Annotated in this window: 44 protein-coding genes and 1 tRNA gene (1 of these 45 cut by a window edge); 14 read left to right on the forward strand and 31 right to left on the reverse strand. The window is 62.1% G+C overall.

Features of this window, described 5'->3' with window-relative positions; genetic code table 11:
• From queE to OEZ49_RS17815, 5 genes are all read right to left on the reverse strand, one after another.
• On the reverse strand, nt 1–393 hold the 5' portion of the coding sequence (queE, locus tag OEZ49_RS17795) for a 7-carboxy-7-deazaguanine synthase QueE (RefSeq protein ID WP_263389571.1). Its footprint begins 327 nt before the window's first position; the window shows 393 of its 720 coding nt (coding positions 1–393); it begins with the start codon at nt 391–393; its stop codon lies off the left edge, out of view.
• Nucleotides 390–746, reverse strand: a complete 357-nt coding sequence (gene queD / locus OEZ49_RS17800) for a 6-carboxytetrahydropterin synthase QueD (RefSeq protein WP_164128457.1) — start codon at nt 744–746, stop codon at nt 390–392. Before queD ends, queE begins: the two co-directional genes overlap by 4 nt.
• On the reverse strand, nt 746–1,438 hold the full coding sequence (gene queC, locus OEZ49_RS17805; protein WP_263389572.1) for a 7-cyano-7-deazaguanine synthase QueC: 693 nt from the start codon (nt 1,436–1,438) through the stop codon (nt 746–748). Before queC ends, queD begins: the two co-directional genes overlap by 1 nt.
• 171 nt (nt 1,439–1,609) lie before the next feature.
• Nucleotides 1,610–2,599 carry a sterol desaturase family protein gene (locus OEZ49_RS17810; RefSeq protein ID WP_263389573.1) on the reverse strand — a complete coding sequence of 330 codons (990 nt, stop codon included), beginning with the start codon at nt 2,597–2,599 and terminating at the stop codon, nt 1,610–1,612.
• 78 nt (nt 2,600–2,677) lie between these two features.
• Nucleotides 2,678–3,433: a class II aldolase and adducin N-terminal domain-containing protein gene (locus tag OEZ49_RS17815; RefSeq protein WP_263389574.1), complete on the reverse strand. Its 756-nt coding sequence runs from the start codon at nt 3,431–3,433 to the stop codon at nt 2,678–2,680.
• A gap of 121 nt (nt 3,434–3,554) precedes the next feature.
• Between OEZ49_RS17815 and OEZ49_RS17820 the strand changes: the two genes are divergently transcribed.
• Nucleotides 3,555–4,427 carry a LysR family transcriptional regulator gene (locus tag OEZ49_RS17820; protein WP_263389575.1) on the forward strand — a complete coding sequence of 291 codons (873 nt, stop codon included), beginning with the start codon at nt 3,555–3,557 and terminating at the stop codon, nt 4,425–4,427.
• 92 nt (nt 4,428–4,519) lie between these two features.
• On the opposite strand, the gene OEZ49_RS17825 is transcribed toward OEZ49_RS17820, so the two are convergent.
• The gene (locus OEZ49_RS17825; protein WP_263389609.1) at nt 4,520–4,948 is read right to left on the reverse strand and encodes a VOC family protein; all 429 of its coding nucleotides are present in this window, start codon (nt 4,946–4,948) and stop codon (nt 4,520–4,522) included.
• A gap of 112 nt (nt 4,949–5,060) precedes the next feature.
• Between OEZ49_RS17825 and ade the strand changes: the two genes are divergently transcribed.
• From ade to OEZ49_RS17840, 3 genes are all read left to right on the forward strand, one after another.
• The gene (gene ade, locus OEZ49_RS17830) at nt 5,061–6,863 is read left to right on the forward strand and encodes an adenine deaminase (RefSeq protein WP_263389576.1); all 1,803 of its coding nucleotides are present in this window, start codon (nt 5,061–5,063) and stop codon (nt 6,861–6,863) included.
• Complete coding sequence (locus OEZ49_RS17835; RefSeq protein WP_263389577.1) at nt 6,860–8,323, forward strand: AMP nucleosidase; 1,464 nt, start codon at nt 6,860–6,862, stop codon at nt 8,321–8,323. The genes ade and OEZ49_RS17835 overlap by 4 nt, the downstream gene beginning before the upstream one ends.
• A 131-nt stretch (nt 8,324–8,454) precedes the next feature.
• Complete coding sequence (locus tag OEZ49_RS17840) at nt 8,455–8,742, forward strand: HU family DNA-binding protein (RefSeq protein WP_164128464.1); 288 nt, start codon at nt 8,455–8,457, stop codon at nt 8,740–8,742.
• A gap of 182 nt (nt 8,743–8,924) precedes the next feature.
• On the opposite strand, the gene OEZ49_RS17845 is transcribed toward OEZ49_RS17840, so the two are convergent.
• The gene (locus tag OEZ49_RS17845; RefSeq protein ID WP_263389578.1) at nt 8,925–10,091 is read right to left on the reverse strand and encodes an MFS transporter; all 1,167 of its coding nucleotides are present in this window, start codon (nt 10,089–10,091) and stop codon (nt 8,925–8,927) included.
• Nucleotides 10,092–10,341: 250 nt separating this feature from the next.
• On the opposite strand from OEZ49_RS17845, the gene OEZ49_RS17850 reads away from it, so the two are divergent.
• The 3 genes from OEZ49_RS17850 (at nt 10,342) to OEZ49_RS17860 (ending at nt 14,042) form a co-directional block, all read left to right on the forward strand.
• A complete protein-coding gene (locus OEZ49_RS17850; RefSeq protein ID WP_263389579.1) occupies nt 10,342–11,763 on the forward strand; it encodes a M20 family metallopeptidase in 1,422 nt (473 codons plus the stop codon).
• Nucleotides 11,764–11,807: 44 nt separating this feature from the next.
• Nucleotides 11,808–13,088: a tetratricopeptide repeat protein gene (locus OEZ49_RS17855; RefSeq protein ID WP_263389580.1), complete on the forward strand. Its 1,281-nt coding sequence runs from the start codon at nt 11,808–11,810 to the stop codon at nt 13,086–13,088.
• Nucleotides 13,089–13,163: 75 nt separating this feature from the next.
• On the forward strand, nt 13,164–14,042 hold the full coding sequence (locus OEZ49_RS17860) for a DMT family transporter (RefSeq protein WP_263389581.1): 879 nt from the start codon (nt 13,164–13,166) through the stop codon (nt 14,040–14,042).
• Here the strand turns inward: OEZ49_RS17860 and OEZ49_RS17865 are convergent.
• Entirely contained in the window at nt 14,039–14,560 is a 522-nt protein-coding gene (locus tag OEZ49_RS17865) for a glutathione peroxidase (protein WP_263389582.1), read from the reverse strand. The two genes, OEZ49_RS17860 and OEZ49_RS17865, sit on opposite strands and share 4 nt — an antisense overlap.
• Before the next feature lie 139 nt (nt 14,561–14,699).
• Between OEZ49_RS17865 and msrB the strand changes: the two genes are divergently transcribed.
• Both msrB and msrA read left to right on the forward strand, forming a co-directional pair.
• Nucleotides 14,700–15,149: a peptide-methionine (R)-S-oxide reductase MsrB gene (gene msrB / locus OEZ49_RS17870; RefSeq protein ID WP_164128470.1), complete on the forward strand. Its 450-nt coding sequence runs from the start codon at nt 14,700–14,702 to the stop codon at nt 15,147–15,149.
• Nucleotides 15,146–15,658 carry a peptide-methionine (S)-S-oxide reductase MsrA gene (gene msrA, locus OEZ49_RS17875; protein ID WP_263389583.1) on the forward strand — a complete coding sequence of 171 codons (513 nt, stop codon included), beginning with the start codon at nt 15,146–15,148 and terminating at the stop codon, nt 15,656–15,658. The genes msrB and msrA overlap by 4 nt, the downstream gene beginning before the upstream one ends.
• A gap of 46 nt (nt 15,659–15,704) precedes the next feature.
• Here the strand turns inward: msrA and OEZ49_RS17880 are convergent, their stop codons facing one another.
• The 3 genes from OEZ49_RS17880 to fzlA all read right to left on the reverse strand — a co-directional run bounded on the left by OEZ49_RS17880 (nt 15,705) and on the right by fzlA (nt 19,550).
• The gene (locus OEZ49_RS17880; RefSeq protein WP_263389584.1) at nt 15,705–17,708 is read right to left on the reverse strand and encodes a hydantoinase/oxoprolinase family protein; all 2,004 of its coding nucleotides are present in this window, start codon (nt 17,706–17,708) and stop codon (nt 15,705–15,707) included.
• 72 nt (nt 17,709–17,780) lie between these two features.
• Nucleotides 17,781–18,812, reverse strand: a complete 1,032-nt coding sequence (gene queG, locus OEZ49_RS17885) for a tRNA epoxyqueuosine(34) reductase QueG (protein ID WP_263389585.1) — start codon at nt 18,810–18,812, stop codon at nt 17,781–17,783.
• Nucleotides 18,813–18,884: 72 nt separating this feature from the next.
• Nucleotides 18,885–19,550, reverse strand: coding sequence for an FtsZ-binding protein FzlA (gene fzlA, locus OEZ49_RS17890; protein WP_164128474.1), 666 nt, complete (start codon nt 19,548–19,550; stop codon nt 18,885–18,887).
• Nucleotides 19,551–19,731: 181 nt separating this feature from the next.
• Between fzlA and OEZ49_RS17895 the strand changes: the two genes are divergently transcribed.
• Complete coding sequence (locus OEZ49_RS17895) at nt 19,732–20,217, forward strand: GNAT family N-acetyltransferase (RefSeq protein ID WP_263389586.1); 486 nt, start codon at nt 19,732–19,734, stop codon at nt 20,215–20,217.
• Nucleotides 20,218–20,220: 3 nt separating this feature from the next.
• Here the strand turns inward: OEZ49_RS17895 and mtgA are convergent, their stop codons facing one another.
• The 5 genes from mtgA to OEZ49_RS17920 form a co-directional block, all read right to left on the reverse strand.
• On the reverse strand, nt 20,221–20,949 hold the full coding sequence (gene mtgA, locus OEZ49_RS17900; RefSeq protein WP_263389587.1) for a monofunctional biosynthetic peptidoglycan transglycosylase: 729 nt from the start codon (nt 20,947–20,949) through the stop codon (nt 20,221–20,223).
• Nucleotides 20,950–21,002: 53 nt separating this feature from the next.
• Nucleotides 21,003–21,947 (reverse strand): Hint domain-containing protein, encoded by a 945-nt coding sequence (locus OEZ49_RS17905; protein ID WP_263389588.1) that lies wholly within the window; start codon nt 21,945–21,947, stop codon nt 21,003–21,005.
• 220 nt (nt 21,948–22,167) lie between these two features.
• Nucleotides 22,168–26,700 (reverse strand): glutamate synthase large subunit, encoded by a 4,533-nt coding sequence (gltB, locus tag OEZ49_RS17910; protein WP_263389589.1) that lies wholly within the window; start codon nt 26,698–26,700, stop codon nt 22,168–22,170.
• The gene (locus OEZ49_RS17915; RefSeq protein WP_164128479.1) at nt 26,697–27,134 is read right to left on the reverse strand and encodes a GFA family protein; all 438 of its coding nucleotides are present in this window, start codon (nt 27,132–27,134) and stop codon (nt 26,697–26,699) included. Before OEZ49_RS17915 ends, gltB begins: the two co-directional genes overlap by 4 nt.
• A gap of 54 nt (nt 27,135–27,188) precedes the next feature.
• The gene (locus OEZ49_RS17920) at nt 27,189–28,622 is read right to left on the reverse strand and encodes an NAD(P)-dependent oxidoreductase (protein WP_263389610.1); all 1,434 of its coding nucleotides are present in this window, start codon (nt 28,620–28,622) and stop codon (nt 27,189–27,191) included.
• Between the two features lie 228 nt (nt 28,623–28,850).
• On the opposite strand from OEZ49_RS17920, the gene OEZ49_RS17925 reads away from it, so the two are divergent.
• Complete coding sequence (locus OEZ49_RS17925; protein ID WP_263389590.1) at nt 28,851–29,654, forward strand: undecaprenyl-diphosphate phosphatase; 804 nt, start codon at nt 28,851–28,853, stop codon at nt 29,652–29,654.
• Here OEZ49_RS17925 and OEZ49_RS17930 read toward each other — a convergent pair.
• A complete protein-coding gene (locus OEZ49_RS17930) occupies nt 29,651–30,634 on the reverse strand; it encodes a complex I NDUFA9 subunit family protein (RefSeq protein ID WP_263389591.1) in 984 nt (327 codons plus the stop codon). The genes OEZ49_RS17925 and OEZ49_RS17930 overlap by 4 nt on opposite strands.
• 223 nt (nt 30,635–30,857) lie before the next feature.
• On the opposite strand from OEZ49_RS17930, the gene OEZ49_RS17935 reads away from it, so the two are divergent.
• Nucleotides 30,858–30,944 (forward strand) — tRNA-Leu (locus OEZ49_RS17935).
• Between the two features lie 552 nt (nt 30,945–31,496).
• Complete coding sequence (locus OEZ49_RS17940; protein ID WP_263389592.1) at nt 31,497–32,411, forward strand: tyrosine-type recombinase/integrase; 915 nt, start codon at nt 31,497–31,499, stop codon at nt 32,409–32,411.
• Nucleotides 32,412–32,710: 299 nt separating this feature from the next.
• On the opposite strand, the gene OEZ49_RS17945 is transcribed toward OEZ49_RS17940, so the two are convergent.
• The 14 genes from OEZ49_RS17945 to OEZ49_RS18010 all read right to left on the reverse strand — a co-directional run bounded on the left by OEZ49_RS17945 (nt 32,711) and on the right by OEZ49_RS18010 (nt 43,533).
• The gene (locus OEZ49_RS17945; protein WP_263389593.1) at nt 32,711–34,342 is read right to left on the reverse strand and encodes an ATP-binding protein; all 1,632 of its coding nucleotides are present in this window, start codon (nt 34,340–34,342) and stop codon (nt 32,711–32,713) included.
• A gap of 52 nt (nt 34,343–34,394) precedes the next feature.
• Nucleotides 34,395–34,775 (reverse strand): hypothetical protein, encoded by a 381-nt coding sequence (locus OEZ49_RS17950; protein WP_263389594.1) that lies wholly within the window; start codon nt 34,773–34,775, stop codon nt 34,395–34,397.
• Nucleotides 34,776–35,022: 247 nt separating this feature from the next.
• Entirely contained in the window at nt 35,023–35,304 is a 282-nt protein-coding gene (locus OEZ49_RS17955) for a hypothetical protein (RefSeq protein WP_263389595.1), read from the reverse strand.
• A 20-nt stretch (nt 35,305–35,324) separates the two neighbouring features.
• Nucleotides 35,325–35,582 (reverse strand): hypothetical protein, encoded by a 258-nt coding sequence (locus OEZ49_RS17960; protein WP_263389596.1) that lies wholly within the window; start codon nt 35,580–35,582, stop codon nt 35,325–35,327.
• Nucleotides 35,583–35,662: 80 nt separating this feature from the next.
• On the reverse strand, nt 35,663–36,646 hold the full coding sequence (locus OEZ49_RS17965; RefSeq protein WP_263389597.1) for a hypothetical protein: 984 nt from the start codon (nt 36,644–36,646) through the stop codon (nt 35,663–35,665).
• 10 nt (nt 36,647–36,656) lie between these two features.
• Entirely contained in the window at nt 36,657–37,157 is a 501-nt protein-coding gene (locus OEZ49_RS17970; protein WP_263389598.1) for a hypothetical protein, read from the reverse strand.
• A gap of 35 nt (nt 37,158–37,192) precedes the next feature.
• Nucleotides 37,193–37,522 carry a hypothetical protein gene (locus OEZ49_RS17975; protein WP_263389599.1) on the reverse strand — a complete coding sequence of 110 codons (330 nt, stop codon included), beginning with the start codon at nt 37,520–37,522 and terminating at the stop codon, nt 37,193–37,195.
• Nucleotides 37,519–37,743: a hypothetical protein gene (locus OEZ49_RS17980; protein ID WP_263389600.1), complete on the reverse strand. Its 225-nt coding sequence runs from the start codon at nt 37,741–37,743 to the stop codon at nt 37,519–37,521. Before OEZ49_RS17980 ends, OEZ49_RS17975 begins: the two co-directional genes overlap by 4 nt.
• Nucleotides 37,740–38,117, reverse strand: a complete 378-nt coding sequence (locus OEZ49_RS17985) for a hypothetical protein (protein ID WP_263389601.1) — start codon at nt 38,115–38,117, stop codon at nt 37,740–37,742. Before OEZ49_RS17985 ends, OEZ49_RS17980 begins: the two co-directional genes overlap by 4 nt.
• 93 nt (nt 38,118–38,210) lie before the next feature.
• A complete protein-coding gene (locus tag OEZ49_RS17990) occupies nt 38,211–39,074 on the reverse strand; it encodes a hypothetical protein (RefSeq protein ID WP_263389602.1) in 864 nt (287 codons plus the stop codon).
• A gap of 1,093 nt (nt 39,075–40,167) precedes the next feature.
• The gene (locus OEZ49_RS17995; protein WP_263389603.1) at nt 40,168–40,884 is read right to left on the reverse strand and encodes a DUF3102 domain-containing protein; all 717 of its coding nucleotides are present in this window, start codon (nt 40,882–40,884) and stop codon (nt 40,168–40,170) included.
• A gap of 363 nt (nt 40,885–41,247) precedes the next feature.
• Complete coding sequence (locus OEZ49_RS18000; protein WP_263389604.1) at nt 41,248–41,865, reverse strand: recombinase family protein; 618 nt, start codon at nt 41,863–41,865, stop codon at nt 41,248–41,250.
• 127 nt (nt 41,866–41,992) lie between these two features.
• Nucleotides 41,993–42,154 (reverse strand): hypothetical protein, encoded by a 162-nt coding sequence (locus OEZ49_RS18005; protein ID WP_263389605.1) that lies wholly within the window; start codon nt 42,152–42,154, stop codon nt 41,993–41,995.
• Between the two features lie 401 nt (nt 42,155–42,555).
• Entirely contained in the window at nt 42,556–43,533 is a 978-nt protein-coding gene (locus OEZ49_RS18010; RefSeq protein WP_263389606.1) for a BRO-N domain-containing protein, read from the reverse strand.
• 299 nt (nt 43,534–43,832) lie between these two features.
• Between OEZ49_RS18010 and OEZ49_RS18015 the strand changes: the two genes are divergently transcribed.
• Entirely contained in the window at nt 43,833–44,351 is a 519-nt protein-coding gene (locus OEZ49_RS18015; RefSeq protein WP_263389607.1) for a DUF6538 domain-containing protein, read from the forward strand.
• Nucleotides 44,352–44,406: the final 55 nt, after the last annotated feature.

Here is a 44,406-nt window from a genome sequence, read left to right on the forward strand (position 1 = left end):
GGACGAGGGCGGCTTGGGGCTGAGGATCAGGGGCGAAAGCTGACGGAACCAGCTCCGCGCAACGGACCCTTGGGTTTCCAGGGCAAAGCGATAGCCCTGCGCCTTGCCCATCTCGATCAGCGGGCCAAAATCCTGGATCGCGGGATTGCCGCCCGACAGCGACACCGTCAGCGGCACACCGCCCGACAGACGCACGACCTCGGCCCAAACCTGTTCCGTGCTCATCGCGGCCCATGTGTCGCGATAGGCGCTGTCCACCGCATGCAGGCTGTCGCACCACGAACAGCGGTAATCGCAACCGCCCGCCCGCACGAATACGGTGGGCGCGCCGATCACCGCGCCCTCACCCTGGATGGTGGGGCCGAAGATCTCGGCGATGCGCAGCGCGGTCATGGCCGGTACTCGGCCCAGGTCTTGGGCGTTTCGCTGACCCGCACGGCGCTGGTTTCCGCCCAGCGCGCCTTGCAAAAATCATAGACCTCTTTTGCCAGCCGCTCGGACGTGACCATGTCATGGCCGAACACCTCGTTCAGGTGGCGGTGGTCCAGCGCATCGTCGATCCAGGTCTTGAGCGGCTTCAACTCGCGGTAATCGCGGACAAAGCCGTTGGCATCCAGATCGGCAGCGGCCAGTTCGACCTCGACGATATAGTTATGCCCGTGCAGCCGGGCGCAGGGGTGATCCTCGGGCAGATGGCACAGCTGGTGCGAGGCCGAGAAATGGAACTCCTTGGTGATCCGGTACATCAGCGCCCCTCCACCGCCGCGCGCCAGAAATCCGGGTCGGTATAGACGGTCGGGTCTGAGACGCCTGCCAGATGGAACGCCTCGCGCCGCTCGACACAGGTGCCGCAGCGGCCGCAATGCACCTCACCCCCCTTGTAGCAGGACCAGGTATCGGCAAAGGGCGTGTTGTGGCGCGCGCCCTCGCTCACGATGGCCGATTTCGGTTCGTGCACGAAGGGCGTGTAGAGCCGGACACTGGCATAACCGTCCAGCGCGTGGGCCTGCATCGTCTCGAACGCCTGGGTAAAACCGGGGCGGCAATCGGGATAGATGAAATGATCACCGCCATGCACGGCGGTCGCCACCGCGTCAGCCTGTTTGGCCGCGGCGATGCCGAATGCGATGGCCAGCATGATGGCGTTGCGGTTGGGCACCACGGTGATCTTCATGGTGTCTTCGGCATAATGCCCGTCGGGCACGTCCACATCGTCGGTCAGGGCGCTGCCCGACAGATGAGCGCCGATCTGGCGCATGTCAATCAGGTCATGCGGCACACCCAGCCGCGCAGCCGCGCGGGCGGCAAAGTCCAATTCCTTGCGGTGGCGCTGACCGTAGTCGAAAGAGATAAGGCCGATCAGATCGTGCTCGGCGGCCACCTTGTGGGCCAACGATACCGAATCCAATCCGCCAGAGCAGATGACAAGTGTCTTCACATTCAGGTCCCTTGTTTTCATAAGCCGGGTAGGCTGCGACCGGCGCCCGGATGATCCGGACCGCGCGCCTGTAACAGAGACGCGGGGTAAAGGTAAAGACCCAGCACCTGAGTCGGTAAAAACGTGAAAGGCCGACCGAATGAGCGGCCCGCGGGAAACCTGTCGACCGGTTCAGGTATACATCTGCTTCTTATAGGCGCGGGTGCAGGTGGTGGCCTCGGCGCTGCCGTCGTGAAAGGTGCCGAACCATTTGTCGAAGGGGATCTCGGAGGTGCCGTAATTGCACTCGAAATAGCGGTGATGCAGCTGGTGAAAGAAATCCCCGGTCTTGGCCGCCTCGGTCTCGCCCGCCTTGATCTTCTCGAACCCCGAATGCGACAGGATCGGGCTGACCTGCTGGAAATAGATATGAAACAGCAGGTGCAGCGGGTGAGAGGGCACCACCAGGTGAATGAAATAGGTCGTGAAATAGAGGATATTCTCGTACCAGTGGTTCGAGATGCCGGACCATGGGCCGATATTGACATTGCGGTGATGCACGGCGTGCACATGCTTGTAGAGCTTCGGGTGATGCTCCAACCGGTGCACCCAGTAGAAATGCAGCCCCGACCACATCGGGATGAAGAACATCCAGACCACGAACCAGACCGGCGCCTGCGCCCAGGTGATGGTGGGCACCCAGCCATTGGCCATCATCCAGTAGATCAGCCATTGATAGACCGTGCAGACGGTCATCGCGCTGCCCAATGTCCACCAGATATTGTCCCAGACCTGGTTGCGAAAGGTAAAGGTACCGTTGTCACGGGTTAGGTCGCGGCGGTCGAACTTCTTGTACTTGCCCTGACCCTTGCGCATGTAGAGCCACCAGTGCAGCGCGCCCGCCACCAGGATCTGCGGCACCATGTTCAACAGCCACACCCGGAACATCCAGCCGGGCGCAAAGCTCTGCATCGCCTCAAGCGGCGGCAGGAACCAGGCATAGGCCGCAACGGCCAGCGCCAAACAGAGGGTCAGCGAGGTCAGTTGCAGCCACGCCCCGCGATACCAGCGCAGAACCGCCGCCGGGCGGGGCGGCCAGACAAACAGCGGGTTCAGGCCAACTGGGTTCACTGGGCGATAATTCCAGCGTGCCGCTTCGGCGTCCTGACTGAAATCGGTCATCGTCTTTCCTCGTTTCTGGACAAGCACCATCCTCCGGCGCCCAGGGGCCGGTTCGGGCAAATTGCAAATCTCAAAGTGTCAGCTGGCGTAGGTCGACCCTTCACCATCCAGCACCGCCTTAACCTCGCGCAGATGCGCCTCGGCCTGGCCTGGATAGTCGTCAAGCTCCTGCGCCGTCTTCTCGGCAATCTCGTCGCTCAGCAGCCTGAGCGGGCGGCCCGTCTGCAACGCGCGGATATAGGTCTCGGCGGCGCGCTCGAAGTAATAGAGCCGGTTCAGCGTATCACCCACGTCGCTGCCGATCACCAACACCCCATGGTTGCCCATGATCATCACCCGCTTCTTCGGGTCGCTCAGCATCGAGGCACAGCGCTCGCCCTCGCTTTCGAACGCCAGCCCGCCAAATTCATCGTCGATGACATAGCGGTTGTAAAAGGTCGCGGTGTTCTGGTCGATCGGCGGCAGGGTACTGTCGGCAAGGCTCGCCAGCACGGTGGCAAAGATCGAATGCACATGCATCACGCAACGCGCATGCGGACAGTGGCGATGGATCGAGCCATGCAGGCCCCAGGCAGTGGGATCGGGGGCGCCCGGCATCTCCATCGTCTTGGGGTCATTGGCATCCAGCAGCAGCAGGTCCGAGGCGCGGATGCGCGCGAAATGCATCTGGTTGGGGTTCATCAGGAACTGCGTCCCCTCGGGGTTCACCGCCAGGCTGAAATGATTGGCAACCCCTTCATGCATGTTCAGCCGCTCGATCCAGCGGAACGAGGCCGCAAGATCGACACGCTCCTGCCAGTGGTCGATATTGGGGCGCAGGCTGGTGACGGACATGGGTTTGCTCCTGATCTCGGGTTGGCGGTGTGACTGTCCAAAACCTGCCTTTAGACATCAGGTTTGACCAACGAAAAATTCGCCCGTTTCGCATTAGAAACACTTATGGCAAGGTTATGGGATGCAGAACCCCCTCCCCCCGCTGGGCTGGTTGCGGACCTTCGAGGCCGCCGCCCGCCACCTGTCCTTTACCGGCGCCGCGCGTGATCTGAATATGACGCAAAGCGCGGTCAGCCAGCAGATCAAGGCGCTGGAATCGCACCTTGGGCAGCCGCTGTTTCACCGCCGCCCCCGGGCGCTGGAACTGACCGAGGCCGCGATCACCTATCTGCCGGTGGTGCGCGAGGCGTTCCGCACCCTGATCCGGGGCACCCGCGCGGTGACCGGCGATCACCAGAACACGGTGCAAGTGCAATGCAACATCACATTCGCGGTCAACTGGCTCGGCCCGCGCCTGCCCCGGTTCCGCGTCCAACACCCGGATGTGCGCTTGAACATCTTCACAGAGCTTTGGGAACCCCGCGAAATGGCCGAGGGCGCGGCGGTCGAGATCCGCTATTCCCTGCGACCGGCGGATACGGTGCGGACCGAATTGCTGACAACCGATCGCTATTTCCCGGTCTGTGTTCCGGGCTATCCGGTCACTCTGGACAACCTGCATGAACAGCCGCTCTACGACTGTTCGAACCTGCTGTCGAACTGGGCAAGCTGGGCCGAAGACGTGGGCCTGCCTTGGCCCAACCCGCCGATCACCTATGCCACCACCTATATGGTCGGGCTTTCCGTGGCCATGGCCGGGGGCGGGTTGTGCATGGGGCACAAGGTGATCGTGTCGCGCCTGATGGCCGAAGGACGCCTGATCGCTCCTTTCGATCACAGCGTGCTGATGCCCGAGGCCTATTACCTGCTCTTGTCACCCCAGGCCGAGGAGACCCCCGGCGCGGTCGCCTTTGCCAACTGGATCCGGGCCGAAATCGCCCGCGAGGCCGGGTGATCCGGGAAAGGGGCGCTCCCGCCCGTCGTCGATGCCGCTGACGCGGCACCTCCTCCCGTTGGGCCGGGCAGCGCGCCCGGGGCGCGCTGCGGTCAGGCGCTGTCCTTGGGCCGGCTCGGCACCCAGGCATAGCCATTGTCGCACTGGATATAGGCCTCACGCAGACCATGCGGCTTGTCGGTCGGGGCCTGCAAGACCGTCGCGCCAAACCCCTCGGCCCGCGCCACCGCCCTATCGGGATCGCTGTCATAGAGCCTGATTTCGATCCCCGTCCCGCGCGGCGGGTTTTCTGGCAAAAGCCCCAGCATCGGGTTGGCGTGATAGGTGCCGTCGCTGTGCAACTGGAACACCTGATCGCCATAAGTGACGATAGCGAAATCCGCCGTAACCTGATGCGATTGCATCCTGAACACCGCCTCCAGAAAGGCACATTCCGCCGGAACGTCCCGTACCAGCAGGTTCAGCCCGATCCCCTTGAGCGACCGCCCGAACCCATCCGCATCTATCGTGTCATAATCCATTCCGGCAGGGTCACGCCGACCGCCCGCCGCTGTCAAGCAGGCAATGACGAAGCTTTGATGAAACCCTTTCGGCGGGGCTTGCACCCGGTCGCGGTTTCGGAAAAGCTGCGCCATGGAACACAAGACTTTCCCCGATTGGGCCGATGTGGCCCCCCGACTGATCGCCGTTGCCGCAGGCCGTGAACCGGCGGACATGATCATCCGCGATGGTATCTGGATCAACGTGCACACGCGCGAGGCGCTGCGCGGCCACTCCATCGCCATTGCCGAAGGGCGGATTGCCTTTGTCGGCCCCGATGCCAGCCATTGCACCGGCCCGGAAACCCGGATCATCGAGGCGAACGGGCGCTACATGATCCCCGGCCTGTGCGACGGGCATATGCATATCGAAAGCGGCATGCTGACCCCGGCGGAATTCGCTGCCGCCGTCATCCCGCATGGCACCACCACCATGTTCACCGACCCGCACGAGATCGCCAATGTCCTTGGCCTCGCCGGTGTGCGGATGATGCATGACGAGGCGCTGATGCAGCCCATCAACATCTTTACCCAGATGCCGTCCTGCGCCCCCTCGGCGCCGGGGCTGGAGACCACCGGATACGAAATCACGCCCGAGGATGTGGCCGAGGCGATGACCTGGCCCGGCATCATCGGGCTGGGCGAGATGATGAATTTTCCCGGTGTCACCAATGCCGACCCCAAGATGCTGGCCGAAATCGCCGCCACCCAGCGCGCGGGCAAGACGGTGGGCGGGCATTACGCCTCGCCCGATCTGGGCCCCGCCTTTGCCGCCTATGTGGCGGGCGGCCCGGCCGACGATCACGAAGGCACCTGCGAGGCGGATGCCATCGCCCGGGCGCGTCAGGGCATGCGCAGCATGATGCGGCTGGGCAGCGCCTGGTACGACGTCGAATCCCAGATCACCGCGGTGACGGAAAAGGGGCTCGATCCGCGCAACTTCATCCTGTGTACCGATGATTGCCATTCGGCCACGCTGGTGCATGAGGGCCATATGAACCGGGTGGTGCGCCATGCCATCGCCTGTGGCTGCGACCCGCTGGTGGCGCTGCAAATGGCGACGATCAACACCGCCACCCATTTCGGGCTGGAGCGCGAATTGGGCTCAACCGCACCCGGCCGCCGGGCCGATGTGATCCTCACCTCGGACCTGCGGGAACTCCCCATCGAACTGGTGATCGCGCGCGGGCAGGTGGCGGCCGAGAACGGCAAGATCACCGTCGATTGCCCGCATTACGACTGGCCCGATACGGCCCGCAACACCGTGCATCTGGGCCATGCGCTCAGCGCGACAGATTTCGAGATCAAGGCGCCAACCGGCGCCAACCGGGTGCGCGCCAATGTGATCGGCGTGGTGGAAAACCAGGCACCCACCAAGGCGCTCAAGGCGGAACTGCCAATCATCGGCGGGCTGGTCGAAGGCGAAGGAGATGTCTGCCAGATCGCGCTGGTCGAACGCCATCGCGCCACCGGCGGCGTCACCAACGCCTTTGTCTCGGGCTTCGGCTATCAAGGCCGCATGGCCATGGCCTCGACCGTGGCGCACGACAGCCACCACATGATCGTGGTGGGCACCGACCGCGAGCAGATGGCGCTGGCCGCGAACCGGCTGGCCGAGGTCGGAGGCGGCATCACCATCTGGCGCGAGGGCCGGGAACTGGCGCTGGTGGAACTGCCCATCGCGGGCCTGATGTCCGACAGCCCCGCCGCCCAGGTCGCCGCCAAGGCACAAGCCATGGTCGAGGCGATGGTTACCTGCGGCTGCACGCTCAACAACGCCTATATGCAACACTCGCTGCTTGCACTGGTGGTGATCCCGGAATTGCGCATCTCGGACCTGGGGCTGGTCGATGTCCGCACCTTTGAAAAGATAGACCTGCTGGAACCGCTTGCATGACCCAACTGAATACCCCCAAGACCCCGGAACCGGCCCTGTTCACCGATGCGGCAGAGGCCGTCGCACGGCTGGAACAGCTTTATGCCCAGGCCACCGGGTTTCTCTGCGACAGCTTCACCGCCGCGATGCAGGGGATAGACCCCGGCACCCGCTATCGCGCCTATTACCCCGAGATCCGCTTCTCCACATCCTCTTATGCGCAGGTCGACAGCAGGCTCAGCTATGGTCATGTCTCGCATCCCGGCACCCATGCCACCACGGTTACCCGGCCTGACCTGTTCCGCACCTACCTGACCCAGCAGATCGCGCTTTTGATCCGCAACCATGGTCAACCCGTGCAGATCGGCCCGTCATCCACCCCGATCCCGCTGCATTTCGCGGTGGCCAACGCCCCCGATCTGGTGGTTCCACACGAGGGCGCCACCGGTTTCACCCTGCGCGACGTGTTCGACGTGCCCGATCTGGCCACCACCAATGACGATATCGTCAACGGCACCCATGTGTCCGATGACGGCTCGGGCCCGCTGTCGCTGTTCACCGCGCAGCGGGTGGATTACTCGCTCGCCCGGCTGGCGCATTACACCGCCACCGACCCGGCGCATTTCCAGAACCACGTCCTGTTCACCAACTACCAGTTCTATGTCTCCGAGTTCGAGGCCTATGCCCGCGCCCAGCTGGCCGACCCGGACAGCGGCTACACCAGCTTTGTCAGCACCGGCAATGTCGAGATCACCACGACCGATGCCCCGCTCGACACGCCCGCCAAGCTGCCGCAGATGCCGTCGTATCACCTTAAACGCGCCGACGGCTCGGGCATCACCCTGGTCAATATCGGCGTCGGGCCGTCCAACGCAAAGACCGCGACCGACCATATCGCCGTGCTGCGCCCGCATGCCTGGCTGATGGTTGGCCATTGCGCCGGGCTCAGGAACACCCAGGCGCTGGGCGATTTCGTGCTGGCCCATGCCTATCTGCGCGAGGATCACGTTCTGGATGACGACCTGCCGGTCTGGGTGCCGATCCCGGCGCTGGCCGAGATCCAGATCGCCCTGGAACAGGCCGTGGCCGAGGTAACCGAGCTTAGCGGTTATGACCTGAAACAGATCATGCGCACCGGCACCGTCGCCACCATCGACAACCGCAATTGGGAACTGCGCGACCAATCCGGCCCGGTGCAACGCCTCAGCCAGTCGCGCGCCGTGGCGCTCGATATGGAAAGCGCCACCATCGCCGCCAATGGCTACCGGTTCCGGGTGCCCTATGGCACGCTTCTCTGTGTCAGCGACAAGCCGCTGCATGGTGAATTGAAGCTTCCCGGCATGGCGTCGTCCTTCTATACCACCCAGGTCAGCCGCCATCTGCGCATCGGAATCCGGGCGATGGAGGCGCTGCGCGGCATGCCGCTGGAACGCCTGCACAGTCGAAAACTTCGGTCCTTCGACGAAACAGCCTTCCTCTGACCGCGAAAAATGCCGAAATCCCCATATTTTTGGGATTTTTGGTGCTACTATTCGTTGTGTTTGATCACAAGATAAAGTTAGATTGCCGCGATGAGGCCCAATGGATCGGGCACGAACAAGGAGACCAAGAAATGGCAAAGCCTATGACCAAGACTCAACTCGTTGCCGCACTGGCCGAGGAAATGGGCAGTGACAAGAAAACCGCCGGCATGGCACTGGACGCCATCGGCGCGCTGATCACCCGCGAAGTGGCAGGCGGCGGCGCCGTCACCCTGCCGGGCGTCGGCAAGATCTATTGCCGCGAGCGCCCCGAGCGTCAGGTGCGCAACCCGGCCACCGGCGAGACCTTCACCAAGGAAGCCGACAAGGTCGTCAAGGTGACTATCGCCAAAGCGCTGAAAGACAGCGTCAACGGCTGATCCGCACCGGACCCGAACGACAAGGCCGCCCACGGGGCGGCCTTTTTGTTTGGCGATATCGCAATACCGGGCCTATCCGCAACGCGGGGCTTAGCTGACTTTCATTGAGCACGTGCCGCAGATCAACTTGATCCCTAGCAGGCCTTAGGCAGACTCGTTTCACAAGAATCTCTTGCTATCTTTCAACTGGCAACCTGTGGCGATGAAACGGTTCGCCGAAAAACCCCAAATGCCATAATGGCGAGAAAAACCATGCCCCCACCCAGGACGAACGCCACATTCACATCGCCCAGATAATCCGAAAGCCCTCCGGCCAGCGTCGGAGCGATCATCATGATCAGATAATACATCGAGTAGAAAACGCCGGTACCGAAGGCACGCGCTTCGGCAGAAAGAACCAGGCTTGGCAGCGCGACCAATGGTCCAGGTGCCAATCCGGCAAACAAACCGCCCAAGACAAGCGTCGCAGGGACATAGGCCTCCGGGAGATAGAGAACCGCTGGAAAAACCATCATCTTGCCAGCCAGGCTTGCCAGAATGACCCAATTTGCGCGCCCGGTCCGATCTGCCAGCCATCCGCCCAACGGAATGGAGAGAGAGGCCGCGAATATGTAGAGACTTATGGCGGAACTTGCGGCCGTGATCGGCATCCCGCGATCTGCCAGAACTAGCGTGCCAAAGCTGAAGATCATGGCGAATGCGGCATTGTAGAGCGCCCACAGCGCCGCAGCCAATGCCAGCGGTGTCCAGGGAAGAGAGGTGAATTTGATCGGCGCATTGCCGGTTACTGCACCCTCGGGTGCCTTGTAGATAACCACAAAAGACAAAAGCGCGAGAACCGTACAGATCGTCAACACGGTCCATGCTGTCTGGAGATCGGCGCTGGCAGCCAACGCGGGAAGTATCAGCAGGCTCAGACCGATCCCGATTGGCCAGGAACTTATGAAGATCGCCAAAGCCGTTGAAACAGCCCGCCCTGCGAACCAGTCGATGACCATTTTGGTCATCAGGACGTTCAGAACGACTCCGCCTGCTCCAGAAACAATTCTGCCCGCCACGGCCCATCCCAAGTTTGAAGCATAGGCCACCATCACGCCACCCAGAACCATCAGCACCAGACTGGTTGCAACCGTCCGCTTGTCGCCAAACCAGGTCGCCACCGCACCGCCACCAATCGCAACAATGACCCCGGGGCCAAGGTAGAGACCGATCAAAAGACCGATATCTGTCAGGGTAATAGCGAGACTTTCCATGATGAATGGGGACAAGGCCGCTATCGATTGGAATTGGACCGCCATCACCGTTCGCGCGAAGAACAGCACTAACAGAATAATCCATCGCATCGGCATAGATACATTCCTTGCAAGAACGACACGATGAAAGCTTTTTAGTATGTGTCGCCCCCAGCATATGTTCGGATTTTGAAAGCAAACAAGAAATTTAAGTGGAGGCTCCTCGCAACTCGGGGGCTTGTGTCCGCTCCGGGATCATCCAGACCAACACGGCTTCACAACATGGCCTTTTTCGTCCCAAGGGACGCGGATGTTTACCTCGGGCCATTTCCGGCGCAGGGTTGCGGTGCAACCTCGGAGGCCCGCCATGAATGAACATCCCGTCTGGTCCTATGTCCACCGCGCCCAGGCCGATCTGCACGCACTCTCGAATGCAGTCTGGGCCACGCCCGAAACCTGCTATGCCGAAACCCGTTCCACCGCCGCCCATGTGGCCGAGCTGAAACGCCAGGGCTTTGCCGTCACCGAAAACGTCGCCGGCATCCCGACCGCGGTCATGGGCGAGGCCGGCGAGGGTGGCCCGGTGATCGCCTTTCTGGGCGAATACGACGCGCTGGCGGGGCTGAGCCAGGTCGCCGACCTGGCCGAGCGCAAGCCGATGGTACAGGGCGCCAACGGCCATGGTTGCGGCCATAACCTGCTGGGATCGGCGGCGATGCTGGCGGCCATCGCCCTGCGCGACTGGCTGCACGACACCGGCACGCCGGGGCGGGTGCGCTACTATGGCTGTCCCGCCGAAGAGGGCGGCGCGGGCAAGACCTTCATGGTGCGCGATGGCGCATTCGCCGATGTCGATATCGCCATTTCCTGGCATCCGCATTCGATCCCGGCCGTGATGCTGGGCAGTTCGCTGGCCAATGCCCGCGTCGATTTCTCCTTCACCGGCCGCGCCTCGCATGCCGCCGCCTCGCCCCATCTGGGCCGCAGCGCGCTTGATGCGATGGAACTGATGAACGTGGGCGTCAACTACCTGCGCGAGCATATGCCCGACAGCGCCCGCATCCATTACGCGATCATCGACGGCGGCGGCATTTCGCCCAACGTGGTGCAGGGCCAGGCCAAGGTCCGCTACGTGGTGCGGGACAAGACCGCGCCCGAGATGCTGAAACTGCTGGCCCGTGTTCGCAAGGTGGCACAGGGCGCCGCGCTGATGACCGAGACCGAGGTGCAGGACGAAGTGCTGGCCGCCGTGTCCAACCTGATCCCCAACGACCCGCTCTGCGCCGCCATGCAGCGCAATCTCGACCTCTTGGGTCCGCCCCCGTTCGACGATCTGGACCGCGCCTATGCCGCCCGGTTCCAGGCCACCATGACCGAGGAGGATGTCGCCACCGCTTATGAAAGCGTCGGCATGCGCCCGCGCGCCGATCTTGCCCTACCCGATTTCGTAGTGCCCGAAGGCACGCCTGTGCCGCCGCTCGCAGGGTCCACCGACGTGGCCGATGTCAGCTGGGTGGTGCCCACGGTTCAGCTTTGGGGCGCGACCTATGCCATCGGTACCCCGTTCCACTCGTGGCAGATGGTGGCCCAGGGCAAGAGCCCGCTGGCGCTGAAGGGCATGACACACGCGGCCGCTGTCATGGCCGCGACCGGGGTCGATGTCATCCGGGACGCCGACCTGCGCAAACGCGCCTGGGACGACCTTGCCGCCCGGATCGGGCTAAAGGGGTATACCTGCCCGCTGCCCTCCGACGCCGAACCGCCCATCGCCGCCATGGCCGGAAGTTAACCACTGCCCCAGCCCCTGGTGAAAACCCGATCCGGAGAACACAGATGACCAGACAAGACGCCTACGGAAATCCGATCACGACCGAGAGTGCGGCGGCAGCAGACCACTATGACCGGGGCGTCCGGCTCTTTCTTGCCGGTCAGTTCGGGGCGGCAACGGAGTTCGAACAGGCCATCGAACAGGACCCCGGATTTGCGCTTGGCCACGCGGCCCTGGCCCGGGCGCGGATGATGTCCGCCGATATGCCGGGGGCAAAGGCCGCGATTGCACAGGCAGCGGAACTTGCGCCACAGGCGGACCAACGCGAGCGCCAGCATATCGAGGCGATGAACCTCTTGCTGAGCGGGCAGCCAAAAGCGGCGCGGCAGGCGGTACTGGCCCATGTCCGCGACTACCCGCGCGACGCTCTGGTCGCGCAGCTGTGCACCAACATCTTTGGCCTCATCGGCTTTTCCGGCGAGGTCGGGCGCGAGGCGGAATTGCTCGCCTATACGTCGGCCCTGCTGCCCCATTACGGCGAGGACTGGTGGATGATGTCGATGCACGCCCTGTCGCTGTGCGAAACCGGGCAGGTCGACGCCTCGCTGCGGCTGATGGAGCAATCGCTGGCGCTCAACCCCGACAACGCCAACGGTTCGCATTTCAAGGCGCATGCGCTCTACGAGGCTGGGGACACCGCCGCTGGCCGGGCCTATCTGGCCGACTGGATGCGTGGTTATGACGACCGTGCCGTTCTGCACGGGCACCTGTCCTGGCACCAGGCGCTCTGGGCCCTGCATGACGGAGACAAGGCCGAGATGTGGGCGCTGGTGGATCGCAGCATCGGCCCCGGCGCGGCCAAGGGCCTGCCGATCAACGTGCTGACCGATACCGCCGCCATCCTCTATCGCGCGGAACTGGCCGGTATCACGGTGGACCCGGCACGCTGGACCGCGATCAGCGATTTCGCCGCGCGGTTTTTTCCCGAAACCGGGCAGAGCTTTGCCGACATGCACGCGGCCCTTGCCCATGCGATGGCCGGTCAGGGCGACCGGCTGGCCCATATCGCCGAGACGGCCAAGGGATTTGCCGGCGACATGGTGCGCCCGATCGCCCGCGCCTGGGGCGCTATTGCACGGCAGGATTGGACAGCCGCGCTCTCCGAACTGGCCCAGGTCATGGCCACAAACGAGCGCCTTGGCGGCAGCCGTGCGCAGCGCGACCTGATTGAGCTGGCCTATGTCAATGTTCTGGTGCGGCTGGGTCTCACGGAGGAGGCGCACCGCAGCCTGCAAACCCGCCGTCCCGTGCTGTTCCCGGCACCGCCAATTCACGATCTCGGGTGATCCCGGACCTCGGCCCTTGAACATCGCCGGGTTTTCCGAAACTGTCCGCCCGATTGCACAGAAGGTGGAGAGATCATGGACTTGCGCGCCATCGCCATGGGGCTGGCATTTGCCTTCATGTGGTCCTCGGCCTTTACCTCGGCCCGGATCATCGTCGCGGATGCCTCGCCTCTCTTTTCGCTGGCCTGCCGGTTCCTGATCTCGGGGCTGATCGGTGTGCTGATCGCGCTGGCCATGGGCCAGACCTGGCGGCTGACCCGCAACCAGTGGAAAGCCACCATCATCTTCGGCGTCTGCCAGAATGCCCTTTACCTGGGGCTGAATTTCTACGCGATGCAGACGGTCGAGGCCTCGGTCGCCGCCATCATCGCCTCGACCATGCCGCTGCTGGTGGCGCTGGCCAGCTGGGTCTTCCTGGGCGAACGTCTGCCAAGCCTCGGTGTCATTGGCCTCCTGGCCGGTTTTGTCGGCGTCGCCCTGATCATGGGCGCCCGGATCGACGCGGGCGTCGATCTGTTCGGGGTGTTCTTGTGCGGTGTCGGCGCGCTGGCGCTGGCGGCGGCCACGCTGGCGCTGCGCGGAGCGACCTCGGGCGGCAACTTCATGATGGTGGTGGGCCTGCAAATGCTGGTGGGCTCGGCGGTGCTGTTCGTCGCGACCCCGGTGTTCGAGACCGTGCATGTGAACGTGACGCTGCCGCTGGCGCTGGCATTCGCCTATACCACGCTCATTCCGGGGCTGACCGCGACCTTTGTCTGGGTTCTGCTGCTCAACCGGATCGGCGCGATCCGGGCCGCCACCTTTCACTTCCTCAACCCGGTGTTCGGCGTCGCCATCGCCGCCGCCCTGCTGGGCGAGCGCCTGGGCGCGCTCGACCTTGCGGGCGTGGCAATCACCACCGCCGGCATTCTGGCGGTGCAACTGTCCCGCCAGACGGCGGCGCGCAAGCCTTAGTTTAGAAGCGCCTCGATCTCGCGCTTCATCCGAGCCGAATCGGGGCGCACGGCCGAACCGAAGGTCGCCGCAACGGTCCCGTCCGGCGCCACCAGCACCTTGTTGAAATTCCAGCCCGGCTCGAACCCGGTCTCGGCCTTGACCGCCTTGTAGAACGGATGCGCCCCCGCCCCTTTTACATGCAGGATGTCGGTCATCGGCAGGGTCAGGTCATAGTTCAGCGCGCAGAACTCCTTGACCTCGGCCGCCGTCGCCAATTCCTGGTTGAAATCGTCCGACGGCACGGCCAGCACGATCAGGCCCTTGCCCCGGTAGGTCTCCCACAGGTCCTGCAACCCGGCATATTGCCCCGTGAACCCGCATTGCGACGCGGTGTTGACCACCAGCACCGGCTGCCCGCGCCAATCCTCCATCGACAGCGTACCGCCGTCGATCGAGGGGAACACGCCCGACACCGGGGCCGCCTGAACAGCCCGGCCAACAAGCAAAAGAACGATCAGAAAAATGATACGGAACATCTTTGCTCTCCTTTCCCACAGTCTACGTATGCCAAAGCCACCCGGATCAATGCACGTCTGCGCGAGCGGCATGAAACAACCCTTTGCTTTCGGCAATCCGATCTCAAATACTGCGCCTAAGACCCTAAGCGGAGGTTCCATGACCCGTTACACCAAATCGCCCGAAGCCCTTGCCGCCCTGTCGCCCGAAGAATTCTACGTGACGCAACGCAGCGGCACCGAACGCCCGGGCACCGGCAAGCTCTTGCACAACAAGGAACCTGGCATCTATGTCGACATCGTATCGGGCGAACCGCTGTTCGCCTCGTCCGACAAATACGAATCCGGCTGTGGCTGGCCCAGCTTCACCAAGCCGATCGAACCGGCGCACGTGACCGAGATCGAAGACCGCACCCACGGCATGATCCGCACCGAGGTCCGCTCGAAACACGGCGACAGCCATCTGGGCCATGTCTTTCCCGACGGTCCGCGCGACCGCGGCGGGCTGCGCTACTGCATCAACTCGGCCTCGCTCCGCTTCGTTCATCGCAACGACATGGAGGCAGAAGGCTACGCCGACTACATTGACCAAGTGGAGGATATCGCATGAGCCTTGAACGCGCCGTTCTGGCAGGGGGATGTTTCTGGGGGATGCAGGACCTGATCCGCAAGCTTCCAGGCGTGAAAGCCACCCGCGTGGGTTATACCGGCGGGGATGTGGCCAACGCCACCTATCGCGATCACGGCACCCATGCCGAAGGGATCGAGATCACTTTCGACCCGGCCCAGACCACCTATCGCGACCTGCTGGAGTTCTTCTTTCAGATCCACGACCCGACCACGCCGAACCGCCAGGGCAACGACATCGGCCTCAGCTATCGTTCCGCGATCTATTACGTGGACGAGGCGCAAAGGGCCGCCGCCCTCGACACCATCGCGGATGTCGACGCCTCCGGCCTCTGGCCCGGCAAGGTGGTGACCGAGGTGGAACCCGTAGGCGATTTCTGGGAGGCCGAGGACTATCACCAGGACTATCTGGAAAAGCATCCAAACGGCTATACCTGTCACTTCCCGCGCAAGGGCTGGGTGCTGCCCAAACGGGCCAGCGCCGCCGAATAACCAGAAAAACAGAAGCGGGGCGCGCAAGCGATGCGCGCGCCCCAACTCACTCGTCGGCCACGCGCGGCCGCCCGCTGGCCTCGACCGTAATGGTCGCCTCGACAAAGACTTCGCGCCCCTCGACCGGCACCTGCCGGATGTCGCGCGACACGATCACCCGGACATCCTCGGCCCCGGCGGCGCGAGCCTCCGCCTGCGCCTCGGCGCGTAGAACCTCTTCAAGCAGCCCCAGCGCCGCCTCGGCCGAGCCGAAATCCTGCGGCCCCTCCTCCAGATGCACGCGGTACCGCCCCTCGGCCGGGGCCGTCACCGTACCTGACTTTCGAAAGGTCACCCGCCCGACCACGGCGCCGATGGCATTGGCGACGCCTGCATGTTCCGGCAGGATCATGCCGCAATGCAGCCGCGCGCCCACCGCCGGGTAATAGCTGGGCGCCGATGCCCCCAGCCCGACGACCTCAACGTTCAGCGCCATGTCGAGCTTGAGCAGCCCGCGATGCCCCGCCAGCCCCTTTTGCGTCAGGATATGCCGCGCCAGTTGCTCAGGCGGCAAACCGAAATCGGTGTCATCCTCTGCAAAAGCGGCCTCCAGCAAGGTCAGCGCGGTCTGCTCGGTCAACTGGTCGATGATCATCTGCGCCAGCGCCTCGGGGGAACCGGCCAGCCGTTCGCCGCTGCCGGTCCTCTTGCGCGCATAGAGCTCCAGCCCCTTGCGCGCAGCCTCACCATCCCACGCATCGAGCCTGCCCAGCACATGGCTCGCATCCGAGGGTGTGATCCCCGACACCTGCACGATCCCCCGGTCGATCAGCCGCGACAGGGCGCCCTGCTCCATCCTTGTCCTCAGCAGCCCCGACAGCGGCAGCACCCGTGTGCCCAGCCGGTCCAGCAACACGGTCTCGCGCGGCCCCAACCCGTCGGTCGGCACCCCCGGCAGCATGCGGGCAAACCGCACATCGTATTCGCCCACCGTCGCGGCCCGCAACTGCTCGTCCAGCACCGCATGCACCACCTCGCCCGCCTCGGCGGCGATCAGCGAGACCGGCAACACCCGGCGCGGCCCCAGAAAGACACCGCCCTGCAAGCCCTCGGCCACCACATGCACCTGGCTGTCCCCACCCAGGCCATGGGTCCGCATCGCCACCGCTTCGACCATGGTCCGGAACCCGCCCACCTGCGCGCCCGCCGGGTCGATCTTGGGCCGCCCTTCCTTGATCAGGGCCACATCCGTCGTGGTCCCACCGATATCCGAGACCAGCGCATTCTCGACCCCGGTCAGCCAGCGCGCCCCTACGATAGAGGCCGCCGGACCGCTCAGGATGGTCTCGATCGGCCGCGCCCGCGCCTGCTCCGCACTCATCAGCGCCCCGTCGCCGCGCACCACCATCATCGGCGCATCGATCCCCAGATCGGCCAGCGTATCCTGCGCCCGTCCGATCAGGCGGTCGATCATGCCGATCAGCCGCGCGTTCAACACCGCCGTCACCGCCCGTTTCGGGCCGTTCAGCTTGGCCGACAACTGGTGCGAGCAAGTCACCGGCGCGCCGGTCCGCTCGGCGATGATGCGCGCCGCCTCCAGCTCATGCGCGGGGTTGCGCGTGGCGAACTGCGCCGCCACGGCATATCCCGAAACCCCCGCGCCCGAGGCCAGGAATTCCTCCAGCGCGGCCACGTCCAGCGGCGCCACCTCGCTGCCCGCATGGCTGTGCCCGCCCGATATGACCAGCGCCGGGTCACCTTTCAGGGCCTCGCGCAAGCCGTGCTTGTCCAGATCGCCCTGGCTGAACCCGATGTAGATCAGCGCCACCCGACCGCCCTGGCCTTCGACCAGCGCGTTGGTGGCCAGCGTGGTCGAAAGAGAGGCCAACCCGATCTGCCCGGCCGAAACACCGGCCTCTTCCATCACCGCCCGGATGGCCTGGCCGACCCCGATGGCCAGATCCGACCGCGTCGTCAGCGCCTTGGCCGAGGCGATGACATCGCGCTCGTCCCGGATCAGCACCGCATCGGTATAGGTTCCGCCTGTATCCACGCCCAATGACAGTGTCATACGGGTTCTCCCTCTCGTTCGCTCTGGCCTGAATACCGGCTTTCTCCGACACGTCCCGCCTGTTTGCGGCACTTATCCCAGCTTCTCGACCGCCCAGGCCGCGGCATCGGCCACCGTGGCATCGGCATCCCCCACCAACCGCTCAGCCACCGTCCGCAACTCGGGCAGGCCGGAATTGCCAATGGCATAGAGGACATTGCGCACGAACCGGTCCCGCCCGATCCGCTTGATCGGCGAACCCGAGAACATGGCCCGGAACCCGGCATCGTCCAGCCCGGCCAGTTCGGCCAGGCGCGGCGCGGTCAGCTCCTCGCGCGCCGCATAGCGCAGGTCGCTGGCCGCCACCGCGAACTTGTTCCACGGACAGACGGCAAGACAGTCGTCGCAGCCATAAATCCGGTTGCCCAGCTTGCCGCGCAACTCCGGGTCCACCGGCCCCTTGTGCTCGATCGTCAGGTAAGAAATGCAGCGCCGCGCATCCAGCCGGTAGGGCGCCGGAAAGGCATCGGTCGGGCAAACCGTCAGGCAGGCGGTGCACGACCCGCAATTGTCCCGCTCAGGCGTATCCACCGGCAGATCCAACGTGGTGAACACCGATCCCAGAAAGGCCCAGTTGCCCCAATCCCGGCTCACCAGGTTGGTATGCTTGCCCTGCCAACCCAGTCCCGCCGCCTGCCCCAACGGCTTTTCCGGCACCGGCGCGGTATCGACAAACACCTTCACCTCGCCCCCCGCCTCACCAATCAGCCAGCGCGCCAGCCGCTTCAGGCGTTTCTTGACCAGGTCGTGGTAATCCTTGCCCCGCGCATAGACCGAAATCGCGCCCCGGTCGGGTTGGCCCACCACCGCCATCGGATCCTCATCCGGGGCATAGCTCTCGGCCAGCATGATCACCGACCGCGCCTCGGGCCACAGCGCCGCCGGATTGCCGCGCCACTCCATCCGCTCGGCCATCCAGCCCATCTGCCCGTGAAACCCGGCCCCGACAAAGGCGGCCAGCCGCTCCGGCACCTCGGGCACATCCCAGGGGCGGCAGATACGGCAGGCCACGAACCCTTCCTCCAGGGCGCGCGCCACCAGCCTCTCCTTCAACTCCCGGCTCATGCTTCTTTCTGGTCCAAAATACTCCGGGGGAGTCGCGCCTTGGCGCGGCGGGGGCAGCGCCCCCAAACCCGGTCAGAAATCGAGATCGGCGTAATGCGGCGGCGGCCGGAACCCGGGCACCTGATCGGCCAGGATCGACCGGAACGAGGGCCGCGACTTGATCTTTGCATACCAATCCTTGACCACCTGGCTCCGGTTCCAGTCCACGTCCGAGATATAGTCGAGCGATGACAGATGCGCGGCGGCGGCGAAATCGGCCAGCGTCATCTGGTCGCCCGCCAGCCAGCGGCGGTGATCCAGCAGCCAGGCCATGTAATCCAGATGATACTTGATCGCCCGCGCCCCGTCCTTGACGTTGCGGCTGTCGGGATAGCCCTTGCCGGTGACCTTCTTGTTCACCCGCTCATAGAGCAGCTTCGAGGTCACCTCGTTGTGGAACTTGTCGTCGAACCAGCTGACCAGCCGCCGCACCTCGTACCGCCCATCGGTGTCCTTGGGCATCAGCGCCGGATCCGGTCGGGTTTCCTCGATATATTCGCAGATGGCAGCGCTTTCGGCCAACATGCGCCCGTCCAGCTTCAGGACCGGCACCTTGCCCGCCGGATTGCGGCGCAGGAAATCCGGGTCGGCCTCCCAATACCGCTCCTCGACCAGTTCGACCTCGACCTTCTTTTCCGCCAGCGACAGGCGGACCTTGCGGCAGAACGGCGAAAGGGGAACGTGAAACAGGCGCGCCATGGTGATCCGGATGATTTCAATTCTTGCATGTCAGCAATAGCCCCGCCAGCACGGCAAGTGCAAGTTCCCACGCGCATCGCGGGCAAGCCGCCGCCGGTTTGCGACACGCAATCGTGACGCCCCACCGCTTGACCACGCCGCGCCGCAGGCGCAGATCCGGGCAAACAGGACGGCCCGGACCATGCCAGAACACCATCAGCCCGATATCAGCTTTGCCCGGCTCAACCAGATCGACCCGCCCCAGATCCTGGCGCATATGTCCGACCCCCGCGTCGCGACCCATATGCCGCTGCTCACCGAACCCTGGACGCCCGAGATCTGCGCCGGATTTGTCGCGGCCAAGGAAGCCTGCTGGCAGCGCGACGGTCTGGGTCACTGGGCCTTTCTCAACCACGGCGACTATGTCGGCTGGGGCGGGTTCCAGAAAGAGGGCGATGAATGGGATTTCGGCCTGGTCTTGAAGCCCGACGTGTTTGGGCTGGGATTGCCAATCGCGAAAAAGGCCCTCGCCCATGCAAGGGCAGACGACCGCATCCCTTTCGTGACCTTTCTCCTGCCGCCCTCGCGTCGGCATCTGGGGGCCCTGAAACGCCTGGGCGCGACACAGCTTGCCGACATCGACTACGATGGCGTGCGGTTCCTGAAATTTCGCCTCGAAACCGCGTGAGCGCTATTCGAAACAGGCCGCGCGCCCGTCGGCCTCGATTGTCGCGGCCCCGTCCATGATCCCCGCCGCCCGCTTGCGCAGCCGTGCCGACGGATTGGCGGCCGACCGCTCGCGCGGATTGGGCAGCACTGCGGCGATGCGCGCCGCCTGCTGCGGGCTCAGCTTGTCGGGTTCCACCCCGAAATAGTGGCGCGAGGCCGCCGCGACCCCGAACACGCCCTCGCCCATCTCGGCCACGTTCAGATAGACCTCGACGATGCGGCGTTTCGACCAGACCAGTTCGACCAGCGGCGTGATCCCGGTCTCCAGTGCCTTGCGGATCCAACTGCGCCCCTGCCAGAGAAAGACGTTCTTGACCACCTGCTGCGACAGGGTCGAGGCACCGCGCCCGCCCCCTTCGTCAATCGCTGCCCGGATCGCTTCGACGTCAAAGCCCCAATGCAGGCAGAAATTCGCGTCCTCGGCCGCCACCACCGACCGCGCCATCACCGGGGCGATATCCTCCAGCGGCATCCAGTCGCGCTCCACCGAACCCAGCCGCCGGTACTCGCTCCAGATCGTGTGGGTGATCGGCGGATTGACCAACGTGAACAAGACCACCAGTGCCACCAGCACCGAAAGCCCGGCAAAAACAGCACGGCCAGCCCAGCGCATGACCCAGCGTACAGGCTGCAACTTGGTTTCGGCCTTGCGGGCCTTTTTCTTTCTTGTGTTCGCAGTCCGCTTGGCCATGACCGCCTTTTAGCGCAGTTCTGTGCCGATCTGAACGGGCAAAGCCATCCGGCTCAGGCCGCCGACAGAAAATGTGCTTCTGCCGATCGCGCAACCCGTCGCGCGGTCTGCCATCCCGGCTCTGCGGGGATCGCCAGATCCCGAAACAATGCCGCCTCGGCATTGTCCGCTGCCGTGTCTTCGATCTCTTCAAAAGCGCCGGGAAAATAACTTTCGGTCGGGATGCCCTCGGAGAAAACGATTTCATGCCGCGCGAACAGCAGGTGATAATAGGTAATCTTGTGACGCGGCGCGAACCGTATCGTTCCGCCGTTCACCAGCAGTCGCGCAGGAACAAACACCTCGGTCTCACCACAGGCCAGTTCGGCCTGCCACCCGGTGATCAGCATCCGGTGCTGCTGGCTGACATAGAGGTCGCGAAAATTGCCCAGCGCACCGGCAGCAAACAGCACCGGCGCCAAAGCGCCGTCGCCGCGAACGGTCGTCTGCGCCAACTGCACCAGCGGCTGGAACCCGTTGTCCAATGTCCGCACCATATCGCCTGGGCGCAGGGTTTCGACCGGGATCGGGCCGCTTTCAATCTCGATGAACGTGCCGGCGGCAAAACACGCAAATCCCGGAAACCAGTTGGTCGAGGTCGTATCCAGCGTGTCGATGCTAAGCTGCGTGTTGCCATTCTGAAGATCCGGCAAATCATCGAAATCGGCATTCATATCCAGGGCAACGGTCTTGAACGTGCCGTCCCCCATGTCGATTCGGATGAACGAGGCCTTCTGCCCGGGATCCCCGCGCACATTGCCGACACCCAGATACTGATAACTCAGCATCGTCAGCCCGCCGTCAAACGAGACGTATTCGCCCGACAACGGGTCGTTCAGCTGCGTGTCGACATCGACAAAGGTCAGAACGCTTGTCGAGTTGTTGACGATGTTGATCGTTCCGCCAGCAACGAACGGGTCACCGTTCACGTTCTGCGCGGTCAACGTGATGTTCGCCATGTCTGCTCCGCCCGGTTTTCCGGGTCCGTTTTCGGGCACGCCGGGGCGCGCACCTGCCTCACGAAACAGAAAAAGGTAAAATTGGGGCGAAAATGTGGCGACCTGCCCAAGGTGTTAGCCATGGTACCCGAGACAGAAAAAAACGACCGGGGAGTTCTGACACCCCGGTCGCGTCTCGTTTCACGGCGAACCGGCCCGATGGCGGGCCGGATCCTCGGATTTATTCGGCGGGCATTGCCAACGTATCGAGCGTCAGCGGATAGGCCAGCTTGTTCAGCATCTCCTTGGGGCAGACCTGAAGGAAATTCGCCTTTTCGCTCTCCCAGTGTTGCAGGATGTCGGCGGCCTTGCGGCTGCGGGTTTCTTCCGCGTGACGCTCGACCAGATCCTTCAACTGCGCTTCCCAATGGTCCACCGTCACCGGGCAGGTGACCAGCGTTTCCATGTTCATCAGCACCTGCGCCTTGCCTTCGGGATCGTAGAGATAGGCCATGCCCCCGGTCATCCCGGCGCCGAAGTTGGCGCCGATCTGACCCAGGATCACCGCCACACCCCCGGTCATGTACTCGCACCCGTTCGAACCGCAGCCCTCGACCACCACCTTGGCGCCCGAGTTGCGCACGGCGAACCGCTCGCCCGCCCGGCCTGCTGCAAAGAGATACCCATCGGTCGCCCCGTACAGCACGGTGTTGCCGATGATCGTGTTCTCGTCCGCCTTCAGCGGGCTGACCTGCGGCTGGCGCACCACGATGGTGCCGCCCGACAGGCCCTTGCCGACATAATCGTTGGCATCGCCCGACACTTCCAGCTTCAGGCCGGGCGCCGCAAACGCGCCCAGCGACTGACCGGCCGAACCGCGCAGCTTGATATGCAGGTGGTCGCCTTGCAGATCGTTGCGCATGCCGAACCGTTTCACGATATGGCTCGACACCCGCGTGCCCACCGTCCGATGCGTGTTCTGCACCGAATAGCTCAGCTGCATCTTCTCGCCATCCTCCAGGAACCGCGCGGCATCGCGCACGATCTCGGCATCCAGCGTGTCTGGCACCAGGTTGCGCGGCTTGGCCCGGTCATAGACGATGTTCTGTGCCCCATCGACCGTGATCAGCAGCGGGTTCAGGTCCAGATCGTCCAGATGCGCCGAGCCACGCGACACCTGCGCCAAGAGGTCGGCACGCCCGATCACCTCGTCCAGCGACCGCGCGCCGATGCTGGCCAGGATCTCGCGTACTTCCTGCGCATAGAAGGTGATCAGGTTCACCACCTTCTCGGCATTACCGGTGAACTTGGCGCGCAGGCTCTCGTCCTGAGTGCAGACGCCCACCGGGCAGGTGTTCGACTGGCACTGGCGCACCATGATACATCCCATCGCGATCAGCGCGGCGGTGCCGATACCGTATTCCTCGGCTCCCATCATCGCCGCCATGACGATGTCACGCCCCGTACGCAGCCCGCCATCGGTGCGCAGCGTCACCCGGTCGCGCAGGTTGTTCATCGCCAGAACCTGATGCGCCTCGGTCAGGCCCATTTCCCAAGGCAGACCGGCATACTTGATCGAGGTCGCAGGCGAGGCACCGGTGCCGCCGTTATGGCCCGAGATCAGGATGATATCCGCCTTGGCCTTGGCCACCCCGGCGGCAATCGTGCCCACGCCCGAAGACGCCACCAGCTTCACCGTCACCTTGGCGCGCGGGTTGATCTGTTTCAGGTCATAGATCAGCTGCGCCAGATCCTCGATGGAATAGATGTCGTGGTGCGGCGGCGGGCTGATCAGGGTCACGCCCTTGGTCGAATGGCGCAGACGCGCGATCAGGTCGGTGACCTTCATGCCGGGCAGCTGACCGCCCTCGCCAGGCTTGGCCCCCTGCGCCACCTTGATCTCCAGCTCCTCGCAATGGTTGAGGTATTCGGCGGTCACGCCGAACCGGCCCGATGCCACCTGCTTGATCTTGGCGGACGGATTGTCGCCGTTGGACTCGGGCACGAAATGCGCCGGATCCTCGCCGCCCTCGCCGCTGTCCGACTTGGCGCCGATGCGGTTCATCGCCACGTTCAGCGTCTTGTGCGCCTCGGGGCTGAGCGCACCCAGCGACATGCCCGGCGTTACAAACCGCTTGCGGATCGAGGTGATGCTTTCCACCTCTTCGATCGGCACCGGCTTGCCCAGGGGCTTGATGTCCAGCAGGTCGCGCAGATGGATCGGCGGATTGCTCTGCATCTTGGCTGAATACTGCTTCCACAACTCGAACGACGCGCGGTTGCAGGCCATCTGCATCATGTGCATCGTGGTCGCTTCCCAGGCATGGGTCTCGCCCGACTTGCGCGCCTTGTAGAACCCGCCGATGGGCAGCACGTCCAGCCCGCTGTCCCAACCCTTGGCATGGATCTCCTCGGCCTTGGTCTGGATCCCCTTGATCCCGATGCCCGAGATCCGGCTGGTCATGCCGGGGAAATACTCGGCCACCATGGCCCGGCTCAGGCCCACCGCCTCGAAGTTCAGACCGCCGCGATAGGAGGACACGACCGAAATCCCCATCTTGGCCATGATCTTCAGCAGGCCCTGGTCAATCGCCTCGCGATAGCGGGCGATGTTCTCGGTCAACGTGCCGTCCAGCAGGCCACGATTGATACGGTCGGCAATCGAATCCTCGGCCAGATAGGCGTTGACCACTGTCGCGCCACAGCCGATCAGCACCGCGAAATAATGCGGGTCGATACATTCCGCCGACCGCACGTTGAGCGAGCAGAAGGTCCTCAGCCCCTTGCGCGTCAGGTGGCTATGCACCGCGCTGGTGGCCAGGATCATCGGCATCGCCACCTTGCCCGGCCCCGAAAGGTGATCGGTCAGCAGCAGGTGCCCGGCACCCGAGCGCACCGCTTCCTCGGCCTCGGCCCGAATCCGCGCCAGTGCGGCGCTCAGCCCGGCCGATCCTTGCTCGAAACTACAGTCGATCTCGACCAGCGGCGCGTTGAAGTTCTTCTTCAGCGTCTCCCACTGGGCATTGCCGACAAACGGGCTCTCGGCCACGATGATCTCGGTCTGGCTGCTGTCCTCGTCCAGCACGTTCTTGAGGTTGCCAAACCGCGTCTTCAGGCTCATCACCCGGTATTCGCGCAAGCTGTCGATGGGCGGGTTGGTCACCTGGCTGAAGTTCTGGCGGAAGAAGTGGCTCAGCGGACGGTACTGTTTCGACAGCACTGCGGCAGGCGTGTCATCACCCATCGAGGCCAGCGCCTCCTTGCCATCCTCGGCCATGGGCGCAAGGATCTGCTCCAGTTCCTCAATCGAATAACCCGCCGCGATCTGCCGCTTGCGCAGCTCCTCGCCGGTGAACAGAGACTTCTCCTCGACATCGCCAAGCTGGTCTTCGAGATTGTTGATCTTGCCGACCCAGTCGCCAAACGGGCGCGAACCCGCCAGTTTGTCCTTCAACGCGCGGTCGTGGTACAGCTTGCCCTCGGCCATATCGACGGCGATCATCTGCCCCGGGCCCAGCGCGCCCTTTTCCAGCACGGTTGCCTCGTCGGTGGGCACCATGCCCGCCTCGGACCCCGCGATCAGCAACCCGTCGCCGGTCACCACATAACGCATCGGGCGCAACCCGTTACGGTCCAACCCGCCACAGACCCAGCGGCCATCGGTCATCGCCAGCGCGGCAGGGCCGTCCCAGGGCTCGATCACCGAGTTGCAATAGGAATACATGTCGACCCAGGCCTGCGGCAGTTCCACCGCCTGCTTGGACCAGCTTTCGGGCACCAGCATCGTCTTGGCCATGGGTGCGTTGCGCCCGGCGCGCACCAACACCTCGAACACCGCATCCAGCGCCGCCGAATCCGAAGACCCGCCCGGCACGATCGGCTTGATGTCCTCGGCCATCTCGCCGAAATACGAGCTCGCCATGCGGATCTCGTGGCTCTTCATCCAGTTCAGGTTGCCCTTCAGCGTGTTGATCTCGCCGTTATGGGCCAGCATGCGGAACGGCTGCGCCAGCCACCACTGCGGGAAGGTGTTGGTGGAATAACGCTGGTGATAGATCGCGAACGAGGATTCGAACCGCTCGTCCATCAGGTCGGGATAGAACACCGCCACCTGCTCGGCCAGCATCATCCCCTTGTAGATGATCGACCGGCAGCTGAGCGAGGCGAGGTACAGGCCCGAGATCCCGGCCGCAATCGCCGCCTTCTCGATGCGGCGACGGATGACATACAGCTCGCGCTCGAATGTCTCTTCGTCCACGCCCTTGGAGTTCGAGATCAGGATCTGCTCGATCTCGGGACGGGTGGCGTTGGCCTTGTCGCCCAGACAGGTCACATCCACAGGCACATGGCGCCAGCCGTAGATGTAATAGCCCATCCGCAGCACTTCGGACTCGACGATGGTCCGGCACCGCTCCTGCGCACCGAAATCGGTGCGCGGCAGAAACACCTGACCCACCGCGACCAGCTGGTCCAGGCGCGGCTCGTGCCCGGTGCGGCGGATCTGGTCATAAAAGAACGGAACCGGGATCTGCACATGGATACCCGCGCCATCGCCGGTCTTGCCATCGGCATCCACCGCGCCCCGGTGCCAAACGGCCTTGAGCGCGTTGATCCCGGCCTCGACGACCTTGCGGCTCTTCTTGCCGTTGACCGAAACGACCAGACCAACCCCGCACGAGGAATGTTCCTCCTCTTCGGAATAAAGCCCGTTCTCGGCCATCCACTTGCGCTTGGCTTCTTCGGCCCGCACCCAATCGGCATCGTACTTGGTCATTGGCTGTCTCCTAGATCAGAGGGGGCATACATGGCTTCGACCTCGGCTTGGGTCATCTGCCGGCGTTCGCCTGCGAACGCATAGCCCTCGGGCTTCTTGTCGATATAGAGTTCAAGTTTCAGGGCGTTGCCGCCCGCATTGTCAAACAGGCCGGCCGCCATCTGCGTCTGGCCATGCATCTGTCCCTCGGCCGTGATCCGGTACCACAGCGCCGAGCCGCATTTGCCGCAGAACGCCCGCTCGGCCCAATCCGAGGAACGATAAACCTCGACCGGACCCAGCGCCGCATAGCCCGGCTCGACCGGAAAGCTGACATAGGCGCTGCTGGTCCAGCGGCGGCACATGTCACAGTGACAGGCGCCCAGCGCCGCACGGGCCGGGGTGGCGGTGACAGTCACCGCACCACACATGCATTCTCCGTGAAGTTCCGTCATCGCGGGCCTCGCTCCCGATTGTAAAAGGGGGTCTTCGTTTGCCGAGCAGGCACCTTACTCCGCCGCCATGGCGGATTTGGCGCCAAACCCTTCCAGGATCGCCTCGGCACAGTCGCGCCCGTCGCGGATCGCCCAGACCACCAGGCTGGCACCGCGCACGATGTCGCCCACCGCATAGACGCCCGCCATCTCGGTGGCGCCGGTGCGGAACGCGGCCTTGACCGTACCCCAGCGAGTGACCGGCAGGTCGGGCTGACCAAACAGCGTGGGCAGGTCCTCGGGCTCGAATCCCAGCGCCTTGATCACCAGATCGGCCTCTTCGACATAATCGGCCCCCTCGATCACCTCGGGCGACTGGCGGCCGCTGGCATCGGGCTGGCCCAGGCGCATCTTCTGCACCATCACGCCGGTGACCTTGTCGTCGCCGGTGAACCCCTTGGGCGCCGACAGCCATTCAAAGACCACGCCTTCCTCCTCGGCGTTCTGGGTCTCGCGCTGACTGCCCGGCATGTTGGCCCGGTCCCGACGATAGAGGCATTTGACGCTGACGGCACCCTGACGGATCGCGGTGCGGACACAGTCCATCGCGGTATCGCCACCGCCGATCACCACCACCCGCTTGCCATCGGCATTCAACCGGCCATTGTCGAAATCGGCAACCTCGTCGCCAAAGCTCTTGCGGTTCGAGGTGGTCAGATAGTCGATCGCCTTTTCAATACCGCCCAGACCGCTGCCCGGCAGCGACAGATCGCGCGACTTGTAAACGCCGGTCGCGATGATCACCGCGTCATGGGCGGCGCGGATCTCGGCGAACTTGGCCGCGTCCACGTCGCAGTTCAGCTCGAACCGAACCCCGCCATCGGCCAGCAACCGGTTGCGGCGCTCGACCACGTCTTTTTCCAGCTTGAAGCCCGGAATGCCGTACATCAGCAGCCCCCCGGCCCGGTCGTACCGGTCATAGACCGTGACCTGAACCCCGGCCTGCCGCAGCATGTCGGCGGCGGCCAACCCACCGGGACCCGCCCCGATGATGCCCACGCTTTCGCTGCGCTCCGCCACAGGCGAGGCGGGCTTGACCCAGCCCATGTCCCAGGCGGTATCGGTGATGTATTTCTCGACCGCGCCGATGGTCACGGTGCCATGGCCCGACTGCTCGATCACGCAATTGCCTTCGCACAGACGGTCCTGCGGACAGATGCGGCCACAGATCTCGGGAAAGGTATTGGTGGCCTGGCTGGTCTGGTACGCCTCTTCCAGCCGCCCCGTCGCGGTCAGCCGCAGCCAGTCGGGGATGTTGTTGTGCAACGGGCAATGCGACTGGCAATAGGGCACGCCGCACTGGCTGCACCGGCTCGCCTGCTCGGCGGCCTTGGCTGCGGCATACTCGGCATAGATCTCGTGAAAATCCTCCTTGCGCGCAGTGGCTGCACGCTTTTCCGGCATGTCACGTTCGATCTGCACGAATTTCAGCATCGGTTGCTTGGCCACGGGGGTAAACTCCACGAATTTCCTGTTGCGCGATTTGGTATATGAGCGCCGAAAAGATTAAAAGTCAATCATGCTGACCTACTTTGGCTTTCCAGCAAAAAAATCGCGCCCCTCGTCAGACTTTTTGAATTTTTTAGGTATCAACCCGGACCTAAAAGGCAACTTTCCTTTTTCCAAGGGCCAGTTATACCCGGCAAGCAACCTGTTTCACGCGGATTTCCATCGGCCATGCCCCTTCTCCAACTGATTCTCGTGGCGCTCATCCAGGGCATTACCGAGTTCCTGCCGGTCTCCTCTTCGGGTCACCTGATTCTGCTGCCGCAGCTCTCCGGCATGCAGGACCAGGGACAGACCATCGACGTCGCGGTTCACGTCGGCACGCTCTGCGCCGTGGTCTTCTATTTCTGGGCCGATGTGCGCGACTGCCTCTCCGGCCTGCCGCGCGCGCTGACGGGCAAGACCGACACGCCGGGCGCCCGGCTGGCCATGGGGCTAATCGTGGCCACTATTCCCACTGTGATCGCGGGCGCGCTGCTGCACTTCACCGGGCTCAGCGATGCCTTGCGCTCGGTCGCCGTGATCGGCTGGACGATGCTGGGCTTCGGGTTGGTGTTGTGGTGGGCGGATCGCACCGGCCCGCAACAGAAACACACGGCCGACTGGGGCATTCGCGACGCGCTGGTCATGGGGCTCTGGCAGGTTCTGGCGCTGATTCCCGGCACCTCGCGCTCGGGTATCACCATCACCGGCGCCCGGCGGCTGGGATACACGCGCGGCGATGCCGCCCGCATCTCGATGCTGATGTCGATCCCGACGATCATCGCCTCTGGCGTGCTCTTGGGGGCCGAAGTGGCGGTGACCGCCGATGCCCAGACCGCGCGCGACGGCGCCATCGCCGCCGCTTTCGCCTTTGTCTCGGCCCTGCTGGCGCTCAGCCTGATGATGCGCCTCTTGCGCTCGGTCAGCTTCACGCCCTACGTCATCTACCGCGTGGCGCTGGGGCTGGTGCTTCTGGTGATCGCCTATACCTAGGCGCGCAGATTGCGCGCCGAGGCCTGGATCTCGTCGTACTGGCCATTGGGGCGGAACTTCCACAGAAAACCGGGCAGGACCGCCTCCATCGTCTCGGGCACGATGCCCAGATCCGCAAACCCCTTGGCGCCTTCGCTCACTACATTGTCGCGGCGCAGGTTCTTCAGCTGATCGCGCGTCAGGATATTGTTCGGGAACAGCTGAAAGCTGACGAATTTCGCCAGATCCAGCATCCCGGCCATGATCCGCGCCACGAAAAAGGGCAGCCCGACGATGATGCGCTTGCGATGGATCACGCCCAGCATCCGCTGCATCAGCGCGCGGAAGGTTTCGACATCCGGCCCGCCCAACTCGTACACGCCCGGCGCCGCCTGGCCCAGCGCGCCCTTGACCGCCGCCCGCGCCACGTCATCGACATAGACCGGCTGGAACTTCGTATCGGCGCCGACGATGGCCAGCACCGGCCCGAACCGGGTCATGCCCGCAAACCGGTTAAAGAACTGGTCCTCGGTCCCGAAAATCACCGACGGCCGCAGGATCACCGCATCCGGGCGGTGCCGCAGAACGCCCGCCTCGCCCTCGGCCTTGCTCCGGGCATAGGCGCTGTCGCTGTCGGCATCTGCCCCGATGGCCGAGACATGAACCACACGCGCCACACCCTGCTCGGCCGACAATCGCGCGATTCGCTCCGCGCCCTCGGCCTGCACCGCCTCGAACCCGTTCTTGCCCAGGTCGTTCAGCACGCCGACACAGTTGATCACCGCATCCGCCCCGCGCATCGCCTGCGCCACCGACTGATCGTCGCGGACATTGCACAGCACCGGCTCGACCTGGCCCACCGCGCCATAGGGCCTTACATGCATCGCCTCGTTCGGCCGACGCACCGCAACGCGCACGCGCCACCCCTCTTTCGCCATGCGCCGCGCGATATAGCGCCCGACAAAACCCGATCCTCCATAGATCGTGACCAGTTTCGACATGAGAAGGCTCCTGCTGACTTTGGGTCTTGATCCGATCTACCCTCGCGCGGGCGGGCAAACAAGGCGCAATAGTGCCGCGCGTACCCGCCAAGCCCCCTGTTTCCCCAACAAATCCCCACAATCCGCAACCCGCCGCCCGGCCATCGCAAAAAACTTTCACACCAGCCGCAAAATCCGGTTGACGCCCCCCGCGCCTCGGCTTAAACGGCGCCTCACGACACCTGCCCAGGTGGCGGAATTGGTAGACGCGCTGGCTTCAGGTGCCAGTGACCGCAAGGTCGTGGAGGTTCGAGTCCTCTCCTGGGCACCAATCGTATCTTGAAATCCCCCATAGTCTCAACGAAAACAGGCGCATAGCTGCCTCCTCGGGTCCACATTCAGGTCCACAAGGGGTCCACATATGGGTTTCGTGATGAAGTTGAGAGGTCTCTCCGAGCTAGGTCAGGGTCGCTGGGAATACCGGCGGCGCGTCCCAGAATCAGCCAAAATGGCACTGGGCAAGGGTGAGTGGAAGCGGGTGATCAAGGCTCGGTCTGATGCTGACCTCTTACGCAAGTACGCGCTTGTTGAAGCTGAGTTCGAGAAGGAGGTCGCCGCTGCCAAGTCTCCCCGTAAGAAGTTGACCCCTCGGGCAGCGTGGGAAGAAGCCATCAGGGAAGCTGATGAATTGGCATCGGGTGTCTTTGGTGCGGGCGGTGCCGGTGATGACCCAAGCTCAGACGATTTCATCCCTGAACACTCTCGGGAACTTTTGGCGGAGAGCTTGGCTTCGCTAGGTAGGTCGCCTTTGGTGGTTCAGGCCCTAATGGACCCTCTGCGGTCTCCCCCCGCGTTCACCGTTGAAGATGCCCGTGAGGTTTACGTGAAGGAGAAACTTGGGGGCGGCGTCGGCTCGGAGCATCGGGGCACATTGGTTCGACTGGAACGGGTCATGCGCCATGCCGAAGACGCGGGCATGCCAGCAACTACGCCACTGCCCAAGCTGACCCGCGAACATGCACGCAAGGTGCGCGACCACATGCTCTCTCGTGAGAAGCTCGGGGGCGAAGGCCGCGTCTCGCCCGCATCGGTGAAGCGAGAGCTGGGGTTGTTGCGGACAGTGATTTCCTACGGTGCGTTAGAGCTTGGTCTCCTGAACTTCGACAACCCCTTCGACCGTCTGCCTATTGAGGGGCTTTCTGCGGCAACGGGGGCGCGGGTTGCGGCTCGCGAGAAGGTGGAACCCCTCCCGGCGAAGATCGTTTCGGCCATGCGGTCCAAGCTGTCGGGCGAACTCCAGTTGATCTGGCGCATTCTCACCGGGACGGGCTGCCGCCTAGGCGAGGTCACGGGTCTTCGGATGGAGGACGTTGAACTTGGCGGTCAGACACCGTGTATCCGCATCCGGTGGCACGAGGGGCGGCGTCTCAAGACCCTGTCAAGTATCCGCTCGGTTCCCCTGCTCGGGGATGCTCTGGAGGCGGCGCGGGAGGCCGTAAAGGCCGCAGAGGGTCAACCCAACCTGTTCCCCCGCTATGCCCGTGAGCGCGGCGCTGACGCGGCATCTGCTGTCCTGATGAAGCACCTGCGAGGGTTCACTACCGACAAGCGTCACAAGGTCCATTCCCTGCGCCACGGCCTCAAGGACCAGATGCGAAAGGCTGGGGTGGACAAGGCGTCTCAGGACATCGTCCTCGGTCATGCTCCGGCCAACATAGGGGAGACTTACGGGGGCGAGGAGGGGCTGCTAGCGGTTGCCCTGAGGGCGTTGGAGGCAGTGGAGAATGCAAATACCTAGTCCTGCGGTTGACCCGGTTTTGTCAGCGTTGCTAGCATCCTAGGGTCAGCACCTATAAACAGGCCCACCTCAACGGCGGTTTCAACCAGCAGCGAACTTTCGGCAAAAGGTCGCAACGACCGGGTTGCGGGACTTTCCCGACTTTCGGTTATCCTGCGTGAAACGATGCGAGCAGCCCTGACCTGCCGTTGAAGCGATACCGAGCATGCGGCGGCGCGGCCCGTCGAACCGGACTTTCGCTGCGCATGCGTCCTGCGGGTGCCGTCGGAGGTCAGGTGTGCGGAAAGAACGGACTCGAGCTACCGAGGCTCGATAGCTGGAAGAACGCTCTTCACTGCGTTTGCTATGCCGCTTGAGCTATTTGCCGCAAGAACTCTGATAACCCACGATTCAAAGTTTTCCCTTCTGGTCCCTTTCAAAACTGACGCCAAGGTTGCGGTGATCCCTCTTTTATTGTCGTAATAGCGCAGAAGTGCCGCCAAGTCTTTCTGCTCTATGGCGGCCCTAATCTCTCGTGTTCGAGCTTCTACGATCCCAGAAATATCCAGATTTTCAGTGCGAATATTGTATTCCCGAATTAGTTCATCACTCGATGTTGAGCCTGAGAAATCGAGCTGCTTCAGCATTCGATCAATGCGCCTTTGGCAATGGCGGGTGACCACCTTGTCAATCTTTTCATCATTATCGAGTAAACCGAATATTCCATTGGAGACGTCATCGAGCTTTTTCTGCAAGTCCGCACCAGTGAAGCCATCTGATTCGGCAATCGCGGAGCAAACGACTGGAAGTGCGATAAGATTCTCGACCTCCGATACGGGAATGACCTTGATCCCCAAGCCTTCAAAGTAAGCGACATCCTCATCGCTGTAATCATCACCGTCCACGATACCAGAACATGTTACCCGGGTGAGACTCGCATTGGCCCGCATTGAAACCACTGAATGGATTACTTCGGAGCAAGAAGACTTTGGAACAACCGTCCATTCTGGATAGCATGCACGGTATATTGCGTAGTCAAGGCTATCATGCGTGCCCTCTACAAAGAGGATGGGACGCCTACTGCCTAGAATGAGCGTGACCAGTTCTTCCGGGAATCCGGTGTTGTCCGGAATCTCTTCAATCGCCCAGTGGGGCTGAGGTGAAAAATCTCGAATGACATATTTTTTTGCGGATCGCGCTGCCGCGAAATCAAGGTCGTGAGTAATATAAATAAATCCGCAATCCCTTCGAGTGGCTTCTATTTCATCCCAAAGCTTCGCCATTATCGAGCGATGAACATGAAGCTCTGGTTCATCGACGATCAAGACCGTTCCTTCCGCTGCAACCAGTGCTTGCCCTATCATGTAGAAGATTGCTCTCTCCCCATCACTCATATCGGAGGCAGGGTAGGTTCCACCAACGCCACCGGCTGAAACTGTGATGTTATCCCCGGAGATGATAAGTTGACGGTGAGGAAGAAGGCGGTTCCAGATTTCTAGAAGCTTGTCGAACTTGGTGATCTCGAAGCTGTCTTCGCTTTGATCTGCGCCCGGCTTATGCCGATGATAGGCTTTCAAAGAGGTGTTGGACTGATCGGCAAAAAGCGCTTGGATGAGATAATCGAAATCATTCAGCAGATGGGTCGCGTCTTTACTGCCCCACCTGTGGCTGCGCCTATGTTGCACTGTAGCATCGTTCGATGCGCCGCCGGTGTATCCAAATCGCAACCCGGAGAGCGCTTGCCTTTCGCTGATTTTTTGAACCTCAGGGTTCATCGAAAGCGCACGATGTGCAGATACGCGGTGTGCCGCATCTTTCAGGTTATTTTCGATATGAACTGTGAGACGCGTTTTTCCGCCACCGTTCGCTCCGACGAATATGACAGTCTCGCCTGGGTCGAACTCTACTGCGAGAGCTTCACCCGGGGTGGGGATAGAAAAATTGAAGGTCATAGTGCTCTGCGATTTATTATTTTCTGGCGATACTATCGAGGGCTTGGAGCCTTCACAACGGGCGCTTTTGGCTTTTTATACCGGCGCACCGCTGTTTGACGATGCCAGTGCCGCGTCGAGCCAATCCAGCGTCAACCGGCAGCACGAGGTCGTCGTACTTGTCTTGGGACAGGAACACGGAGGCGAAAATCTTCGACTCGTGGTTGTACTCGTCCGCGCCGTGGAAGTGGATCGACCCGATCTCGTCCTTCATCCAGCCTTCTTCGGGCTTGTCGTCCTCTTCACCGATGATGGACAGGGTGTCGACTTTCGCGGTCTCCTTCAGCTTCTCGAGCGGCACCGGGTAGATGGTCACGTGCAATTTCGTGAACGTCTCGTTCTCGTGGTCGTCCAAGGTGATCGCGTGCAGGCGACAGTTATCGAGGGTGCCCAACGCGCTGATATACTCGTGCGTGTAGAATCCGGATTCTTGCTTCGGCTCCCTGTCCCGCTCCAATTCCCAAGCGGTCTGGTTGGAAATTTTAGGGAAACGAACCGTGCGTGCTTTCTGTCTCCCGCGTGAGACACGGGCCTCTTACGCCCTCAAGACGAAATCGTATATTCCTTTTCGCCTTTTCGGAGATCGACAGATAAAACCCCCGCAGCAACCCGCAAGGGCAACCACAGGGGTATCGATAGCATCAGCCGTAGATGTCCTTGTGGGACAGCTGCTGCCGGAGATGCTTGCGCATGTATTCCTGTTCCCGGCGCTCCTTTTCTCGCTCCTCGGCCAGCGCCAGCGCCCTAGCATTCTCCTTCTGATAGTCGGCATACCGTTTCATACCTTCCGCTGCCCTCTCAGCCGCGCTCGGGGCTGCACCAGAGCCAAAGGTATTGGTGGCCATTTGGTTGCAGCCGGGGTTGACTTGATTGGGGTCGCCCTCGCTGACGACGATACCGTTGCGAATTGTCTTGGTGGTCATGGGTGTGTTCCTTGAAGGTTTCAGTTGGTTGGAATGAAGGTGGCCGGGAGGGCTTCCAGCTTGTCGGTGGGCGCTCCTAGGCCAGCGCCGACCCGCATCAGGGCTTTCCGGGTGCGGAAGTACCCCTTGGCAACCCAAGGCCGCTCCGCAGAACCTTTGTCGCGCTTCTGGAGTATCCACTGAATGCCGCCCTTGCAGGTGATGACCCTGAGGTCGTCAGTCAGGTTGGCGACGACGGCAGCATAGTCGTCTGAGGTCTCGTGATTTGTGTTGGTCATGATGTCTGCCTTTCGGGCATGAAAAAGCCCCCGCCGGGTGAACCGACAGGGGCGCGTTAAGGTGGACTGTGGGCGGTGCGTTAGCCGCGCGAGAAGGAAATCAGCTTCTGCTTGACAGCGACCTCGAAGGAGACCTGCTGGCCATCGACGATCACGTTGAGGCCACCACCAGGGCGCTCAGAGAATTGCTTGCCTGCAGCGGTCAGCAACTCTCTCACGCGGGCACCTTCGTAACGGTCCATGTGGGGCAGATAGGCGTCGGCCATGGCCTGCAGTCCCTCGGTGTTGTGATGGACGAAGTAGTTCCGCGCTGCTTCCAGCATGTTGGCCTTCCTTATGGTGTCGGAGGTAATGAATGCCTGAAACGCTTCGCCGTTCTCGATACCCGCATCGGCCATGAAGTCGGTGGCGGCGTCATAAGCTCCTTGCCAGACGGTCGCGACCTTGGCTTCCATCTCGGATGGTTCGACGCCCGCCATGGACGCCATCCGCTCGATTGTGGCCTTATCCATGTCGCCGGTGTGGAGAATGCTATCCACGGTCTTGAACAGGTTCCCCGGCATCTGGTTGGCCATCAGGTCAGCCATCGCGGCATCCCCAGCCTCCCCGAAAGTCACCTGAGGGGCGTCGTTTTTGGTGCCCGTGTCGGTGCCCTCAGCCGTTGCCATCTGGGCCTTAGCCTTCGCAGTCGGGTCGCTGATGGTCAGCTTCTCCGAAAAGGAGCCATCATGATTGCGGGTCACAAGGCCCATCGTTGCGGCGACGTTCAGGGAGATGCCCATGCCCTGATACATGATCACGTCGCTTCCCTTGGGTGTACGGCCCACGACAACACTGCCGCCTTCGGTGCGGACGGTTGAGAGCAGACCAGTCGTTTCGTCATCGTTGGGTTTGAACGAGTGGTTGTGGCCCGTGGAGTGGGTCAACTCCCCATTGCTGACCTCGTAGCCGCCTCGTCCCACCTCGTAGGCAGGCGCTCGGGTCTGATGGTGATCTTGCTCGGCGGGGGCAAGGTTGGAGGTTGAGGCTTCGATGTTGCCTGCTGCGGTGATCCAGTTCGACATAGTCGTGTCCTTATTGAGAGATGTGGTGGTTGGGGTGGAGGATGGCGTGTTGCCGTCCATGGTGTTCTGCCAACGCCTTGGCCTCGTCGAGGAGGTCTTCAACGGTCCAGTCGAGGAGGTGCGTGAAGTCCTGCGGGAGGGCCTTAAGGATTGAGAAGAGATCGGAGGGGATGCGCTGCTCCCGGAGAATGGCGTCGGGAATGATGCGACCACGCCAATCGCTATCCTTGTTGCGTGTGAGGAAGATACGGAGGCGCAGGAACAGCGCGCCTTTCGAGGGGGCGGCAGATACCGTGAACCAGAACCCAGTGTCGTTCCCCTCACGGCCAATTCTGGGCGCTTGAATGGAAATCAGAACGGGTGCCGAAGTGAATTTGTTGTGGGCTACTTTGGTCGGAACTATCAGCCGGTAGCCGCGCTCAGGGCACCTCCAGATTTCCTGAGGGTGCGTATCTTGGTTGTCAGGGTGGCCATGCGGGGGCCACGCATCCAGTGTGTATGACGTTTGCATACGGTCTTTCCTTTTTGGTGTGTGGGGGAGGCTGGTTACTCGGTGTCCTCAGGCCATTCGGGCTTAGGATAGAGACCAGCGAAGTCAGGGGTTCTCGCCAATCCGGCGAGACCCTCGACAATCAGGCGGTTCAGTACATCGGTCTTTTGCGGACGGGTGCCTGTATTTACCGCCATCTGGTCGCAAAGGACTTCGATAAGGGCAACGATAACGGGACTGCCGTTCAGCCTTAGGGGTTTCTGCGCATGGGGGTTGTCCCAATGGGCATCCGAACCGGGCCGGGGCTTGGCTTTCTCCTCGGCCAAGATCAGTTTGATGGGCTGGACATGGTCTAGGACTGCGCTTCGGAGTTGGCGGCTGTTCATGCGCCGCCCTCGTCCTCAACACGCTGACCGATGCTCCGGTACTTCGCGCGCTCGTTCAGGGCATCATTGAGCAGCCGTTGAAAGGCATCCTCAGTACTCTCGTCCGGTTTCACCAGCGGTTGCCCGCCATGGAGCTGGGCAGAGAGGCGCTCGGAGGTGGCCCTGAGGGTTTCGGCATGGCGACGTTGCTGTTGTCGTCGCGTGAACTTGTTGTTGCTCATACCGACACCCGCGCGAACTCGGGCATTTCAAGGACACCGTGCATCCCGTGCAGGGCCATCAGGGACACGATATTGGGGAGGGAGATGTCGTCGCCCGTGTTCCTCTGGTGGCGGATGCGGAGGGCTTTGAGGAAGCCGATTAGGTCAGCCCTGATGCGAATGGTCGAAAACTTGCCCGTGGGGTTCGACCTGATTTCCATGGCCTCAGCCATGCTGCCGACAGCCTCGGCGATCTCGCGAACTGGCATCAACTTGGCGATCTCGTCACGGACGGCATTTCCGTGTTCTGCATTGGTGAGCCGCCGCTTGCCCCGCAACGGGTCGCGTCCGGTTTTGTAGTATTCGTGAGGAGGAACCCATTTGGTGTGCTTCATCGGATATTTCCTTGTTGGTTGAAGGTGGAATTGGGAGAGGCCCCACAGGCGGAACCTGCGGGGGCGCGTTGAGGTAGAGCGGTGGGATTGGCGTCAGAGAGTGTTGATGCCCATGGCGAGGGCAATGGCCTGACCATCGGGACTGTCGATCCCTATGCCCCTATCGAAGCAGGCCTGTGAGAGGGCGATCTTCCTTCGGGCCTCTCGCTTGCTGTTACCTGGGGCGGTGGTCACCGTGACGAAACCATCGTCGTCATGACCGTCAATCAGGTCGTCAGGCGGGGCATCGTCATAGCAGTCTTCCTCGTCGTAGGAGACCCGGCTGTCAGCCAGCGCATCAACCCGAACCTGCACCTCAGCTACGATGCTGGCGACCCTGTCGTAGTCTTCATCGGTCACCGTTGAGGGCACCTCACGGAGTGGTCTGTGGATGCACCTAACTTTCTTCTTCGTGAGCCGCCTGCGGAGATTTGGCACGGGGCCTGTGTCAGTGGCTGACCGCACCTCAGCTTCCGGCAGTTCGGCACCCGTTCGGGCAACCTTGACGTAGGTCCTGATCGAGACCCCGAAAAACATCTTGGTGTAGGCATCGGCAGCCTTGGCGATGTTCATCCTGCCGCGACTGGAGGAGAAGGGGGCATCCCTCAGCAGTTCGGGCCGGGTGAGGATGTTCCTGAGGCCGCTGTCGCAGGGAACGAAGGAGAGGATGTCCTTCATCACGCCCAAGCGTTCACCTGGAGGGGCACCGTAAAGCATGTCCATGAGGTGGCGGGCACGGGCTGCCTCAACCTCGGAACGCTCGAAGTTCTCAAAGTAGCGGTCGCCACGGGTTGCATTCTTTTGGCAGCAGCGGGAGCAGTATTGCTGGTTTGAGCGGCGCGGGATGAACTCAATACCGCAGACCGGGCATGAAATCTCCTCGACCGCCATGACCTCGGGAGAGGTGGCGTCAAGCATTGTCGTAACTTTCGTTGATGGTCGGGGTGTCGAAGGCTAATCCGCCTCCGCACATGTAATGGAAAACCAAACGGGCCTCGTTCACGGGGAACCGGAAGCTAATCCGCCTCCGCACTCGTAGAGGGGAACCTTAAGGGTCACATGTCGGTGGTGTTATCGGTGGAAACTTCATCATGGCGGCTCTCAGCCGACAGGAAGTAGAGGGAACCGTGAAGGGCATGTGCTGGGTCGACCAGATACTCTGGCAACTCATTAACGGGGCACCAGCAGGTAACCTTCACTTGGCGCTATCGCTGGGCAGACCCATTCCGATGGCTTCGCCACGGAGGAGATATTACCGTTAGCATCAGCTTGTAGGTCATCCAGAGGCCCATGTTCGGGTCCAATCGAACGGCTCACCTCTGGTGCAACTACAGGGGCACCTTTAGTCAGGCTTTGCCTTGGAAATACCAAGGAGAAGATGTTGCCTTCGCATCTCCTTGAACATGGAACCCGAGCGGGCACCTTCACGGGCAACTACTCGGACAATCTGGTGGGCACCTTCACGGGCATGCGAACGGGTGATGAGGGGGTATGCTGGGGCTTGACGTGAGGGGTTCAGGCTCAGAGTTTTCGCGAAGCTGTAGTCATCTCCTTGGTCTCCCCAGCCGAAGGCATTGGGTCTGTTGTCACGGGTTGGCGAAAAAGGGGCGATAGATCACTGTCACAACTTGGCGAAACCCATTGAACTACACCCCTCGAAAGACACGCGAACTCGTAAAACGGCTGCGACCCCACCACGAACATGCTGATGGCAGGGCCGCTCTTACCAACCGCATGGCAATGACACCTGACGCTGACAACGCCGCAAGCATGGGCCACCGGCAGACGGTTCTTCTATTGCTATGCTGTGGGTTCCTTGGAGGTTCAGCAAAATCGGCTCGACAACCTGCCCAGAATGAGACCCGTTAGGTTTCCCATTACATGTGCGGAGGCGGATTGTTGGCTGCGGAAGTCGAACAAGGCCCGCGAGTTGCAGCCTGTCCCCCTCAGAGGCACCGTGACGGGCACCCCCAAGGAGGTCGCTGAGTTTTTCGCGATGTGGCTGCGGATGTCAGCCGAGGGCTTTGAGGAAGTTGCGCAGACGCTGCGGGTGATCTCCGTAGGTATGCACCAGCGCCTTGATGATTGAATTGCGGACAATTGGATCGACGTTGTCGAACTTACGGGTGAGTAGGATGTCAGTGATCTTCTCTGCGTTGGTCTGGGCGAATGCCTTGTCCTTGGTCTTCGGTGCATCGGGGTCCACCTTCCCGATCTCCTTCTCGATCTCGTCCAGCTTGCGTTGGCAGGCGGCACGTTCGCTCTCGGTGCAGGCTGGGTCATCCCTCAGTGCCCGCAGACGTTCCACCTTGCGGAGGTCGTCGAGGGTGGCTGCTCGGCGCTCGGGCTTGGTTTCCTCGCTGGCGCTGGGCTTGGGTTTCCCGAGGGCCAGCACGTCGGCGATGCTCTCGCATCGGGCAAATTCGCATGGCTGTGCGATTTTGGTCTTTGCGATCTTCATGTAGTTGTTCGCGGCCCGGTCCTTGAACGAACAGTTCACCTCGACCCACGGCATGAACTCCCCGTGGGCCAGCCCCTGCTTCACCTCGATCAGCATCTCCCCGATCTCGGCAGCGGTCTCCTTGGCGGTGCGCCCGAGGGTGACCACCTTGCGGTGCTTGTCGTTGATCTCCATGGCCAGCTTGGCGGTGGACGTGAGGGCAGGCGTATCAGTAGCCAGGGCGGCGGCGGTGGCAGTGGCGGCGAAGTCAGCGGTATGGAACGTCATGGGCTGGTCCTTGGGTTGTTGATCGTCGGCTGGGGGCGGTGTTGAACTGGCGTTGTCGGACTGGGCTGGGTTGGGCTGGCGGTGGGGTTGGGGCTATGCTGTGGGTTCCTTGTCACGTTTCCGTAGTCGCAACTCCGAGGCAGGCGGCCTTGGCCAGAGCGCATATACTAAAGAGCGTCATTCGCGGGGTTTCGCGGCCATGACCTCCAATCAGATTGGTGGTGAAGGCCAAAGAAATTCCATGGGACATCGCAAGGAACACCCTGACTTAAACTCAGGGTCCACGTCAGGTGCCTGCAGATAGTTCCACCCAAGGCTTCAACGCCACAGGGTCAGAAGGGTAGGTCTGTAGCCTTTGACAGGCTATGCAGCCTTTCCGGCACCGGTTAGACGGTAGACAGACTGCCTACTGATACCCAGCCGACGCGCAATCTCAGCAGGTCCGACGCCTTCATCTCGTAGCTTCTTGACCTCCTCCGGGTCGATGCTGGCGGGCCTCCCCTTGAACGGGCTGTCTTCACCCTTGGCCTTGGCCGCTGCAATGCCCTCCATCTGCCGAGCTTTCCTGACCTCGGTCTCGAACTCCCCGAAGGCCGCAACCATCGTGAAGAACAGCCGCCCCTCTGGCGTGGTGGTGTTGATGGTCTGTTCAAGCGCCACGAGGTCAGCCCCAGCCTCCTCTACCTGCTTGGCAATGGTCAGGAGGTCGCTGGTCGAGCGGGCCAAACGATCAAGCCGAGTGATGACGACGCAATCTCCTTTTCGCAGGCTGCGCAGCATATGCGCCAACTGGTCTCGCCCCTCGCGCTTCGTTCCGGTGGCCTTCTCGGCATAAAGGTGACGCTGGGCAACCCCGGCCTTTTCCAAGGCGGAGGTCTGAACCTCAAGCGACTGCCCCGCAGAGGATACCCTTGCATATCCGATAAGGGCACCTCCACGGGCTTCAACGGTTTGTCTCAGTGCTTCGAGGTTGGCTGTCATGGTTGGGTCTCCAAGATGTAACGGTAGAGTATCTGCTTTTTCGTTACTGTCACATAATTGGTTAATCAAGCCATATGTTACGTCATCGAAGCCTGTGTCGCATGTAACGGGAGAGTATACCCATGCGTTACGCCGCTCGGGCTTTGTGTTTGGTCACCATCAAGCTGACACACGGAAGGTCGATGATAACCTCTCCCGGTGCTGGGCGGCTGAACACAGTGCTGATAGGGGCGGTTTCGCGCTGGGCAACGAACTCAAAACGACCGAGGCGGAAAGCGAAGATGATCATGAGAAAGGTTCCTTTGTTTGGGTTGTGCCTACTTCATATGGGTGCCCGTAAATACCTGTCAAGATATTGTTTTTATTGAATAAATGGAGATTTCCCGTGTGTGGAGATAATGGTGTTGTTGGGGGTGCCCCACGGGGGGACAGCGGGGGCTTCTCTATCTATCTCTGGCTGTCGGATTTTTGCGTTGAAATAAAGCGGCCCTTGTGGTTTGTCAGACGGGCTATGGTTGTTCCACGACGAATGTAATTAGCCAAAGGTAGAATATGATGTCGAACTTGTTTTGGAACCTACTCGGCATCGCCATTGTGGTAGCATTCGTCGCATCTGTAGGGTGGCCACTGTGGGTTTCGGTACCTGTAGGCATCGTACTTATGGCAATTGTGGTGGTTTTCTTGGGTTTCCTAAAGGCTAAGATCATAGACCACATCAAATACGGCGGGCGTTGATCTCCCGTCACCCTTGGACGCCGCAGGGCCATCCCTAAGCGACCTCAACAGTTTCACTTTGCGCAACCGCTGCACCCGCCGAATGTTCTCCTCGAAGCGCCCCCTCACCATGGCCGTGAAGGTTGCCTCGATGATCTGCTGGCGGTTCGGCTCGATGATCTCCCCAACGAGTGCCGGGGTGGTCTCTTTGGTCGGCTGCTCCTCGACCCCATCGGTCATGCTGTAGCTGCCCGTCTTGCGGATGGAGGGCAGGACGTCACGGGTGACCCACTCTTGGAACGGCTTGGCCTGCGGCTTGTCGCTGCGAGTAATAACCTTGTAGAGGCCGCTCTCTGATATAAGGATGAGTGGCGTCCCACCCTTCATCGGATAAAGGGTGGCTCTAGCGACCCTCTGTACCTCATCGGAACCGAGATGCCTCACTGCGTTTGTCGGACTGGCTATGGTCAGTAATTTACAAACATCCCCAGCGAAGAACCATGGCTCACCGTCTAGCTGCACAGACCGAAGCTCCATTCCGTTGAAGCTGTAGGTCTGCACCTCAGGTTCCCCCTTAGGTTCCTCCTGCGCGGCCACCTCCTTGGTGTTCGCCTCATCGAGTGCCTCGACCTTGGCTGCCATCTCTGCAGCTATCCTGCGGGCGGAAGCAGCCACCTCAGCATCGGTCGCCTCGGCCAGACAGGGCTGCCCACCCTCGAATTTGATGTTGAGGGTCATGGAAAGTCCTTTCAAGGCGAGGTTGGCGGTCGTTGTGATGTCGTTGGTGAACAGCATGAGCAGCCGCTTACACACCTCTGCGTGGACGACGATCAGGCGGTGGATGGTGCCATCAGGTGCGCGCACCTTGAGGGTCTGCACTGCCTCGGCCCCGAGCTTTTCAGCGAGGAAGTCGCCTACGAGGTAATTCGGAGTTGGCACACCAGCTGCGATCAAGAAGTCGCGGGCGCAGACCCATGCTTGGCCTTTGCCTTCACGGCAGCGTTCACGGGAACCTTGACGTCCAATACAACCTGCCGCTAGGTTCACCTTCGCGGGTACACGAAACGGTCTCGCACAGGTCCACGCTCGGGAAGGCAGTATCACCTAAGTCATTGAGAACGTGAAAGTTTCACGGGTTCGATTTTTGGCAAGCAGGCTTCTCCTGGGCACCATTCTCCCCTCACATTTCCTAATGGAAACAATGCGTTACGGGTTACCCAGTTGCCCCAGAGGTGACACAAGGGGTAACACGCATGTCCGTTGTCGTCATGGAATCGGGAGCCTTCGTCCTCATGGCAAAGTATCTTCATCAGAAGCAGCAAGGGGGCGTTTGGTACTACCGACGTCGTTTGCCTGATGAAATCCGCAAACACTATCCGGACAACAATACGGGGATACTGTTCTACTCGCTCAAGACCAAAGACGAGAGGGAAGCGGCAAGGAAGGCAAACCGGGACGCTCTTCAACAAGACGCTCTGTGGAAGGCTATCCGAGAGGGTCAGGTTGCACACGGACCCGAGGTAATTGCTGCTGCCGAAGAACTCCTCCGAACCCACGGCCTGAAACCAGGGGATGGGTGTGGTGAAAAGGGAAAGGATTTGGGCTTGGAGCCGTTCCAAGACTTTTTGCACCGCGAAGCAGTCTCAATGGGCGCTCCGAGAGATTCGTCCGAAACTGAGAACGAAGAAGATCACGGGCGAGAATACTTGCCGCCTGTTCATCGCACTGCCGGCGACCTTCTGTTCAGCACGGCTCTGTTGCACAAATCCTGAGAGGGATTCATCTTGTGAATCCAGCGTGGTAGCTGTGCTGCATGAGCAGACCCAC

Origin of the sequence: Ruegeria marisflavi, assembly GCF_025673445.1 — a bacterium.
Classification (GTDB): Bacteria; Pseudomonadota; Alphaproteobacteria; order Rhodobacterales; family Rhodobacteraceae; genus Ruegeria_B; species Ruegeria_B marisflavi.

What these genes read in the sequence shown, in the direction of transcription:
- OEZ49_RS17880 (WP_263389584.1), bottom strand. Translation starts at nt 17,708, where the DNA reads ATGACACTGTCATTGGGCGTGGATACAGGCGGAACCTATACCGATGCG.
- OEZ49_RS17895 (WP_263389586.1), top strand. Translation starts at nt 19,732, where the DNA reads ATGCCAGAACACCATCAGCCCGATATCAGCTTTGCCCGGCTCAACCAG.
- OEZ49_RS17965 (WP_263389597.1), bottom strand. Translation starts at nt 36,646, where the DNA reads ATGTCGAACTGGATCACCGCAGCAGGCAACATCGAAGCCTCAACCTCC.
- queD (WP_164128457.1), bottom strand. Translation starts at nt 746, where the DNA reads ATGTACCGGATCACCAAGGAGTTCCATTTCTCGGCCTCGCACCAGCTG.
- OEZ49_RS17955 (WP_263389595.1), bottom strand. Translation starts at nt 35,304, where the DNA reads ATGACCACCAAGACAATTCGCAACGGTATCGTCGTCAGCGAGGGCGAC.
- OEZ49_RS17905 (WP_263389588.1), bottom strand. Translation starts at nt 21,947, where the DNA reads ATGGCGAACATCACGTTGACCGCGCAGAACGTGAACGGTGACCCGTTC.
- OEZ49_RS17990 (WP_263389602.1), bottom strand. Translation starts at nt 39,074, where the DNA reads ATGCTTGACGCCACCTCTCCCGAGGTCATGGCGGTCGAGGAGATTTCA.
- OEZ49_RS17925 (WP_263389590.1), top strand. Translation starts at nt 28,851, where the DNA reads ATGCCCCTTCTCCAACTGATTCTCGTGGCGCTCATCCAGGGCATTACC.
- msrA (WP_263389583.1), top strand. Translation starts at nt 15,146, where the DNA reads ATGAGCCTTGAACGCGCCGTTCTGGCAGGGGGATGTTTCTGGGGGATG.
- OEZ49_RS17960 (WP_263389596.1), bottom strand. Translation starts at nt 35,582, where the DNA reads ATGACCAACACAAATCACGAGACCTCAGACGACTATGCTGCCGTCGTC.
- OEZ49_RS17930 (WP_263389591.1), bottom strand. Translation starts at nt 30,634, where the DNA reads ATGTCGAAACTGGTCACGATCTATGGAGGATCGGGTTTTGTCGGGCGC.
- fzlA (WP_164128474.1), bottom strand. Translation starts at nt 19,550, where the DNA reads ATGGCGCGCCTGTTTCACGTTCCCCTTTCGCCGTTCTGCCGCAAGGTC.
- OEZ49_RS18015 (WP_263389607.1), top strand. Translation starts at nt 43,833, where the DNA reads ATGTCCGTTGTCGTCATGGAATCGGGAGCCTTCGTCCTCATGGCAAAG.
- OEZ49_RS17815 (WP_263389574.1), bottom strand. Translation starts at nt 3,433, where the DNA reads ATGTCCGTCACCAGCCTGCGCCCCAATATCGACCACTGGCAGGAGCGT.
- OEZ49_RS17840 (WP_164128464.1), top strand. Translation starts at nt 8,455, where the DNA reads ATGGCAAAGCCTATGACCAAGACTCAACTCGTTGCCGCACTGGCCGAG.
- OEZ49_RS17855 (WP_263389580.1), top strand. Translation starts at nt 11,808, where the DNA reads ATGACCAGACAAGACGCCTACGGAAATCCGATCACGACCGAGAGTGCG.
- OEZ49_RS17820 (WP_263389575.1), top strand. Translation starts at nt 3,555, where the DNA reads ATGCAGAACCCCCTCCCCCCGCTGGGCTGGTTGCGGACCTTCGAGGCC.
- OEZ49_RS17860 (WP_263389581.1), top strand. Translation starts at nt 13,164, where the DNA reads ATGGACTTGCGCGCCATCGCCATGGGGCTGGCATTTGCCTTCATGTGG.
- OEZ49_RS17850 (WP_263389579.1), top strand. Translation starts at nt 10,342, where the DNA reads ATGAATGAACATCCCGTCTGGTCCTATGTCCACCGCGCCCAGGCCGAT.
- OEZ49_RS18005 (WP_263389605.1), bottom strand. Translation starts at nt 42,154, where the DNA reads ATGATCATCTTCGCTTTCCGCCTCGGTCGTTTTGAGTTCGTTGCCCAG.
- ade (WP_263389576.1), top strand. Translation starts at nt 5,061, where the DNA reads ATGGAACACAAGACTTTCCCCGATTGGGCCGATGTGGCCCCCCGACTG.
- gltB (WP_263389589.1), bottom strand. Translation starts at nt 26,700, where the DNA reads ATGACCAAGTACGATGCCGATTGGGTGCGGGCCGAAGAAGCCAAGCGC.
- OEZ49_RS17975 (WP_263389599.1), bottom strand. Translation starts at nt 37,522, where the DNA reads ATGAACAGCCGCCAACTCCGAAGCGCAGTCCTAGACCATGTCCAGCCC.
- mtgA (WP_263389587.1), bottom strand. Translation starts at nt 20,949, where the DNA reads ATGGCCAAGCGGACTGCGAACACAAGAAAGAAAAAGGCCCGCAAGGCC.
- OEZ49_RS17835 (WP_263389577.1), top strand. Translation starts at nt 6,860, where the DNA reads ATGACCCAACTGAATACCCCCAAGACCCCGGAACCGGCCCTGTTCACC.
- OEZ49_RS17970 (WP_263389598.1), bottom strand. Translation starts at nt 37,157, where the DNA reads ATGCAAACGTCATACACACTGGATGCGTGGCCCCCGCATGGCCACCCT.
- OEZ49_RS17995 (WP_263389603.1), bottom strand. Translation starts at nt 40,884, where the DNA reads ATGACGTTCCATACCGCTGACTTCGCCGCCACTGCCACCGCCGCCGCC.
- OEZ49_RS17915 (WP_164128479.1), bottom strand. Translation starts at nt 27,134, where the DNA reads ATGACGGAACTTCACGGAGAATGCATGTGTGGTGCGGTGACTGTCACC.
- OEZ49_RS17985 (WP_263389601.1), bottom strand. Translation starts at nt 38,117, where the DNA reads ATGAAGCACACCAAATGGGTTCCTCCTCACGAATACTACAAAACCGGA.
- OEZ49_RS17945 (WP_263389593.1), bottom strand. Translation starts at nt 34,342, where the DNA reads ATGACCTTCAATTTTTCTATCCCCACCCCGGGTGAAGCTCTCGCAGTA.
- OEZ49_RS17980 (WP_263389600.1), bottom strand. Translation starts at nt 37,743, where the DNA reads ATGAGCAACAACAAGTTCACGCGACGACAACAGCAACGTCGCCATGCC.
- OEZ49_RS17865 (WP_263389582.1), bottom strand. Translation starts at nt 14,560, where the DNA reads ATGTTCCGTATCATTTTTCTGATCGTTCTTTTGCTTGTTGGCCGGGCT.
- OEZ49_RS17845 (WP_263389578.1), bottom strand. Translation starts at nt 10,091, where the DNA reads ATGCCGATGCGATGGATTATTCTGTTAGTGCTGTTCTTCGCGCGAACG.
- OEZ49_RS17825 (WP_263389609.1), bottom strand. Translation starts at nt 4,948, where the DNA reads ATGGATTATGACACGATAGATGCGGATGGGTTCGGGCGGTCGCTCAAG.
- queG (WP_263389585.1), bottom strand. Translation starts at nt 18,812, where the DNA reads ATGAGCCGGGAGTTGAAGGAGAGGCTGGTGGCGCGCGCCCTGGAGGAA.
- msrB (WP_164128470.1), top strand. Translation starts at nt 14,700, where the DNA reads ATGACCCGTTACACCAAATCGCCCGAAGCCCTTGCCGCCCTGTCGCCC.
- OEZ49_RS17810 (WP_263389573.1), bottom strand. Translation starts at nt 2,599, where the DNA reads ATGACCGATTTCAGTCAGGACGCCGAAGCGGCACGCTGGAATTATCGC.
- OEZ49_RS18000 (WP_263389604.1), bottom strand. Translation starts at nt 41,865, where the DNA reads ATGACAGCCAACCTCGAAGCACTGAGACAAACCGTTGAAGCCCGTGGA.